Origin of the sequence: Microbacterium tenebrionis, assembly GCF_903645325.1 — a bacterium.
In the GTDB taxonomy this organism is placed as follows: domain Bacteria; phylum Actinomycetota; class Actinomycetes; order Actinomycetales; family Microbacteriaceae; genus Microbacterium; species Microbacterium tenebrionis.
On the sequence record NZ_CAHJXQ010000010.1, the window covers coordinates 56,749 to 99,860 of the forward strand.

Genomic DNA, 43,112 nt, shown 5'->3' on the forward strand with positions numbered 1-43,112 from the left:
TGCACAGCCTACCCCTCGAGGTCGTCGATTCCGGGCGTCCAGCTGGCGCCCGGACGCCCCCAGCCGCGCTTGCGGGCGATCTTCTGCACGGTCTTCCAGTCGCCGTCGGACAGCCGATCGACGTACAGGATGCCGTCGAGGTGGTCGAACTCGTGCTGCATGATGCGCGCCCTCCAGCCGTCGACCTCGATGCGCACGTCCGCACCGTCCAGGTCGATGCCGGTGACCAGTACGCGGTCGGCGCGTCGCAGCGCGAAGCGCTCACCGGGGAACGACAGGCAGCCCTCGGACTCCTCGTCGGGGTCCGGAGCGCCGGGCTCCGGAGGCGACATCCACAGCACGGGGTTGATGATCGCACCGCGCCACGGGTTGTCCTCGTCGTCGACGTACGAGTAGGTGTAGATGCGGAGCGGCTGACCGACCTGCGGGGCCGCGAGGCCGACGCCCGGAGCGGCATCCATCGTCTCGAACATGTCGGCGACGAGCGTGCGGATCTCGTCGGTGATCTCCTCGACCTCGGATGCAGGGGAGTGCAGGACAGGATCGCCCATGATGCGAATCGGTAGAACAGCCACGCCACAACCCTACTGGCCTCGCATCGCCGGGTAAGGTTCTACTGTGAGCGCGGGGGTGTGGATGTCGGTGGAGGAGGTCAGCGATCAGCTGGTCGGGGCGTTCCAGAACCCGGCACTGCTGCTCGGCATCCCGCTGGCTCTCGCCGGTGCCGTCTTCATGTCTCTCGGAGCGCAGTACCAGCACCGCGGCGTCACCAAGGTCGAGCGCCTGAGCGGCTCTGCCGGCACGAGCGGGCTCAGCTTCGATCAGATCAAGGGGCTGCTCACCCGCCCGTCCTGGATCCTCGGCACGCTCATGCTCGGGCTCGCGATCGTTTGCCAGTTGTCCGCGCTCGCGATCGCGCCCCTCATCGTCGTGCAGCCGCTCGGCGCGATCGCCCTCGTGATCACGACGCTCCTCAACGCCCGCGTCTCCGGACACACGCCGACCAGGCGCTCGTTGACCTCGATCTTCGCCTGCGTCGGCGGGATCTTCCTGTTCGTCTTCCTCGCCGCGATCTTCGCCACGGAGAAGGACGTCACGACCGAGAACCTGTTCGTGATCCTCACGACGCTGCTCGTCGTGATCATCGTCCTCGGCGCGTGCTGGCTGATCCTGCGCCACCGCATGCGCGCGCTGTTCTACGTGATCGGAGCGGGCGTTCTGTACGGCTTCGTCGCCACGCTCGCCAAGGTCATCATCAAGCGCCTGCAGGCGGAGAACTTCGACTGGCTCACGCTCGTCTGCGTGATCGCGCTGGTCGCGGCCGCCGCCGTCGGCGCCTACTTCGTGCAGACGGCGTACAGCTCCGGCCCGCCCGACCTGGTGATCGCCGGCCTCACCGTCGTCGACCCGATCGTCGCCGTCGTCATCGGCATCCTCGTTCTGGGTGAGGCCGCTGCGGCACCGGTGTGGGCGCTCATCGCCTTCGCCGCCATCGGCGCGGTCGCGGTGTGGGGCGTCGTCGGACTCGCGCGCTACCACCCGCAGGTGCTCAGCGAGAGTCAGGAGCTCGGCATCACTCGCGGCAGCGACGGCGACGCGGGCGACCCTTCGACGGGCCCAGGGATCGGGCGCTGACGCTCAGTAGGACTGATCGATGAGGTCCTCCGGGACCTCGGCGGCCGCGGCCTCGTCGACGAAGAACACCGTGCGCTTGCGGCCCTTCGCCCCTGCCACGGGCACGCTCGTGTAGCTCGCGCCGGCCAGCGCCAGGCCCAGCGCCGATGCCTTGTCCGCTCCCGTCAGCACCAGCCACACGCGCTTGGACGCGTTCAGCACGGGGCGTGTGAGGGTGACGCGCTCGGCGGGTGGCTTGGGGGAGTCGCGGACGGGGAGCGCCGCGGCATCCGTCGCCGTCACCTCCGCGCGGTCGGGGAACAGGGAGGCGATGTGACCGTCGGCACCGACTCCGAGGAAGCACACGGCGAACGACGGCCACGCCTCGCCCTCCCCGCCGAAGCGGGCGAGCTCGGCCGCGTAAGCGGCTGCCGCCTCGTCGAGCGTGAGCCCGCTGTCGGATGCAGCGACCTCGTGCACGTTCCCGGCGGGCACCTCGATGTGATCGAGCAGCGCCCGGCGGGACTGCACGGCGTTGCGGTCGTCGTCGTCGTGCGCGACGAACCTCTCGTCGCCCCACCAGAAGTGCACCAGCGACCAGTCGATCTGCGGGGTCTTCGGGTGCTCGGCGACGGCCTGCAGCACGGCGGCGCCCGTGGTGCCGCCGCTGAGCGCGACGTGGGCGATCCTACCGTTGCGGGTGCGCGCCTTCACCCGTGTGAGGAAACGATCGGCGACCCGCGCGACCACGGCTGCCGAGGTCTGCTCGATGACGACGACCTTGTCGGCGGACGATGCTTCCATGCACCTTACGCTACCGTCTCGGGCGGCTCGAGCTGCTCCCAACCCTCGGTGATGACCCGGCCGTAGAGCACGTCGGGGTCAAGACGCCGCAACTCCTCGGCCAGGCACTCCCGCAGCGTGCGCCGGGGAAGCACGAGGTCGTGGTCGGGCTGACCCGGCTGCGTGAGCACGGCGACACCGGGCACAGGACGCTCGAGGAGGATGTCGCCGGAGGCACGCGTGAGTCGCACCGACTTGATGCCGTCCGACCAGGCGGACGGCGACTCGTACACCCAGTGCACGGGGACCTGGAGCGCGAGCTTCAGCCAGGCCGCGAGCAGCGCGGTCGACGGGGAGTCCGACGCGCCGCGCACCTCGACCGCCGTGACGGACTCGAACGGCGGCTGGTCGAGCACCGCGGCCAGCTGCTCTCGCCAGCGCGTGAGCCGCGTCCATGCGAGATCCGTGTCGCCGGGCGCGTGCGTCCGGCCGCGCAGGGCCAGCCGGTCGCGGACATCGGGCGTCGTCGCAGCATCCGTGATGCGACGCTGGGCGATGCGCCCCACCGGCGACGAAGCGGGGTCGGACGGCGCCTCATCGGGCCACCAGGCGACCACGGGGGCGTCGGGCAGGAGAAGCCCGGTGATCAGGCTCTCCTCGTTGCTCGCGGCATCCCCGTAGGCCTGGAGGACGATGACCTCGCTCGCACCCGCGTCCCCGCCGATGCGGATCTGCGCGTCGAGGTGCGCCTCGCCCTCGCCGGTGGTCAGCACGATCACGCGCATCGGATGCTCGCGCGAGGCATCGTTGGCGGCGTCGATCGCCGCCTCTGCGACGCCGTTGCGCGCCGAGATGACGAGGGTGAGAACGCGGCCGAGAGCGACGGCGCCGCCCTCTTCGCGCACCTTGACGAGCTGCTTGGCGACCTGGCTGACGGTCGTGTCGGGAAGGTCGATGATCACGGTCGTCTCCAGACTCGTCCGTCGCGGGCAAGGAGGGCGTCGGCGGATGCCGGGCCCCAGGAGCCGGGGGCGTACTGCTCGAGCGGTCCGCCCTGCGCGGCCCAGTGCTCCTCCACCGGGTCGAGGATCTTCCAGCTCAGCTCCACCTCCTCATGGCGGGGGAACAACGGCGGGTCGCCCAGCAGCACGTCGAGGATCAGCCGCTCGTACGCCTCGGGACTCGCCTCGGTGAAGGCGTGGCCGTAGCCGAAGTCCATCGTCACATCGCGGACGTTGGTGCCGGGGCCGGGGACCTTCGACCCGAAGCGGATCGTCACGCCCTCATCGGGCTGGACGCGAATCACCAGAGCGTTCTTGCCGAGCTCAGCGGCGTTCCCGCGGCCGAACAGGTGCTCGGGCGCCCGGTTGAACACCACGGCGATCTCGGTGACGCGCCGGCCCAGGCGCTTGCCGCTGCGCAGGTAGAAGGGCACGCCGGCCCAGCGGCGATTGGCGATCTCGAGCTTGATCGCGGCGTAGGTCTCGGTGATGGACTCGGGGTTCATCCCGTCCTCTTCGAGGAAACCGTCCACCTTCTGGCCGCCCTGCCAGCCGCCTGCGTACTGTCCGCGAGCCGTCGCGGTCGACAGGTCCTCGGGCAGCGTGACGGCGGCGAGCACCTTCTCCTTCTCCGCGCGCAGGTTCTCGGCGGAGAGGCTGATGGGCTCCTCCATCGCGGTGAGCGCGAGCAGCTGGAGCAGGTGGTTCTGGATGACATCGCGGGCGGCGCCGATGCCGTCGTAGTAGCCGGCGCGGCCGCCGACGCCGATGTCCTCGGCCATCGTGATCTGCACGTGGTCGACGTAGTTGCGGTTCCAGATCGGCTCGTACAGCGCGTTGGCGAAGCGCAGCGCGAGGATGTTCTGAACCGTCTCCTTGCCGAGGTAGTGGTCGATGCGGAAGATCGAGTCCGCCGGGAACGCGACCTCGAGCGCCTCGTTCAGGGCCCTGGCCGACTCGAGGTCGTGACCGAACGGCTTCTCGATGACGACGCGGCGCCACTGGTCTTCGCCGCGATCCTCGCCGACGAGCCCCGATTCCTTCAGCTGCTTCGCGACGAGCGGGAACGCCTTCGGCGGGATCGACAGGTAGTACGCGTGATTGCCCATCGTGCCGCGTTCGACGTCGAGCTTCTCGACGGTTTCGCGGAGCTTCGCGAACGACTCCGGATTGTCGAACTCGCCTGAGACGAAACGGATGCCCTGGAGCAGCTGCTTCCAGGTGTCCTCGCGGAACTCGGTGCGCGCGTGCTCCTTGACGGCCTCGTAGACGACCTGGGCGAAGTCCTGGTCCTCCCAGTCGCGTCGGGCGAAGCCGACCAGCGCGAAACCAGGGGGCAGCAGCCCTCGGTTCGCGAGGTCGTACACGGCCGGCATGAGCTTCTTGCGGGACAGATCGCCGGTCACACCGAAGATCACCAGCGCGCTGGGCCCTGCGATTCGGTTGAGACGGCGGTCATCGGGATCGCGCAGCGGGTTGTGGCCGCGTGAGACGGGAACGGTCATCGGTGGGGGGATGCTCCTGGTCGTGGACTACTTCTGGGCGGCTTCGAACAGCGCCAGCACGTCTGCCGAGTCGTCGGTGATGGTCAGCGACACGACCGGGCGGCCGTGCTCTGCGAGAACGCCGGCGTCGCCGGCGGCCTGTGCCTGGATGAGCTGCCCGAACGTGAACGGCCGCCCGGGGATCTCGAGGTCGACGTCGGTGCGCTCCAGGATCTGCAGGTACACGCCCTGTGCCGGTCCGCCCTTGTGGTACTGGCCGGTCGAGTGCAGGAAGCGCGGGCCCCATCCGAACGTGGTCGGGCGGCCGGAGTCGGCCGCGACCAGTTCGCGCAGGCCCTGCAGCTGCGGCAGCTCGAGACGGTTCACATACGCCTGGATCGAGACGTACCCGTCCTCGGGAAGGCGTGCCCACAGGGCGTCCATGACGGCCTCGATGTTCCCGGATTCGGCCAGTGCCGGATCCGAGACGCGCACCTCGATGCCATCCTGCACGAACGCCGGCTCGGTCGGCTCGGGGCGGGCGTCCAGAAGGCCGCGTGCGGCCACCTTCGCCGACTCGACGTCGGGCTGATCGAACGGGTTGATGCCGAGCAGGTAGCCGGCGATCGCGGTGGCGTACTCCCAGACGATGAAGTTCGCGCCCAGCGAGCCGCTCACGAGGATCTCGCCCTCGTGCCGTTCGCGCAGGTGGAACTCGTTCGCGTCGTCGACGAGCCGCGCGATCTGCAGGTCTGCGGGGACGTCGTCGAGCTCGGGGGAGACCGGCAGGAGCACGACGGGAAGGATGCCCGTGCCGTCCTTGCCTGTGGACTCGGCGATGAGCTGCTCGATCCAGTCCGGCAGGCCCACGATGTGCGTGCCGTCGGTCACGAGCCCGAGCTTGTCGCGGCGGGGGTCCGTGGCCGCGATGGCCGCACCGAGGCGCAGTGCCGGGTTATCGGCCTGATCGACGGCGACCTGCAGCATCGTGGCCTCGGCCTCGTCGAGGAGTTCGGCGATGTCGACCCCGGCGAGGCCCGACGGGACGAGCCCGAACGCCGTCAGTGCCGAGTAGCGGCCGCCGACGTTCGGGTCGGCGTTGAAGACGCGGTAGCCGGCCTCGCGTGCGTACGCATCGAGCGGGGAACCGGGGTCGGTCACGACGACGATGTGCTCGACCGGGTCGACGCCGATGTCGCGGAACGCAGCTTCGAACGTGCGGCGCTGCGAGTCTGTCTCGACGGTCGAGCCGGACTTCGATGACACGACGAGCACGGTGGCGGCGAGGTCGTCGTCGAGGGCGGCGAGCACCTGACCGGGGGCGGTCGAGTCGAGGATCGTCAGCGGCACGCCGGCCGTCTGGGCGATGACCTCCGGCGCGAGCGAGGATCCGCCCATGCCTGCCAGCACCACCCGGGTCACGCCCTTGTCGCGCAGGTCGTCGCGCAGCGCGACGATCTCGTCGACGAGCGGACGAGAGACCGACACGGCCTCGACCCAGCCGAGGCGCTTCGCGGCCTCTTCCTCGGCCGCAGGACCCCACAGCGTGGAGTCGAACGCGGTGATGCGCGAGGCGATGAGGTCGCTGACCAGCTGCGGGACGACCGCGTCGATCGCGGCCTTCGCCGCCCCGGATGCGTGGATCGAGAAGGTCATCGCTGGGCCTCGAGCGCCTCGGCGACCTGGGTGAGCAGGTCGTGCCAGGAGTCGATGAACTTCGCGACGCCCTCGTCCTCGAGCACCTGGGTGACGTCGGCGAAGTCGACGCCGACCTTCTCGAGTCCGGCGAAGACCTCGCGGGCCTCGTCGTAGCGGCCGGTGATGGTGTCGCCGGTGACGACGCCGTGGTCGAACGTGGCTTCGAGAGTCTTCTCGGGCATCGTGTTCACGACGCCCCGGGCGACGAGCTCGGTCACGTAGAGGGTGTCGGGGAGAGCCGGGTCCTTGACGCCGGTGGACGCCCACAGCGGGCGCTGCAGGCTCGCGCCGGCATCCAGCAGCGCCTTGGCGCGGTCGCCCGCGAACGTCTTCTCGAAGAGCTCGTAAGCGAGTCGGGCGTTGGCGAGCCCGGCCTTGCTCTTGAGAGCGAGTGCCTCGTCGGTGCCGATCGCGGTCAGGCGCTTGTCGGTCTCGGTGTCGACGCGCGACACGAAGAAGGAGGCCACGGACTGGATCGTCGACAGGTCGATGCCGGCGTCCTTCGCGGACTCGAGACCCGTCAGGTACGCGTCGATGACCTCGGCGTAGCGCTCGAGGCTGAAGATCAGCGTGACGTTGACGCTGATCCCGGCGCCGATGGCCTGCGCGATCGCGGGGAGCCCGGCCTTGGTGGCGGGGATCTTCACGAGGAGGTTCGGTCGGTCGATCTTCGCCCAGAGCTCCTTCGCCTGCGCGACGGTTCCCTCGGTGTCGTGCGCGAGGTCGGGGGAGACCTCGATCGACACGCGGCCGTCGACGTGCCCCGAGGCCTCCCACACGGGGCGGAAGACGTCGAGCGCTGCGGCGACGTCCTGCGTGGTGGCCGCGAACACAGCCTCCTCGGCGCTGGCGCCGGACGCTGCGAGCTCGGTGACCTGAGCGTCGTACGAGGTGTTGTTCTTGTCGGTGATGGCGTTCGCGAAGATCGTCGGGTTCGTGGTGACGCCGGTCACGTTGCGCGACTCGATCAGCTCGGCGAGGTTGCCCGAGTCGATGCGGCTGCGGGAGAGGTCGTCGAGCCAGATGCTGACGCCGGCATCGTGAAGCTGAGAGGTGGGGGTGCTCATGCGTTCTCCTTGATGGTCTCGCGGGCCGCCTCGACGACGGCTTCGGCGGTGATGCCGAACTTCTGGAACAGGGTCTTGTAGTCGGCGGAGGCGCCGAAGTGGTCGATGGCGACCGAGCGTCCGGTGTCTCCGACGATGCCGCGCCAGGTCAGGGCGGAACCCGCCTCGACGGAGACGCGCGCCTTCACCGCGGCCGGCAGCACCGATTCGCGGTACGCGGCATCCTGCTCGTCGAACCACTCCAGCGACGGAGCGGACACGACGCGGGCGTTCACGCCCTCTGCCGCGAGGGTCTCGCGCGCCGTGACGGCGAGCTGAACCTCGGAACCGGTGGCGATCAGGATGACATCCGGAGTGCCGCTCGGGGCCTCCGCGAGCACGTAGGCGCCCTTGGTGGCGTTGTCGGCGGATGCGAACACGTCACCGGATGCCGTGCCGTCGCCGCGCCCGAACACCGGGATGTTCTGGCGGGTCAGCGCGATGCCGGCGGGTCCGGCGTGGCGGCGCAGCAGCTCGAGCCAGACGACCGAGGTCTCATTCGCGTCGGCGGGTCGCACGACGGTGAAGTTCGGGATCGCGCGGAGCGTCGCGAGCTGCTCGATCGGCTGGTGGGTCGGGCCGTCCTCGCCGAGGGCGACGGAGTCGTGGGTCCAGACGAAGATGCTCGGGATGTTCATCAGAGCTGCCAGGCGCACAGCAGGGCGCATGTAGTCGCTGAAGATCAGGAACGTGCCGCCGAACGCGCGGGTCGGACCGTGCAGCACGATGCCGTTGACGATCGCGCCCATCGCGTGCTCGCGGATGCCGAAGTGCAGCACCCGGCCGTACGGGTTACCCGACCACTCGTGGGTCGACCACTCGGACGGGATGAACGAGGCGGCGTCCTTGATGGTGGTGAGGTTGGACTCGGCGAGGTCTGCCGAACCGCCCCACAGCTCGGGGAGCTCTGCGGCGAGGGCGTTGATGACCTGACCGGAGGCCGCGCGGGTCGAGACGTCCTTGCCGGCCTCGAATGCGGGGAGTGCGGCCTGGATGCCGTCGGGCAGCGCGTGCTCCTCGAGACGATCCAGCAGCGCCTTGCGCTCGGGGTTCGCCTCGGCCCACGCGTCGAACGACTTCTGCCATTCCGCCCGCTCGGCCGCAGCGCGCTCCGCGAGTGCACGGGTGTGCTCGATGATGTCGTCGGCGACGACGAAGCTCTGCTCCGGGTCGAAGCCGAGCACCTTCTTGGTCGCGGCGAGCTCGTCGGCGCCGAGGGCGGAGCCGTGGATCTTGCCGGTGTTCTGCTTGCCGGGCGAGGGCCAGCCGATGATCGTCTTCAGGATGATCAGCGATGGCTTGGACGTCTCCCCCTTCGCGGCCTCGAGCGAAGCGTGCAGCTCCGCGACGTCCTCGACGTACTCGCCGGTCTTCTTCCAGTCGACCGTCTGCACCTGCCAGCCGTAGGCCTCGTAGCGCTTCGCGACGTCCTCGGTGAACGCGACGTTCGTGTCGTCCTCGATCGAGATCTGGTTCGAGTCGTAGATCGCGATCAGGTTGCCCAGCTGCTGGTGCCCGGCGAGCGAGCTCGCCTCGCTCGTGACGCCCTCCTGCAGGTCGCCGTCACTGGCGATCACGTACACGAAGTGGTCGAACGGGCTGGTGCCCGCGGGGGACTCGGGGTCGAACAGCCCGCGCTCGTACCGGGCGGCATAGGCGAAGCCGACCGCGGAGGCCAGGCCCTGACCCAGGGGGCCGGTCGTGATCTCGACGCCCTTGGTGTGGCCGTACTCGGGGTGGCCGGGAGTGAGCGAACCCCACGTGCGCAGCGCCTTGAGGTCGTCGAGTTCGAGACCGAAGCCGCCCAGGTACAGCTGCACGTACTGCGTGAGCGACGAGTGCCCAGCGGAGAGGATGAAGCGGTCGCGGCCCAGCCAGTCGACGTCGCTGGGGTCGTGGCGCAGCACTCGCTGATACAGCAGATACGCGGCCGGAGCCAGGCTCATCGCGGTTCCCGGGTGGCCGTTGCCGACCTTCTCGACGGCATCCGCCGCCAGAACCCGTGCGGTGTCCACCGCGCGTCGATCGATCTCAGCCCACTGCAGTTCGGTCACGGTCATGCCCCTTCCAACGACATTCGAAGGCGCCCGATTCCCTGGCGCATCCGCATCGTCACGGACAGGTGCACAGCGCCGGGCGCGCGAGTGGTTTCAGCTTAGACCCGCGGCGGACCCAGGGCGACGACATTTCATTCCGTTGCCGCGCGATCGCAGCCAGCACCCCTGCACTAGACTGGTGGGGTAGTCGGAGTGTGCGCGGAGGAGGCGATCGATATCTCTACGATGTCGCAGACGACGGCGGTGAAGCGGACAATCGGCAGCACTGTCAAGGCGTACGTCTCTCTGACGAAACCCCGCGTGATGGAGCTCCTCCTCGTCTCCACCGTTCCGGTGATGTTCCTGGCTCAGGGCGGCATGCCCGACCTCTGGCTCGTCGTCGCGACCGTGATCGGCGGGGCGATGAGCGCCGGCTCTGCCGCGTCGTTCAACATGTACATCGACCGCGACATGGACGCGCAGATGCACCGCACGGAGAACCGGCCGCTGGTCACGGGGGAGATCACGCCCCGCGCCGCGCTGATCTTCTCGTGGGTGCTCGCCGTCGCATCCACCGTCTGGCTGTGGCTGACCACGAACTGGTTGACGACGGCGCTCTCGGTCGCCGCGATCTTCTTCTACGTCGTGATCTACACGCTGATCCTCAAGCGCCGCACCGAGCAGAACATCATCTGGGGCGGGATCGCCGGCTGCTTCCCCGTCGTGATCGGATGGTCCGCCGTCACGGAGGATCTGGCGTGGCCCGCGATCGTGCTGTTCGCGCTCGTCTTCCTGTGGACGCCTGCGCACTACTGGCCGCTGTCCATGAAATACCGCGACGACTACTCGGGTGCGGATGTGCCGATGCTCGGTGTCACGCGCAACGCGTCGCAGGTGGGGTTGCAGGTCATCCTCTACGCATGGGCGACGGTCGCCTGCTCGCTCCTGCTGATTCCCGTCGCCGGCATGGGCCTGGTCTACACGGCTTCCGCGCTCGTCTTCGGCGGCTGGTTCATCTACGAGTCGCACCGCCTGTACGACCAGGCGGTGCGAGGCTCGAAACCGCGCCCGATGCGCGTCTTCCATGCGTCGATCAGCTACTTGACGCTGATCTTCCTCGCGGTCGCGATCGATCCGCTGCTGCCGTTCTGATCCTCTGATCCATCCTCGGTCGCGACTGATCCCTCCTCGGTCGCGGGCTCGTCGTCGTCGGTCGGCGCCTCCGCGGCATCAGGCGCGGGCTCGATGGCGTCGTCGGAGGCATCGTCGTCCGCCGTCCAGTCGATCGGCTCGACGACGACGGGGGCGGCCGGGATCAGGCTCTTCGCTGCGGCGAGCACGAGTGCGAGCAGCACGCCGAGGACGCCTGCGCCGAGGATCGCCGCACCGGCCGTGATCCACGCCTGACCGACGTAGACCTCGACGTTCGTCGCGGTTCCGTCGAGCAGCGTCGTCTGCATCGTCGTCGCGTTGTCCCACACGAGCCAGCCGCCCACGGCCGCCGATGCGACCGAGAGGGCGAGCAACAGCCAGTACGGGATGCTTCGGGTCAGTGACTTGTTGAACATGCGTGCCAGCATCCACACTCTTCTGATGCGCGCACGATGTGCGGGCTATGCGTCGGCTGAGCGGACCCGCTTCAACCGGAGCACGACGACGGTGTACGCCGCCGCGGACAGCGACGCGAGCACCATGTGGATGCCGACGAGGATCTCCGGCAGCCCCTCGCGGGCCTGCCAGACGCCGACGGCGATCTGCACGGCGATCGCGATCGCCAGCACGAGCAGCCAGCGTCGCGGCTCGAGGCGCAGCATCCACGCGGAGACCATCAGCGCGGCGACGAGCGCGGCGAGGATGTACCCCGGCCACGAGTGCACGTGCGCGAGCACGGTGGCGTCGAATCCGTCGCGGATGACGTTCGCATCGCCCGAGTGCGGCCCGGACCCCGTCGTGAGGACCCCGAAGAAGATGGTCGCGGCCAGCGCCAGGCCGGTGACGTGGGAGAGCATCGCGAACCAGCGGGGCACTGCGCGAACGCGGGGGCCCGCCGGATCGTGCATGCGCACGAGGTAGGCGGCGGTGACGCACACGAGCAGCAGCGAGGAGGCGTAGTGGAAGCCGACGATGAACGCATTCAGGTCGGTGATGACGGCCAGGCCCCCGACGACGGCCTGCGCCATGACGCCCGCCAGGACGATCCACGCGAGCACGACGAGATCCCGTCGGCGCTCGGTTCGCCGCACGGAGTCGACCGCGGCGACGAGGACGGCCACCAGGAGGGCTCCGGAGAGGAACCCGAACGCGGGCAGGCCGAACGGATCGGTGATGAAGTAGGCGGCGAGCCCTGCCGCGATACCGCCGACGGCGAACCAGACCGCGCGCATGACGAGGGCCCGGCCGCCGACGGCTCCGAGCGTCAGGAGCAGGACGGCGAGGGCGAGCAGGCCGACGACGCCGGTCATGGTGCGATTGGCGAACTCGATGATGCCGTGGACGCCCTGCACCTCGTAGATCGGCACGAGCGACTCCGGGGTGCACAGCGGCCACTCCGAGCAACCGAGTCCCGAACCGGTCAGACGCACGGCGCCGCCCGTGCCGATGATGATCACCTCGGCGAGGAACGACAGCCACGCGAGCACGCGCAGCGGCCTGCCGAACACCGGCTGCAGCCGATCCGATCGCGTCGATGAGGCAGGGGGTGCGATGGTGTCGGGCATGCGTCCTCCGGCTCGCTCCTGAGCATGCGGGCGCGGCCCGGTTGCCAGGGGGAACCTGTAGAATCGGATTGTGGTGATGTGCGCGCTGAGCGCGAAGCGCATCACTGACAGTTTAGGCGCGAAGAATGCGTCCGTGATGAGGCCCACCAGCGGCAGCGAACCCCACTCCCATCGGTGAGGTCCGTCATGCCGGGGCGGATGACACCGTTGAGGCCCAGCAAGGAGAGTGTGATGTCGGATGTGCTGATCGACCGCCCAGAGCTCGAAGGTCTGGGGGTGTACGAATTCGGCTGGCACGATGAGGACGCCGCGGGAGCCGTTGCCAAGCGCGGTCTCTCCGAGGATGTCGTCCGCGGCATATCCGCGCTCAAGGACGAACCGGAATGGATGCTGAAGACCCGTCTGAAGGGCCTGCAGCTGTTCGGCCGCAAGCCGATGCCGACCTGGGGGGCAGACCTCAGCGAGATCGACTTCGACAACATCAAGTACTTCGTGCGCTCCACCGAGAAGCAGGCGCAGTCCTGGGAGGAGCTCCCGGCCGAGATCCGCGAAACCTACGAGAAGCTCGGCATCCCCGAGGCCGAGCGTCAGCGCCTGGTCGCCGGTGTCGCCGCGCAGTACGAGTCCGAGGTCGTCTACCACCAGATCCGCGAGGACCTGGAGGAGCAGGGCGTGATCTTCATGGACACCGACACGGCGCTGCGCGAGCACCCCGAGTTCTTCGAGGAGTACTTCGGCACGGTCATCCCCGCCGGAGACAACAAGTTCGCAGCCCTCAACACGGCCGTGTGGTCGGGCGGATCGTTCGTGTACGTGCCCAAGGGCGTGCACGTCGAGATCCCGCTGCAGGCGTACTTCCGCATCAACACCGAGAACATGGGACAGTTCGAGCGGACGCTGATCATTGCCGATGAGGACAGCTACGTCCACTACATCGAGGGCTGCACCGCGCCGATCTACAAGTCCGACTCGCTGCACTCGGCCGTGGTCGAGATCATCGTGAAGAAGAACGCCCGCGTGCGCTACACGACGATCCAGAACTGGTCGAACAACGTCTACAACCTCGTCACGAAGCGCGCCGTCGCCCACGAGGGCGCGACCATGGAGTGGGTCGACGGCAATATCGGCTCCAAGGTGACGATGAAGTACCCGTCGATCTACCTGATGGGCGAGCACGCCAAGGGCGAGACGCTCTCGGTCGCCTTCGCCGGTCCCGGTCAGCACCAGGACGCCGGCGCGAAGATGGTGCACATGGCGCCGTACACGCAGTCGTCGATCGTCTCCAAGTCGATCGCGCGCGGCGGCGGACGCGCAGGCTACCGCGGCGAGGTCCGCGTCGACCCCTCGGCCCACCACTCCGCCAACTCCGTCGTCTGCGACGCGCTGCTCGTCGACACCCAGTCGCGCTCGGACACCTACCCGTCGATCGACATCCGGGTCGACGACGTCCAGCTCGGCCACGAGGCCACGGTCTCGAAGGTCAGCGAGGAGCAGTTGTTCTACCTGATGTCGCGGGGCCTCGAAGAGACCGAGGCGATGGCGATGATCGTGCGCGGCTTCATCGAGCCGATCGCACGCGAGCTGCCGATGGAGTACGCGATGGAGCTGAACAAGCTCATCGAGATGGGCATGGAAGGATCGGTCGGCTGAGCATGACGACTGCATACACCGAGGTCGAGCCTGCCTTCGTGCCGGTCCAGACCCGTTCTGAGCGGCCGCGTTCGTTCGACCCCGACGAGTTCGGCGCCCCGAACGGTCGCGAGGTCAACTGGAAGCACACGCCCGTCGCACAGCTCGAGCGGCTGTTCGCACCCGCCGGCGAGAACGACGGCGTCGTCTACGACGTCGAGAGCGGCGAGCAGTTCATCGTCGCGCCCCTCGCGGCGGGTGATGCGCCGCGCGGCGAGATCTTCGTCCCGGAGGACGTCGTGGCCGCGGCCGCATGGCAAGGTACCGACGCGGCCATGCACGTGCGCATCCCCCGCGATGAGGAGGTCGCCGAACCCGTCCTCGTGACGATCACCGGGCAGGGCGCCGACAAGCGCGCCGACGCTCACATCGTGATCGAGGCCGAGGAGAACAGCTCGGCCACCGTCGTCCTGCGCCACCGAGGATCCGCCCAGTACGCGCAGAACGTCGAGATCATCGCGCGCGCCGGCTCCCGCCTCACCGTCATCACGGTCCAGCGCTGGGACGACGACGCCGTGCACGCGGCATCCCACCAGGCGCGCGTCGACAAGGACGCCCTCCTGAAGCACTTCGTCATCAGCTTCGGCGGCGGGGTCGTGCGCGTGAACCCGAACGTCGAGCTCGCAGGCACCGGCTCCGAGGGCCGCCTGTATGGCCTGTCGTATGCGGATGCCGGTCAGCACCTGGAGAGCCAGGTGTACCTGCACCACAAGGGTGCCCACACCACCGGAGACGTCCTCTACAAGGGCGCGCTCCAGGGCGACGGTGCACGCAGCGTGTGGATCGGCGACGTACTGATCGGTCCGGATGCCACGGGCACGGACTCGTACGAGGCGAACCGCAACCTGGTGCTCACCGAAGGCGCGCGCGCCGATTCGATCCCGAACCTCGAGATCCAGACCGGTGACATCCAGGGCGCCGGTCACGCCAGCGCCACCGGTCGCTTCGACGACGAGCAGCTGTTCTACCTGCAGGCCCGCGGCATCTCCGAAGAAGAGGCGCGTCGACTGGTCGTGCTCGGCTTCCTCAGCGACATCGTGCAGCGCCTCGGCATCCCGGCCATCGAGGAGGAGCTGCTGGCCTCGATCGAGACGGAGCTCGCGGCGGTGAACGCGTGAGCGCGCAGCGCGCGTGCGGCGTGAGCGACCTCGAGCAGGACACCCCGCTGCGCGTCGAGCTCGACGGCGTGCCGATGGCGCTCGTCCTCGACTCCGAGGGTGAGATCCACGCCATCGGAGACACCTGCACACACGGCGACATCTCGCTGTCCGAGGGATTCGTCGAGGGCAAGACGCTCGAGTGCTGGGCTCATGGCTCGGCCTTCTCGCTGTGCACCGGCAAGCCCCTCAACCTCCCTGCTTTCGAGCCCGTCCCGGTCTACGTCGTCCAGATCGACGGCGACGACGTGCTCATCGACCCGACCGTCACGAAGGAAGTCTGAAATGTCTGTTCTCGAGATCCGCGATCTGCATGTCTCCGTCGAGACCGAGGCCGGGGCGACCCCGATCCTCAACGGCATCGACCTCACCATGAAGACCGGTGAGACCCACGCGATCATGGGCCCGAACGGCTCGGGCAAGTCCACGCTGGCCTACACGATCGCCGGTCACCCGAAGTACACCGTCACGGGCGGCACCATCACGTTCGACGGCGAGGATGTGCTCGAGATGTCCGTCGACGAGCGCGCACGCGCGGGACTCTTCCTCGCGATGCAGTACCCGGTGGAGATCCCCGGCGTCACCGTGACGAACTTCCTGCGCACCGCCAAGACCGCGCTCGACGGCGAAGCGCCCTCGATCCGCTCCTGGACCAAGGACGTCAAGACCGCCATGTCGAACCTGCGCATGGACCCGAAGTTCGCGCAGCGCAACGTCAACGAGGGCTTCTCGGGCGGCGAGAAGAAGCGCCACGAGATCCTGCAGCTCGAGGTGCTGAAGCCCAAGTTCGCGATCCTCGACGAGACCGACTCCGGCCTCGACGTCGACGCGCTGAAGATCGTCTCCGAGGGTGTCAACCGCGCCAAGGAGGCCACGGGCCTGGGCGTGCTGCTCATCACGCACTACACCCGCATCCTGCGCTACATCCGTCCCGACTACGTGCACGTCGTCGTCGCGGGCAAGATCGTCGAGGAGGGCGGGCCCGAGCTCGCCGACCGCCTCGAGGAAGAGGGCTACGACCGCTTCCTCGACCCCTCGGCTCCCATCGAGGCGTAGGCTAATCGCATGACCGCGACTCTTGCCCCGGAGAAGTACGACGAGGTCACCGAAGCTCTCAAGGACGTCATGGACCCCGAGCTCGGGATCAACGTCGTCGACCTCGGCCTCATCTACGACCTGGCCTGGGACGACGAGAACGACGCGCTCGTGATCCACATGACGCTCACGAGCGCCGGATGCCCGCTGACCGACGTGCTCGAAGAGCAGACTGCGCAGGCACTGGACTCGGTCGTCGACCGCTTCCGCATCAACTGGGTGTGGATGCCGCCGTGGGGGCCCGAGCGGATCACCGACGACGGGCGCGACATGATGCGCGCGCTCGGCTTCGCCATCTGACACGGCCGTGAAGGTCGAGGCGCTTCCGCTCGAGCACCTCCGCGAGCGCACGAGCGAGAAATGGCGCGAGTACCCGGCCGACGTGCTGCCGCTGTTCGTCGCCGAGACGGACTTCCCACTCGCGCCGGCGATCACGGAGGCGCTCGAGCGCGCCGTACGCATCGGCGACACCGGGTACGTCGCATCGCGCACCCCGCTGGCCGAGGCGTTCGCCGGTTTCGCTGAGCGCCGGTACGGCTGGTCGCCCGACCCCGCGCGGATGCGGTCGACTGCCGACGTCAGCATGGGCATCGTCGAGATCCTGCGCCGGGTGACGAGCCCCGGCGACCGCGTCATCGTCACCACGCCCGTGTACCCGCCGTTCTTCGACCTCGTCGAGGAGGCAGGCGCTGTCGTCGAGCGGGTGCCGCTGCGCGACACGGGCAGCGAGTGGGAGCTCGACCTCGACGGCATCCGCACCGCGTTCGAGACCGGAGCGCGGGCGCTGCTGCTGTGCAACCCGCACAATCCGACCGGTACGGTGCACTCCGCCGCATCCCTCGAGTCCCTCGCCGAGATCGCCCTCGCGCACGGCGCGACCGTGGTTTCCGACGAGATCCACGCCCCGCTCGTCCAGCCGGGGACGGTCTTCACCCCGTTCCTGAACGTCTCCGACGCCGCTCGCGCGATCGGCTACGCCGTGGTCAGCGCGAGCAAGGCGTTCAACCTCGCGGGTCTCAAGTGCGCGCTGATGGTGACGGCATCCGACCAGACCGCGCGTCTGGTTCGCGGCCTGCCCGTCGAGGTGGAGTGGCGCACCGGCCAGTTCGGGATGCTCGCGGCCACCGCTGCCTTCTCCGAGCGGAGCGACCCGTGGCTGGACGGACTGCTGACGACGCTCGACGATAACCGGCGTCTGCTGGGCGATCTGCTCGCGGCGCACCTGCCCACGGCACGCTACCGGTTACCGGATGCCGGCTACCTCGCCTGGATCGACCTCACCGATCTCGGTTGGGGGACCAATCCGTCCAAGCGCATCCTGCGCGAGGCGAAGGTCGCGCTGCACTTCGGACCGGCGTTCGGGGTCGAGGGTGCAGGCCACGTCCGGCTGAATTTCGGGACGAGTCCTGAGATCATCACCGCGGCGATCACGCGCATCGCCGCGCTGGATGTACCGGGCGCATGAGCGTCGCGACGACCCCGTCGATCTGGGATCGCGAGCGCATCTGGGTCACGGTCGGGGCCGTCGCGCTGATCTTCCTCGCTGCGATCGAGTCGCTCGCAGTCACCACGGTCATGCCGGTGGTCAGCGACGCATTGGACGGCGAGGCACTCTACGCCGTGGCGTTCGCGGGCACCCTCGCGACGAGTGTCATCGGGATGGTGGCGTGCGGGGCGTGGTCGGATGCCCGGGGTCCGCGCGGCCCGCTGTACGTCGCGGTGTCGCTGTTCATCGTGGGGCTGCTGGTCTCGGGCTTGGCTACGACGATGGAGCAGTTCCTCGCAGGCCGTCTCGTGCAGGGACTGGGCGCCGGCGGCGAGACCGTCGCACTGTACGTGGTCGTCGCCCGCCTGTACCCGCCGACCCTGCACGGCCGGATCTTCGCGGCGTTCGCCGCCGCGTGGGTGGTCCCGGCGATGATCGGGCCGTTCCTCGCCGGCGCCGTGGCGGAATTCCTCGACTGGCGGTGGGCGTTCCTCGGCGTCGCGGTGCTCACCGCGATCGCCTTCGCGATGATCGCCGTTCGCCTGCGCGCGCTCGACCTCGGCGGCGGCGACCCGTCCGCCGTCACCGGTCTCGGACGACGGCTGCTGCTCGCGACAGCCGTGGCGGTCGGCGCTGTCGTCGTCGGTCTCTCGGCGGATGCCCCACCGGCGCTGGGGTGGCCGATCGCACTTGTAGCGGTGCTGGTCATCGGGTTCGCTATCGTGCCGCTGCTGCCGAGGGGGACGCTGCGGTCGGCCCGCGGTCTGCCCAGCGTCATCCTCATGCGCGGCCTCGTCGCCGGGGCGTTCTTCGCCGCCGAGGCGTACATCCCGTACCTGCTCATGGAGGAGTTCGACTTCAGTCCGACCTGGGCCGGCATCGCGCTGATGCCCGCCGCTTTCGCGTGGGCCGGCGGATCCGCGGCGCAGGGCAGATACGGCGAGGCACTGGGGAATCGCCGGATCGCGGTCATCAGCATCGGTTTGCTCCTCATGGCGATCGTCAGCGTCCTCATAACCGCCCTCACCGCCGCATCCCCGCTGATCGTGGTGATCGGCTGGGGTTTCGCCGGGGGCGGGATGGGGCTGCTGTATCCGAGGCTCACCGTGCTCACGCTCGCCTACTCGGAACCGGGCCGGGCGGGATTCAACTCGTCCGCGCTGTCGATCTCGGACGCCACCGGGTCGGCCGTCTCGGTGGCCCTGGCCGGCCTGGGCGTCGCGACCCTCGGCGGAGGTGCTCAGACCTTCCCCGTCGTGTTCGCGTTCTCGGTCGTGTTGATCCTCCTGGCGTTGCTTCCCGGATCGCGCATCGGGCACGGCGTCGAACGGGGCGCTGCCGAATAGGTTTGAGATCTCTCGACCGCGTCGTCCTTCCTGGACATCGTGAGCGGAGGCCGTGTGCGGTCTCACCGTCTTCGCATCGGCGGAGACCTATACTGGGAGGCTGGCCGTTCGGCCGCATCCCCCTTGAAGAAACGGACTTCCGCTGTGCTTGCCGTGCAGGACCTCGAGATTCGCGTGGGCGCGCGCCTCCTCATGGAGAACGTGTCGTTCCGCGTCGCCGACGGCGACAAGATCGGCCTCGTCGGGCGCAACGGCGCGGGCAAGACCACCCTGACCAAGGTGCTCGCGGGCGACGTCCTGCCCTCGGGAGGCAAGGTCACGCGCTCCGGCGAACTGGGCTATCTGCCGCAGGATCCGCGCTCCGGCGACCCCGAGATGCTCGCCAGGACCCGCATCCTCGACGCGCGTGGGCTCGGTTCGATCCAGCTCGGCATGGCGAAGGCCGCCGAGGACATGGCATCCGACGACGCAGCGGTGGCCGAGAAGGCGATGCGGAAGTTCGCGAACTTCACCGAGCGGTTCGAGTCGCTCGGCGGCTACGCGGCCGAGGCGGAGGCGGCATCCATCGCCAACAACCTCTCGTTGCCCGACCGCATCCTCGATCAGCCGCTCAAGACCCTCTCGGGTGGTCAGCGCCGGCGCATCGAGCTGGCCCGCATCCTGTTCTCGGACGCGCAGACCATGATCCTCGACGAGCCGACCAACCACCTCGACGCCGACAGCGTCGTGTGGTTGCGCGAGTTCCTCAAGGGGTACAAGGGCGGACTCATCGTCATCAGCCACGACGTCGAGCTCGTCGGCGAAACCGTGAATCGGGTGTTCTACCTCGACGCGAACCGTCAGGTCATCGACACGTACAACATGAACTGGAAGAACTACCTGCGTCAGCGCGTCGCCGACGAGGAGCGCCGCAAGAAGGAGCGCGCGAACGCCGAGAAGAAGGCGACGCAGCTGCAGATGCAGGCGGCACGGTTCGGCGCGAAGGCGTCCAAGGCGGCAGCGGCGCATCAGATGGTCGCGCGCGCCGAGAAGCTGCTGTCGGGTCTCGAGGAGGTCCGCGAGGCCGACCGCGTCGCCAAGCTCCGGTTCCCCAAGCCCGCCGCGTGCGGCAAGACGCCGCTGATGGCATCCGGCCTTTCGAAGTCGTACGGGTCGCTGGAGATCTTCACGGATGTGGACCTGGCGATCGACCGCGGCTCCAAGGTCGTCGTGCTGGGCCTCAACGGTGCCGGCAAGACGACGCTGCTGCGCATGCTTGCGGGCGTCGACCAGCCCGACACCGGTCAGCTCGAGCCGGGGCACGGACTCAAGGTCGGCTACTACGCGCAGGAGCACGAGAACCTCGACGTGAACCGCTCGGTGCTCGAGAACATGGTCTCGGCAGCGCCCCACATCACCGAGACCGAGGCGCGCAAGGTCCTCGGATCGTTCCTGTTCACCGGCGACGACGTGCTCAAGCCCGCAGGCGTCCTCTCCGGCGGCGAGAAGACCCGCCTGTCGCTGGCGACGCTCGTGGTGTCGTCGGCGAACCTGCTGCTGCTCGACGAGCCGACGAACAACCTCGATCCCGCGTCCCGTGAGGAGATCCTCGGCGCGCTCGCGCACTACGAGGGCGCCGTGGTGCTCGTCTCGCACGACCCGGGTGCCGTGCAGTCGCTGAACCCCGAGCGCGTGCTCATCCTGCCCGACGGCGTCGAGGACATCTGGAGCCAGGAGTACCAGGACCTCATCGAGCTCGCATAGCGCGCAGGCGCCCCTCCCCGAAACGGTCCTTGCCCTCCGAAAAACGGCGTGGCACCGCCTGCTTCGTCGCGTAGGACATGTCTCGGGCGGGGTAGCGTCGGAGCATGGCGGATCATCAGCAGCTGGCGAAGTCCTTCGAAAGCATCGGCGAGGAGTACGACCGCTACCGGCCGGGGTTCCCCGTCGCCGCGGCGGAAGAGATCGTGCCGGAGCGCGTGGATGCCGTCCTCGACCTCGGCGCAGGGACGGGCAAGTTCACCGAGCTGCTGGTCGCTCGTGCCGAACGCGTGATCGCGGTCGAGCCGTCGGTCGCGATGCTCGACGTGCTGCGGACGAAGCTGCCGGCCGTCGAGGCACTGGAGGGCGGTGCGGAGGGGATCCCGCTGCCGGACGGATCGATGGATGCCGTCACCGTCGCGCAGGCGTTCCACTGGTTCGATCGGGATGCCGCGTGCGCCCAGATCCGGCGGGTGCTGGTGCCGGGCGGGACGCTCGGTCTGCTATGGAACCACTCCGATCCGGCATGCACATGGGATCGCGCCTGCACGCGGGTGGCGCACCCGGCCGTGACCGACGACACCGATGCGACCACGGCATCCGCCGCCGAGGAGCTTCCCGGCTTCACGTTCGACCACCGCACCGAGCTCGCCTGGTCCGAGCCGATCACCCGTGACGCGTACATCCGGCGATGGCTGACGGTCAGCAGTTTCCTCGCGGCGGACGAAGCCACGCGTGCGAGCATGGTCGGCGAGCTCGAACGCATCCTCGACGCCGATCCCGAGACGGTGAACCGCGACGAGTTCGTCCTGCCGATGGTGACCGAGGTGTTCATCTACCGCGCGGGCGCCGCATGAGGATCTGGTCGGTCCACCCGCGCCACCTCGACCGCCAGGCGCTCATCGCCTGCTGGCGGGAGACGCTGCTGGCGCAGAAGGTGCTCGTCGGCGAGACCCGCGGATACACGCGTCATCCCCAGCTGGAGCGGTTCCAGGCACAGGCAGACCCCATCGCATCCGTCGGCGTGTACCTCGAAGCGCTGGCCGATGAGGCCGACGCGCGCGGCTATCGCTTCGACCGAACCCGCATCCGCGTGGCGGGCGCAGAAGTCCCGCAGATCGACGTCACCGAAGGACAGCTCGCCCTCGAATGGCGCCACCTGGGCACCAAACTCGCCGCCCGCAGCCCTGAGGTCCTCGCTCGGTGGCAGAACCTGGCCGCGCCGGACTCGCATCCGCTGTTCCGCGTCACCCCCGGCCCGGTGGCGAGGTGGGAGCGCGCGGTTCCCCGCGAAACAGGCCCTGCCCGCTGAAACAGGCCGTGTCGGGGCCTGTCTCGGACGGCAAGACCTGTTTCGCGGAAGAAGCGAGGCGCCGAACTACTTGACGCCGAGGAAGCTGCGGTCGGTCAGGACGATCGGGCCGTCCGCGGTGATCGCCACGGTGTGCTCGGAGTGCGCCCCCCGCGAGCCGTCGGCGCTGCGCAGAGTCCAGCCGTCCTCGTCCGTGCGCAGCTCGTCGGTGGTCGCCAGGAACCAGGGCTCGAGTGCCAGCACGAGGCCGTCGCGCAGCGGGAAGCCCCGGCCGGCCCGCCCGTCGTTGGCGACGTGCGGGTCGCCGTGCATGGTGCGGCCGACTCCGTGGCCGCCGAAATCGGTGTTGATCGAGTAGCCCTCGCCGTGCGCGATCGCAGCCACTGCGGCCGAGATGTCGCCGATGCGGTTGCCCACGGTGGCGGCGGCGATCGCGGCATCCAATGCCCGTTCGGTCGTCTCGATCAGACGCAGATCCTCATCGCGAGCGGTTCCGACGACGAAAGAGACGGCGGAGTCCGCGACCCAGCCGTCGACGGCGACGGCGAAATCGAGTGAGACGAGGTCGCCGTCGCGCAGGGTGTAATCGTGGGGGAGCCCGTGCAGCACGGCGTCGTTGATCGATGTGCAGATGACCTTGCCGAACGGCCCGTTGCCGAACGAGGGGGCGTAATCGATGTAGCAGGACTCGGCACCGGCCTTGCGGATCAGATCGTGCGCCTTGCGGTCGATCGTGAGCAGGTTGGTGCCGACCTTCGTCTCGTCGCGCAGCGTCGCCAGGGTCTCGGCGACGAAACGTCCCGCAGCTCGCATCTCGTCGATCTCGGCCGGGGTGCGCAGTTCGATCATGGTGTTCCTCTCGTCCCTCCCATTCTCCCCGAGATCGCCGAGGAGTGCTCACAGCGAACATCCCGCCTGCACCAAGCGCGCGCGCCTACCATCGGAGTATGTGGTTGCGACGAGCCTTCTACCGCTGGATGTTCCCGGCCGTCGTCGTGCTGCCGCTGTGGCTGCTCCTCGGCTGGGGGATCTTCAACGCGGGCGGCTGGGCCTTCCTGTGGGTCCTGTTCATCGCCATCCCCTCGGTCTTCGTCGGGCAGCTCGCACTGACGCTGCTGCAGCGCGCGCGGCCCTCGGCCCGCGAGACCGGGGCCGCGTCCTGGTGGGACGTGCTCGGCTTCGGCGTGTGGCACGCGTTGACGATCGCGATCGGATGCTACCCGCAGACGTGGTTCCCGCTGCTGCTGACGGCTGCGATCGTCGTCGGCCTCGGGCTGTTCTGGCTGATGCTGCGGCAGCTGTGGAGCGAGGCGGGTACCGCGGACGTCGGCATCGGCTTCCCCTCCTCGGTCACCGAGGATGCGCAGCCGGAGGCCCCGCGCCGCGCGCCGGCCGACGGCGACGTGTTCGTCATCCAGGAGAAGCCCGCCTCCGAGCGCTGACGAGTTTTGGCCGGCCGACGGATCCGTGGCAGAATGGTTCCTTGTGCCGTGACCGGCTCTGCCTCAGGGGAGCCCGCGTTCGCATCATGCGCCGTTCGGCACACACTTCACGTATTCCTTCCATCCATTGCATCCCGACCTGTGGCGAGTGCAGAGAGAGACGATCATGCAGATCCTGGACGCCGTCGACGCGGCTTCGCTCCGTTCCGACATTCCCGAGTTCCGTCCCGGCGACACCGTCAAGGTGCACGTCAACATCACCGAGGGCAGCCGCTCTCGTATCCAGGTCTTCCAGGGCGTCGTCATCGGCCGCCAGGGCGACGGTGTGCGCGAGACCTTCACGGTCCGCAAGATCAGCTTCCAGGTGGGCGTCGAGCGCACCTTCCCGGTGCACTCCCCGGTGATCGACCACATCGAGGTCGTCACCCGCGGTGACGTGCGTCGCGCGAAGCTCTACTACCTCCGCAACCTGCGCGGCAAGAAGGCCAAGATCAAGGAGAAGCGCGACAACTGATCGCGTCTTCCACACCAAGCACCCCGGGACACCGCGTCCCGGGGTGCTTCGTTTCATCCGGAGTGTGCGAACCTTGAAGCTGCCGTCGCCGTGCGGTGATGAGACCCACCGAAGGAATGCGATGACCACTGAATCCGCCGCGGACGCCCCGAACAAGCCGAGGCGCGGGTTCTGGATCTTCCTGCGCGATGTTCTCGTCATCATCGTCATCGCCGCGCTCGTCTCCTTCCTCGTCAAGAGCTTCGTCGTCCGCTCGTTCTACATCCCGTCCGCGTCGATGGAGAAGACGCTGATCGTCGACGACCGAATCCTCGTCGATGAGCTGACGCCACGCTGGACCGGCTACGAGCGGGGCGATGTCGTCGTCTTCGCCGATCCCGGCGGGTGGCTCCCCGTGCAGCCGCAGGCTCCGCGGGGACCGGTCGTCCTGGAATGGGTCGACGGCCTGCTCACGCTCATCGGGCTCTCCTCATCCGACAGTGAGGACCACCTCGTCAAGCGGCTGATCGGCCTGCCCGGCGACCACGTCGTGTGCTGCAACTCGCTCGGCCAGATCACGATCAACGACGCGCCGATCGACGAGCTGTCGTACCTGAACCTGCCCGACGGCGACACGGCGGCCTCGAATGAGCCGTTCGACGTCACCGTTCCCGAGAACTCGATCTGGGTGCTCGGCGACAACCGCGACCGCTCGCAGGACGCCCGCGCGCATCAGGACCTGCCCAGCGGCGGCTTCGTCCCGCTCGACAACGTGGTGGGCAAGGCGTTCCTGACCACGTGGCCGCTCGCCAGGATCGGCACGATCGACGGTCACCACGACGTCTTCAACGGCGTGCCGGACCCCGAAGAATGACCGTCGTCGCACCGCGCCTCACCCTGGAGCGCAAGCTCCTGGCCGAATACGACCTGATCATCTCGCTCGACGAGGTCGGACGAGGAGCCCTCGCGGGCCCGGTCGCGGTCGGAGCCGCAGTCATGGATGCCGCAGGCTCCCGCCGCCGCGTCCCGGAGGGCCTGCGCGATTCGAAGCTCGTGACCGAGAGGCGCCGGCCGGAGGTCGCCGCCCGCGCGGCGGCATGGGTGCAGGCTTCCTCGGTCGGCTGGGCGAGCGCCGCGGAGGTCGACGAGGTCGGCATCATGCGCGCGCTCGGCCTCGCCGCGTCCAGGGCGATCGACGCGGTGGCGGCGCAGGGCGCCGCGCTCGACGGGGCGCTGGTGATCCTCGACGGCAACCACGACTACGTCTCGCGCGTTCATCACACGCCGCTGCAGGTGCGCTCGGTCATCAAGGGCGACCGCGACTGCGCATCCGTCTCGGCGGCGTCCGTCATCGCCAAGGTCTCCAGGGACGCCCACATGGGCGATCTGCACGTCGAGCACCCGGCGTACCAGTGGGATCGCAACAAGGGGTACGCGAGTCCCGAGCATCGTGCCGCCATCCGCGAAGGAGGGCTGTCGCCGTTCCACCGCTCGTCGTGGGCGATCACGGATGCCCCGACCCTGTTCTGACTCATAGGATGGACTCATCATGGATGAAGAGGCATTCGACGACTACGACCGCGAACTCGAACTCGCGCTGTTCCGCGAGTACCGCGACGTTGTCGGTCAGTTCCAGTACGTCGTCGAGACCGAGCGGCGGTTCTACCTCGCCAACGAGGTCAACGTCGTCCGCCGCGACACCGAGCACGACTTCTACTTCGAGATCTCGATGGCCGATGTCTGGGTGTGGGACATCTACCGTGCCGACCGGTTCGTGAAGGCCGTCCGTGTGCTGACGTTCAAGGACGTCAACGTCGAGGAGCTCCAGCGCCGCGAGTTCGAGCTGCCGGAGGAGCTCTCGCTCGACGGCAACTGACTCGAGCGCACATGTGCTCCGCAGGGGGCGGGTGTGCACCGGTCGTGCGATCCGGGGTCCGCGGCACGGCCTGCTGACTGCAAGCTGTCGGCATGGCAGCGAAAGACGACTTCGGACGAGCCGGTGAGGACCGTGCCGCACTCCATCTGAGCACGCACGGCTATCGCGTGCTCGACCGCAACTGGCGGTGCTCCCAGGGCGAGATCGACATCGTGGCGGAGACCGCAGGAACGATCTGCGTCGTCGAAGTCAAGACTCGGCGCAGCATCGCGTTCGGCCACCCCTTCGATGCCGTCGACGACCGCAAGCGCGAGCGGCTGTGGCGGCTCGGGTACGCCTGGTGCCGGACGCACCCCGAGTTGGCCGGGAACCGGATGCTGCGGCTCGAGGTCATCGGCATCGTCGGTCCCGACCCGGTGGACGCGGTGCTCGAGCACCTGATGGATCTGCGATGAAGACGGCGCGCACGTGGGCCGTGGCGCTCACCGGCGTCGACGGCCACCTCGTCGAGATCGAGGCGGACGTGTCGAATCAGACGCCGGGGTTCAAGATCGTCGGGCTGCCCGACAAGGCGCTGGGCGAGGCGGCGCAGCGCGTGCACAACGCGGTCACGAACGCGCAGCTCGAGCTCACTCGTCGCCGCCTCACCGTGAACCTCTCGCCCGCCAGCCTGCCCAAGCACGGCAGTGGATTCGACCTCGGCATCGCCGTCTCAGCGGTGGCGACGGGTGGAGTGCTGGATGCCGCATCCATCGCGCGGACCGTGCACATCGGCGAGCTCGGTCTCGACGGGCGGGTCAGGCCCGTCCCCGGCGTCCTGCCGGCTGTGTTCGCGGCGTCGAGGGCGGGCTTCGACCGGGTGATCGTGCCGCACGCCAATGAGGCGGAGGCGCGCCTGGTGCCGGGTATGCAGGTGCAGGCGGCCACCACGCTCGCCGAGGTCGCGATGTGGCACGGCGCCGATCTCGCGGTCGCCGAGGTAGAACCCGTCGGAGCCGAGATCTCGCCGGCGCCGGCGGCGGATCCGCTCGACCTCGCGGACGTCGTCGGACAGGAGGAGGCGGTCGAAGCTCTGATCGCCGCCGCGGCCGGTGGGCATCACCTGCTGATGAGCGGCCCGCCCGGCGCAGGCAAGACGATGCTCGCGCGCCGGCTGCCCGGCATCCTGCCGCCGCTCACGCAGGAGGAGGCGCTCGAGGTCGCCGCCGTCCGTTCCCTCTCCGGAGCGGTCGTGAACACGCTCGACGACCTGCCGCCGCTGGAGGCGCCGCACCATTCGGCGTCGGTAGCGGCGCTCGTGGGCGGCGGATCGCGCGCCGTCCGTCCCGGCGCCATCGTGCGAGCGCATCGCGGCGTGCTGTTCCTCGATGAGGCGGCCGAGTTCTCGCGCGTGGCCCTGGACGCACTGCGGCAACCTCTCGAATCCGGGGCGATCGAGATCGATCGTGCAGGATTCCGCGCCCGGTTCCCCGCGCGCTTCCAGCTCGTGCTGGCGACCAACCCGTGCCCGTGCGGCAACTACGGCGTCCGCGGCGCGGAGTGCATCTGCCCGCCTGTGGCGATACGCCGGTACGGGGCACGTCTGTCCGGGCCGCTCCGGGACCGCATCGACATCGACCTCCAGGTCGCCCGCGTCGCGGCATCCAGGGCGACCTCGGTGGATCGAGCGGGCATCACCAGCGCACAGGCCGCCGCACAGGTGGCCGCAGCGCGTGGCCGAGCGGCCGAGCGATGGGCGGGGACGCCGTGGCGCCTGAACGCCGAGGTCGCCGGCGCATGGCTGCGCCAGGGCGACCGGAGGCTCGCTCCTGCTGTCCGGGCGCCGCTGGATCGTGCGCTCGAGCGCGGTCAGCTCACCCTGCGCGGCTACGACCGAGTGCTGCGTCTCGCCTGGACCATGGCGGACCTCGCCGGCGTGGATGCCCCGGGCGGCGACGAGCTCGGGCGGGCGCTGTTCCTGAAGAGAGGACTGATCGCATGATCGATGCGCTGATGAACGACCGGGAGATCCGTCGCGCTGCGGAGAGCGCGCGGCCGGGCGACGAGCCCGCCCAGACGCTGGCGCGGGCCGCCTGGAGCGTGATCGCCGAACCGGGAGACGGTGTCGCAGGAGCTCTCATCGCCCAGTTGGGTGCGCCGGAGGCGCTGCGGTTCGGGCTGTCCGACGAGAGCTTCGGACTGGCGGAAAAGGCGGTGCACGACGGGCGGCGCCGGTGGATGCCGCGGGCGCATCCGCGCGCCGTCCGCGATGCCCTGCGGGGAGCTGCGGAGGTCGGCGCGCGGGTTCTGCTTCCGGGTGATGCGGATTGGCCGTCCGCCGTCGACGATCTCGGCGACCATGCCCCGACAATGCTGTGGGTTCGCGGCGAGGCGTCGCATCTGGCCGCCACGAGTCGGGTCGCGATCGTCGGTGCCCGCGCCGCGACGGCGTACGGCGACTCCGTCGCGGCGGAGCTCGCGGGCGATCTCGCGGCGGGCGGCACGATGGTGGTCTCCGGCGGAGCGTACGGGATCGACGGATCCGCGCACCGGGCATCGCTCGGCGCCGGGGGAGCGACCGTGGCGTTCCTCGCCGGCGGCGTCGATCGCGCATACCCGGCAGGCCACCAGCAGCTGTTCGAACGCATCCGCTCGTCCGGGGCGGTCCTCAGCGAGTTGCCGTGCGGTGCCGCTCCGACGAAGTTCCGGTTTCTGGCTCGCAACAGGCTCATCGCCGCCCTCGGCGCGGCGACGGTCGTCGTCGAGGCCGGGTGGCGCAGCGGCTCGCTCAACACCGCCGGACACGCCTCATCGCTCGGCCGGCCCCTCGGGGCCGTCCCCGGGCCCGTGACGAGCGCGGCGTCGGCCGGCTGCCACCGGCTCATGCGCGAGTACGACGCGGTGTGCGTCACCAATGCCGCCGAGGTCCGCGAGATGCTCGGGATCGACGCTGCGCCGACTGCCGACACCGACAGGACGGACCCGGAGAAGATCCGGCTGCTCGACGCGTTGAGCACCCGTACGGCGCATCCGCCGGTCGAGCTCGCGCGTCTGTCCGGCCTGTCCGTCGAACGCACCCGCGCGCTGCTCGGGACGCTCAGCCTCGAAGGCACCGTGGAGCAGGAGGAGAACGGGTGGCGACGTGCGCGCACCTGATCAGCGGCGGGCGGTCAGCTCAGACGGTATCCGACCCCGCGGACGGTCTCGATCCGCTCGGCGCCGATCTTCTGCCGCAGATACCCGATGTACACGTCGGCGACGTTCGAGCCGGGGTCGAAGTCGTAGCCCCACACTCGGCTCAGGAGTTGCTCGCGGCTCAGGACCTGCCCGGCATGCCGGATGAGCTCTTCCGCGAGCGCGAACTCACGTGCCGAGAGCTCCACGGCGTGATCGCCGACTCTGGCCCTGCGCGTGCGGATGTCGAGGTGCAGCTCCCCGTGCGACAGATCGCCCGTGGCGACCTGCTCCTCCCGGCGCATCCGGATCCGGATGCGGGCGAGCAGCTCGTCGAAGCGGAACGGCTTACCGAGGTAGTCGTCCGCGCCGCCCTCGAGCCCGGCGATCGTGTCATGCAGTTCGACCCTGGCCGTCAGCATGATCACCGGGAGCCTCGACCCCGAGCCCCGCAACCGCTCGAGCACCTCGAAGCCGTCGAACCCGGGAAGGTTCACGTCGAGCACGAGCAGGTCGAACTCGTCCGTCTGCGCGAGCTCCAGCGCGTCGGGCCCGGTCGCGGCGACCCGTGTCGCGAACCCCGCTGCGCGCAGTCCCTTCTCGATGAACCCCGAGATGCGCGGCTCGTCGTCGGCGATCAGAATGGATGCCACGGTCATCGTCCCCCGGCACTCGAGGTCTCGTTGTCATGGGGGAGCGGCGGGCGAGGCGGGATCACCACGTCACCTGCCAGGTCCTGCGGCGGCAGCACCGCCGGGGGCGCGGGCACGCTGAGGATGAAGAGCGCTCCACCGCCGGGGGCGTCCTCGACGCGGACGGCCCCGTGATGCGCCCTGGTGATCACCTGCACGATGTGCAGACCCAGCCCGCTGCCGCTGCGGACCTGCGCCTCCGTGCCGCGCTGGAACCGCTCGAACACCTGCGACTTCGCCTCGTCAGCCACTCCGGGTCCGTGATCGCGCACCCACAGCTCCACCGTGTCGGCGACGGCCGCACTGCCCAGCGCGATCCTCCCGCCGCCGTGCGTCACGGCGTTCTGGGCGAGTTGGAGCATCGCCTGCGTGATCCGTGCCGGATCCAGCATCGCCGTGCGTCCGGCGACGGGTCCGAGCGTCACGTTCGCACCGTCGATGCCCTGCGCCTTCCGCACGATCTGGGTCAGCAGCTCGGCGGCGTCGACGGGCTGGAGTTGCACCGGGCTCGGACCGTGCAGCGCGGCGGCCGAGGCGAGATCCTGCACCAGGCGTCCCATCCGCTCGAGCTCGTCGACGGCGAGGTCGCGGGTCTGCGTGGCGTCCTCCGCATCGGCGGGGTCCATCACCTCGAGATGCCCGCGCACGATCGTGATCGGCGTCTTCAGTTCATGGCCGACGTCGCTGAGCAGCTGCCGTTGCGATTCGAGCGCAGCGTCGATCCGATCAAGCATGTCGTTCATGGTCTCGGAGAGTTCCGCGACGTCGTCGTTCCCGTCGACGGGGAGCCGTTCGTTGAGGGACTGCGCCGAGATCCGTTCGGCGGTCTGACGCATCTGGCGCAGCGGCCGGAGCAGGCGGGTCGCGACGATCGATCCCGTCGCCGCGATGACGATGAGGGCGATCGCCGAGGCCCACAGGAACATGACCGCCGAGTCGTTGATCTCGGCGAGCTCGGCCTCGAGGTCGTAGACGAGCACGAACACGACCTCGGCGGGATCGGGGGAGCCCTCCACGATGATGGGGGCCGCGAGATAGCGCCATGTCGAGCCGTCCTCGGCGTATGTGCCGATAAGCGGCTGCTCGCCGGAGAGAAGGCGATCGACATGGGCGGCGAACTCCGCGGCATCCTGCAGATCGAGGTCGAGCTGGATGCCGGGCACCGTGGTGATGACCCCCGCGGTCATGCCCATGGCACCGGTGTTGTCGTCCGGGCTCATGCGCTGCACGACGGCGGCGAGTGCGGCCGACGACGAGGACCACGCGGCGCCCTCGTCCCCTTCGCCGACGATGAAGCGGGCCGAGTCGAGGTTGTCGTGCAGGCGGGCGTCGACCTGTTCGAGGATCACCTGCCGCTCGACGAAGTACACTGACAGACCCACGGCGAGCGGCCCGACCGCCGCAACGAGCGTGATGGCGGCGACGATCCGGGTGCGCACCGAGATCGCCGGCCACCGCCGGCGGCGGCGCACGCTGCCGGCATCCGATTCGCTCACAGCACCCAGTATCCCGATCCGGGCGCGCCGACGTCGTTTCACTAAGAGAGATCTCATCCGCCCGGCGCCCGCGACGTGCTTCGATCGAAGGATGGGAAAGCCGGACTCAGACGTGTCGATGCTCGCATCCGCGCTCGCGGTCCCCGCCGACACGATCGGGTTCCACTCCCGCGAGCCGCTCGGCGCGGGCTCGGTGACCGGACTCCAGGTCGCTGACGAGCCGGCGCCGTACTACGTCGACACCTCCGGGCTCGAGGTCCCCGCCGAGACGGGGCTGCGCTCGAGCGAGGACGCGGGAGCAGTGCGCATCTGGCAGCACCCCGCCGACCCGCACCTTCCCGCGCTCGCACCCGTCGCGTTCGACTCGGCCGCGCAGACCCTGCTGGCTCGGCTGGGGATCCACACGGACGCGCGGCCCGAGATCGTCGCCTACCGGCCCGGGCGGCGGGCGGTCCTGCGTATCGGCTCGGGTGCGGCGCGGGTCTGGCTGAAGGTGGTCAGACCATCGCGCGTGGACCGGATCGTCCGCGCGCACGCCGCTGCGGAGAGGAGCGGGTTGCCCGTGCCGCCTCTGCACGCGTGGTCGGGCGACGGATTGATCGTCATGGCGCAGGCGTCCGGCACCCCCGCGCAGGACGTGGAGTGGGACCCCGCCGATCTCATCGACCGGGTCGAGCACCTGCGCGCGCTTCTCGCGCAAGTGGAGTGGACGCACGCGGCCCCCGGGATCGCGGCGCGTCTGGACTGGTACGCCGAACGCGCGGATGACGGGACCCAGGCGCTCCTGACTGCCGCACGAGGCCTGATCGAGTCCGAGCAGGCGGCGGCGCCGGCAGTGGTCCACGGAGATCTGCACTTCGGGCAGCTGTTTCTCGACGCGGGCCTCATCAGCGGCATGATCGACATCGACACGCTCGCGGTCGGCGACCCGGCGGAGGATCCCGCCGCCTTCCTCTCGCACGCGACCGCGAGCGCCCTCCTCACACGCGGTCCGGCGCAGTCGCGGGCATGGGAGCTCGCCGATCTCGCCGCGGAACGCTGGGGCACCGCGCGCGTGCGCGGCCTCGTTGTGGTCCATCTCGCCGGACACATCATCTCCGCTGCCGAACGCGGCGACCAGGCGTACGCGAGGGGCTTGACCGCCGCGGCCTCCGCGATCGTGAACGGTGGCCGTCCGTCGGCTCCACACGGCTAAGAACGCTCTCATGGACGGTTTCGAATGCCCTTAGCGGCGACGCGGACGATGGATACATCCTCACCGAAGCCGCGACGCCGGCGCACAGACAGGAGATGACATGAACAGCAAGAAGTGGATCGTCTACGGCATCACCGGACTCGCAGGTCTCGGGGTCGTCGCCGGCGGCAGCGCCGCCGCAGCGGAAACGATGGACCTCAGGACCACCGACGGCACCGTCGTTCCCGGAGGGGCGATCACCAACAGCGGCGGCGTCCTCACCGGCAAGGCGATCCAGATGCGCGAGACGAACTCGTCGGTGACGGTCGTGAGCACCCCCTCGGCAGCCACGGTCCAGTCCGCGGCTACGCCGCAGTCGGCCCCCACGCCGCAGAGCGCGCCGACTCCGCAGAGCGCCCCAGCCCGCAGAGCGTCGCCAGCGCGCCGTCCGCCCCAGCACCGGCTCCCGCGCCCGCCCGGGCCCTGCTTCCGCCCCGAGCCCCGCTTCGGCTCCGAGCGCCGCGTCCGTCGCCAGCGCGGCATCCGACTGAACAAAGCCTCCTACGGGTCGCCTCCCCAGCGATCCAGCCCCAGGCGCAGCCGCCCCGGTCCCACGCCGGGCGGCTGCGTGTCGGCGGGGCATCTGCGCCGGGCCTGCGGGACGCGGCAAGCTGTATCCATGGATCTTCCGTCCGCCGCAGACGCGTTCACGACGCACCTCGAGCAGGTGCGTCGCCTGTCCGCTGCGACGGTGCGCGCGTACCGTTCCGATCTGCGTGATCTGGCTGGCGCCGTCGGCGCGGTGCCACTGTGCGAGGTCGACCTCGAAGCGCTCCGGGATTGGCTCTGGCGTGCCACGCAGCGCGGCGACGCCCGCTCGACGCTCGCGCGTCGTGCAGCAGCGGCACGCTCGTTCTTCGCCTGGGCGAAGGACGAGGAACTCATCGTCGTCGATCCGGCGCTGCGTCTGATCGCTCCCAAGCGCGGCCGGACGCTGCCGCCGGTGGCCTCGAAGGAAGGCCTGCGCGACATGCTCGACGAACGCGCCCGCAGCGCGGCGGGCGGCGATCCCGTCGCTCTGCGCGATCACGCGATGCTCGAACTGCTCTACGGCTCGGGGATGCGGGTGTCCGAGCTGTGCGGGCTCGATGTGGACGACCTCGACCTCGACCGTGGCACGGCACGCGTGTGGGGCAAGGGCTCCAAGGAGCGCGTCGTCCCGTTCGGCACGCCCGCGGCCGCCGCGATCGGCGCGTACCTCACGCGGGGTCGTGCGGCGCTGATCGCGCGAGCCGCGACGACGTCTCCCGCCGTCTTCCTCGGCATCCGTGGCGGGCGGATCGGGCCGCGCGCCGTGTACGCGCTCGTCGCGGCCGCCCTGGGTCCGATCATCGGTTCGGATGCCGTCGGGCCGCACGCGCTGCGCCACTCCGCTGCCACCCACCTGCTCGACGGCGGTGCCGATCTGCGCGCGGTGCAGGAGATCCTCGGGCATGCGAGCCTGGGGACGACGCAGATCTACACGCACGTCTCGTCCGAGCGCCTCGCCGCGACCTATCGCCTGGCGCACCCGCGCGCCTGACGCTCAGCGCGGAGGGGACGCGCAGCAGGGGAGCAGCACCGCGCGCGGAACCCCGCCGAACAGCAGCATCGGATTGATGTACACGTCGTTCAGGCGCACGCCGACGTGCAGCGTCCCCGCTGGCGCATGCCCGCCGACGGCGACCGTGCCGATCTCGTCACCGGCACGGACGACAGCACCCGGAGCGAGGTCGGACGCGAGCGGCTCGAACGTGCTCACATAGCCCTCGCCGTGATCGATCGTCAGCAGGGGACGATCCACGACGACTCCGCGGAACGCGACGACGCCGTCCTCGGGCGCTGTGACCGTGGCACCCTGACCCGCTCGGATGTCGATGCCGCGGTGTCCTGGCCCGTAGTCGTGAGCGGGCGCGCGGAACGGTTCGACCACCTCACGCGCACCCGCCGTCGGCCACGACCACGCCGGAGCGGGCGACGGTGCGTCGGCTGCGAAGGCGGGCGGCGGCAGCGTCAGAAGCGCGGCGACGAGTGCCACGACGAGAGCGGGTCGCCGGGTCCGGCTCCGACGGCGTCGGCTGCGATTCGATGTCGGCATCCGTCCATGATCCGACGTCGGCGCGCGCCCCGCCGGAGGGGTGGTCGCGAACCGTGAAGAACCCGTGGGAATCGGCGCCTGTGCAGCGCCGGTGGGAAGGCTCCGATCCTGTACACTTGAGGTCGCACCTCGATTTTCGGGGTGACTACGCGTGCCCAAAGCGATCACCGTCCTCACGGACACCGGTCGCGGCATCCACTCCCTCAGGTCCCGCTCTCCAGAGCGGGTGGGCGTGTGCCGGGCACCAGGATCACCGGTCGCCTGACCGGCGAGAACAACCTCAAGGACGCGCAAGCGTCAGAACCAGGAGAAGACCATGGCTGTGGTCACCATTCGCCAGCTGCTCGACAGCGGCGTTCACTTCGGACACCAGACCCGCCGGTGGAACCCGAAGGTCAAGCGCTTCATCCTCACCGAGCGCAGCGGCATCCACATCATCGACCTGCAGCAGTCGCTCGGCTACATCGACGCCGCCTACGACTTCGTCAAGGAGACGGTCGCCCGCGGTGGCACGATCCTCTTCGTCGGCACCAAGAAGCAGGCGCAGGAGATCCTCGCCGAGCAGGCGACCCGTGTCGGCCAGCCCTACGTCAACCAGCGCTGGCTCGGCGGCCTCCTCACGAACTTCCAGACGATCGCCAAGCGCCTGGCGCGCATGAAGGAGCTCGAGGAGCTCGACTACGAGAACCCCGCGGCCTCCGGCTTCACGAAGAAGGAGCTCCTGCTCAAGAAGCGCGAGCTCGACAAGCTGCACAAGTCGCTCGGCGGCATCCGCAACCTCACCAAGACGCCGTCGGCCCTGTGGGTCGTCGACGCCAAGCGCGAGCACCTCGCGATCGACGAGGCCAAGAAGCTCGGCATCCCGGTGATCGGCATCCTCGACACCAACGCCGACCCGGACGACTTCCAGTACCCGATCCCCGGCAACGACGACGCGATCCGCTCGGTGTCGCTGCTGACGCGCATCATCGCCGACGCCGCCGCCGAGGGCCTGCAGCAGAAGCACAACCCCGAGTCGGGCGACGCCGAGCCGCTGGCCGAGTGGGAGAAGGAGCTTCTCGAGGCTCCCGCCGAGGGCGCCGCTGCTGAGGAAGCCGCCGCTGAGCCGGCCGCCGCTGAGCCGGCCGCCGCTGAGCCGGCCGCCGAGGAGGCACCCGCCGCTGAGGCCGCACCGGAGACCGAGGCTCCGGCCGAGGCCGCTGACGCCAAGTAATCCGCGTACACACACCTAACGAGGCAAGGAGCCACCACACATGGCCAACTTCACCATCGCCGACATCAAGGCGCTGCGTGAGCAGCTCGGCACCGGAATGGTCGACACGAAGAAGGCGCTCGAGGAGGCCGACGGCGACGTCGAGAAGGCCACCGAGATCCTGCGTCTGAAGGGTGCGAAGGGCAACGCCAAGCGCGCTGACCGTTCCACCAGCGAGGGCCTGGTCGTCTCGCGCGAGCAGGACGGCAGCGTCACGCTCATCGAGCTGGCCTGCGAGACGGACTTCGTCGCGAAGAACGAGCGCTTCATCGCCCTCGCCGACAAGGTCGCCGACGCCGTCGCCGCCGTGAAGGCGGACTCGGTCGAGGACGCGCTTGCGGCTTCCGCCGGCGCCCAGACCGTCGGCGAGCTGATCTCGGACGAGGCGGCGATCATCGGCGAGAAGATCGAGCTGCGCCAGGTGCGCACCGTCACCGGTGACGCTCTCGAGGTGTACATGCACCGCACGAGCAAGGACCTGCCCCCGCAGATCGGCGTCGTCGTGGCCTACACGGGTGACGACGCGGCGACCGCGCGCAGCATCGCGCAGCACGTCTCGTTCGCCAACCCGTCGTACCTGAGCCGCGAGGACGTTCCGGCCGAGGCCGTCGAGAAGGAGCGCGAGATCGTCACCGAGATCTCGCGCAACGAGGGCAAGCCCGAGGCCGCCCTGCCGAAGATCGTCGAGGGCCGCGTGTCCGCGTTCATCAAGCAGGTCGCCCTGCTCGAGCAGGACTACGCGAAGGACAACAAGCTCTCCGTCGCCCAGGTGGCGAAGGACGCCGGGATCACCGTGACGGACTTCGCGCGGTTCAAGGTCGGCGCGTAGCAGTTCTCAAGGGGTTCGGATCCACCAGGGTCCGAACCCCTTCTTCGTGCCCAGAAGGCACTATCTTGAATCGTGACGAGAGGACATCCACCCATGACTGAACGCACCGGACGCCGCCGCGTCCTTCTCAAACTCTCCGGAGAGGCTTTCGGCGGCGGTCAGCTCGGGGTGAACCCCAACGTCGTCGGTCAGATCGCGCGCGACATCGCCGCGGCCGTCGACCAGGTCGAGATCGCCGTCGTCGTCGGCGGGGGCAACTTCTTCCGTGGCGCAGAGCTCAGCCAGCGCGGCATGGACCGCGGGCGTGCCGACTACATGGGCATGCTCGGCACCGTCATGAATGCCCTCGCCCTGCAGGACTTCCTCGAGCAGGCAGGTGCCCCCACTCGTGTGCAGTCGGCGATCTCGATGACTCAGGTCGCCGAGCCGTACATCCCGCTGCGCGCGGAGCGCCACATGGAAAAGAGCCGCGTCGTCATCTTCGGTGCGGGTGCGGGTCTTCCGTACTTCTCCACGGACACCGTCGCCGCCCAGCGTGCCCTGGAGATCGGTGCGCACGAGGTCCTCGTGGCCAAGAACGGCGTCGACGCCATCTACACCGCCGACCCGAACAAGGACGCCTCGGCGACCCGCATCGACACCGTGACATACCGCGATGCGCTGCAGCAGGGCCTCAAGGTCGTCGACTCGACCGCCTTCAGCCTCTGCATGGACAACGGCATGGACATGCGCGTGTTCGGCATGGAGCCGGCAGGCAACGTCACCCGCGCCCTGCTCGGCGAGCAGATCGGCACGCTCGTCACCGCGTGACGCCGCTTGCCAGGGTGCGAAGGCCGCACCCGGATAGAATTGCACGAACCCCCTGATGATAGGAGCCACCGTGATCGCGGACGTCCTCGCTGAAACCACCACTCGCATGTCGCGCGCCGTCGAGGCCGCGAAGGAGGACTTCGCCACCGTGCGCACGGGGCGCGCGAACCCGCAGCTGTTCCAGAAGGTGATGGTCGACTACTACGGCTCGCCCACGCCGCTCGCTCAGCTCGCCTCGCTCGCGAACCCCGAGGCGCGCTCGCTCATCATCACGCCGTACGACAAGTCGGCGCTCAAGGCGATCGAGCAGGCCATCCGCGACATGCCGAACCTCGGCGCGAACCCCACCAACGACGGCAACATCGTGCGCGTCACGATGCCGGAGCTGACCGAGGAGCGCCGCAAGGAATACGTGAAGCTCGTGCGCACCAAGGGCGAGGATGCGAAGGTGCGCGTACGCGGCATCCGTCGCAAGTCCAAGGACGAGCTCGATGCGCTGAAGGACGAGGTCGGCGAGGACGAAGTCTCGCGCGGTGAGAAGGAGCTCGACGCTCTCACGCGTCAGCACGTGGACCTCATCGATGACGCCCTCAAGCGCAAAGAGACCGAGCTCCTCGAGGTCTGAGCGCATGGACGATCAGGTCGGAGACGCCGAAGGGCAGCCGCTGACGCGGCGAGAGGCCCGCGATGCGGCGACCCCTGATGTGACCCCGGAGGCGGCTCCGCAGCCGCAGAGCGCGCCGAGCCATGAGTCGGTCATTCCGCCGCGCCCGCCGCTTCCGAAGCCTGGGGACGTCTCGACGGAAACCGGCTCGGCGATGCGCGAGCAGCTGCGCCAGGCGCGCGGGGACTTCGAGATCCGTGCGCATCAGGCCAGAGAGCACCTGGATCAGGCGAACGAGCGCATCAAGGCGCGCACGGGTCGCGACCTCGTTCTCGCGATCCTCGTCGGCCTCGCCTTCGGCGCCGTGCTGCTGGGGTCTTTGCTGTTCGTCAAGGAGCTCTTCCTCGTCATCGCCCTGGCGGTCGCCGTCCTCGGGATCTTCGAGCTGTCCCGCGCGCTGCGCAACGCGCAGCGCCGCGTCGACATCGTCCCCCAGGTCGCGGCGGGTGTCCTTCTGATGCTGGCCGGCTACTTCGCGCCCGCCTGGCTCAGCTGGGTGACGCTCCTGTTCGCGGTGGCGTTCGTGATCGTGTGGCGCCTCGTCGCGCAGATGATCGTCAAGGACGGCCGCACCTACGGCGACGTCCTCACGGACGCCCTCGTCGGCGGTTTCGTGCAGATCTACGTGCCGTTCCTCACCAGTCTCGCCCTGATGCTGCTGCGTCAGGACGGCGGACAGTGGTGGGTGCTGGCGTTCATCGTCGTCGCCGTCGCGTCCGACACCGGCGCGTATGCGGCCGGCCTCGCCTTCGGCCGCCACCCGATGGCGCCGCGGATCAGCCCGAAGAAGACCTGGGAGGGCTTCGGCGGTGCAGTGATCGCCGCCGCTGCCGCCGGCGTGCTCCTCGCGTTGTTCATGCTCGATCTGCCCTGGTGGGCCGGTCTCGTCTTCGGCGTCGCCATCCTCGTCTCGGCGACGGTCGGCGACCTCGGCGAATCGATGATCAAGCGCGATATCGGTATCAAGGACATGAGCTCCTGGCTTCCCGGGCACGGTGGCATCCTCGATCGGGTCGACAGCATCCTGCCCTCGACGGTGCCCGCCGTGATCCTGTACTTCCTCTTCTCCCCATGGGCGGTGCTCGCATGACGACGGATGCCGTGAAGCAGACGGACACGCAGACCGCGGGTGCGTCGTCCTTCCGCATCGCCACCGGGCGCGAGCGCGGCTACCATCGTGCAGCCGTCGACACGTTCCTGGCCGCGGCCAGGGAGAGCTTCGAGTCCGACTCCGGCGAACTCTCGGCCGAGGACGTGCGCATCGCATCGTTCCCCCTGGTCAAGGGCGGGTACGCGATCGGCGATGTCGATGCCGCACTCGGGCGCATCGAGGACGCCTTCGCCGCGCGCCGACGCGAGGAGGCGATCCGCGACGGCCGTGCCGAGGAGTGGGTTCTGCGCGCGCGTGCAGAGGCGCAGGTCATCCTCGACCATCTCGCACGGCCCCGCCGCCAGCGCTTCGCCCGCGCAGGATTCCTGTCGTTCGGGTACCGCGTCGACGAGGTCGACCACGTGGCGAACCGCATCGTCCGCTTCCTGCGCGACGGTGACGCGCTGAGCGTGGAGCAACTGCGGTCGGCGGCGTTCCGCATGCAGCGGCACGGCTACCGCGAGGAGCAGGTCGACGCCCTGCTGGACGCCGCCATCGAGGTCATGCTCGCCGTCCGGTGAGCGCTCTCATGGTGAACTCAGGCAGCTCGCGCTAGAATCGATTCCATTGTGACTCCCGGTACTGAGATCGACCCCGTCAGCGGTGCCTCCGCGCAGGTCGCGTCGGCAGCACCCGAAGCTCCCGGCCACCACCAAGCGCTCCTGGATCCGCAGGCGCGGCATCACCGGCGCCCTCGCTGGATTCGGCGTCGTCGCCATGGCGGCAGCCGTCATCGCACCGACCGGTATGGCGCTGGCCGAGCAGTCCGAGGCCGACACCACGACGGCGTTCTCGCTCGCGGTCGAGGACACCCAGGATCTGACCGTCACCGTCCAAGGCGCGACCATCGCCCCCGTCGAGCGCGGCAGCTTCGAGGTGTACGTGAAGCCCAAGCCCCAGCCGAAGCCGGCACCCGCGGCCGCGTCGACGTCGACGTCGACGTCGACGCAGTCGTCATCCAACGCGCCGGGCCCTGTCTTCTACACCGGCGGCGGCGCCCCGGCCGAGTGGATGGCCGCTGCGGGTATCGCATCGAGCGACTGGGGCTATGTCGACTACATCGTCTCCAAGGAGAGCGGCTGGAACCCGAACGCGACGAATGCGTCCTCCGGTGCCTGCGGCCTCGTCCAGGCTCTGCCCTGCAGCAAGGTCCCCGGCAACGGCTACGACCCCGTCGACAACCTCCGCTGGGGCAACGGATATGCGACCGGCCGCTACGGCAGCTGGGCGAACGCGTACGCGTTCTGGACCGCCAATCACTGGTGGTAATGTCCGGCCATGCCCCGCTCGAACCGACGGCGTCCGGAGCGCCAGGATACTGACGACTCCTTCCAACGGCTTCTGGCCGGGTGGAAGCGCACCGAGGTGCGGCGGGGCCAGCAGTGGACCGTGCAGCCGGTCTCCGGCCGGCAAGCCGTGAAGGAGTACACCTGCCCCGGCTGTCACCGGGCGATCACGCCGGGAACGCCGCACCAGGTCGTGTGGCGCGCCGACGGCGTGCTGGGGGATGCCGCGGACCTCGCTGCCCGCCGTCACTGGCACACCCACTGCTGGCGTGCGGCGTGACGATGCAGATCCGCGGACCGCTGGAGCTTCCCGCGCATCGAGAGGACACCGAGCTGAGCCGTCTCGTGCTCACCGAGATCATCTCTGCAGTGAACCCCGGCGCTCTCCCTCTGCCGACGGAGTGGCCGGCCCGACGGGCCTGACGGGCCAGGCCGGCGTCAGCGCTCGTTCATCCGCGGGATGAGCACCTGGCGGTAGATGATCAGGATGCTCGCGGCGACCGGGATCGCGATCAGCGCGCCCAGTAGGCCGAGCAGCGATCCGCCGGCGAGGGCGGCGACGACGACGACTGCGCCGGGCACCGAGACCGCACGACTCATGATGCGCGGAGAGATGACGTATGCCTCGATCTGCATGTAGATGAGGTAGTAGATCCCGGCGGCGAGGGCGGTCGCGGGGGAGCCCAGGCCGGGGATCAGGCACACCAGCACGATGATCGTCGAGCCGGTCAGCGTTCCCACGAGCGGGATGAGCGAGAAGAAGAAGGCGATGACGGCGAGCACGGCGGCGAACGGGGCGCCGATGATGTTGAGGTAGATCGCGCTGAGGATGCCGTTGATCACGCCGAGCGTGACCTGACCCATGACGTAGTAGCCGACCGAGTCCGTGATCTGCTCGGCCAGGTCGATGAATCGGGGCCGCTTCGAGGCGGGGACGAGCTGGTAGACGGAGCGCTTGAGCGACGGAGTGGATGCGGTCAGGTAGATCGTCAGGATGAGCACGATGAACGCGCCGAACAGTCCGCCGACGATCGAGACGCTCGCGTTGATGACGCCGCCGGTGATGTCGCCGAGATTGGCGATCAGCCAGTCCTGGGCCTCGGTCAGCACGCGCTCGATGTCGAGATTCGGGAAGAGCCCCGTGATCCAGTCCTCGACGTCCGTGAGGAAGGTCGGCCGGCTCACGAGCAGCGTGATCTGCTCGATGAGCTGCATGACCTGCGAGACGAGCACCGGCAGCACGATGAGGACGATTCCCGCGAAGACGCCGAGGACGAGGACGAGGGTGATGAGGACGGCTAGCCAGCGGGGGAGTCTGCGGCGCTCGAGGAACGAGATGACCGGGTCAAGGCCCAGGCTGATGAACAGCGCGGTGCCCACGTACAGGAGCACGGTCGACAGCGACTCGATGCTGCCGATCAGCAGGATGCCGAGGCCGACGCCGAGCGTCGCGACCAGCGCGGTGCGGAACGGATTGTGGAGTTTCATCTGCTCTCCTCCGGATGACTGCTCTCAGGCTAGTCGGCCGACCGGCCACCCGAACGGCGACGTGCCGAGGCCCAGGCGCCCCTCGTAGTCAACACTCAGGCAGTTTCGATAGTCTGAAACGTCGAGCGGTGACGCGGACTGGGAGTCCGTGTTGCGTAAGGAGACTTTTTCGTGCGTTTCGTCTGGGCCGTCGTGGCCTTCGTCCTGGCCACGCTTCTCATCGGAGCGGGCATCGCTCAGCGAACGATCTTCATGGGCCCCGCAGCCCAACAGGTCGAGCTGAGCGTCGAGGACTCGACCCCGTTCGTGCTGGTCGACGGCGCCGTACTGCGCGCGAACCCGGGCCAGCAGACGCTGCTCGTCCGCGGTGACGGCGATCTCTTCGCCGCCTACGGGCGCACGGCCGACATGCAGGCGTGGCTCTCGGACGCGACATACACGGCGATCGATCTGGACACCGACGGCGAACCGACGAGCACGGTCGTCGAGCCCGCGGTGCAGCCCGAGGAAGGCGAGCCGGCCGAGGGCGAGACCGAGCAGACGGGGCGCAACCCCGCCGGATCCGACCTGTGGCTGGACTCGTTCAGTGAATCCGATCAGCTGATCACCGACATGCAGCTGCCCGAGGGCATGAGCATCCTGATCGCGAAGGACGGCACAGAGCCCGCGCCGTCCGACATCATGGTGTCCTGGCCCGTAGACCGCTCGACCCCGCTGGTCGGGCCGCTGATCACCGCCGGCGGCATCGTGCTGCTGGTCGGTCTCGTGCTCTACGTGCTCGCGATCCGTCATCAGCGCCGCGGTCGTGGCCCGCGCCGCAAGGGCCCGGGGCCCCTGCCCGTGACCGAGCCGATCGACCTCTCGGTGGAACCGGCACCGGTGCGTGAGGCGCTCGAGGAGCCGAAG

Annotated in this window: 45 protein-coding genes and 1 pseudogene; 32 read left to right on the forward strand and 14 right to left on the reverse strand. The window is 69.2% G+C overall.

What is annotated here, in order from left to right; all coding sequences use genetic code 11:
- Positions 1-8 precede the first annotated feature (8 nt).
- Entirely contained in the window at positions 9-575 is a 567-nt protein-coding gene (gene def, locus HWX58_RS12525; protein ID WP_175988209.1) for a peptide deformylase, read from the reverse strand.
- A gap of 61 nt (positions 576-636) precedes the next feature.
- Here def and HWX58_RS12530 point away from each other — a divergent pair, with 61 nt between their 5' ends.
- Positions 637-1,635: a DMT family transporter gene (locus HWX58_RS12530; protein ID WP_175988315.1), complete on the forward strand. Its 999-nt coding sequence runs from the start codon at positions 637-639 to the stop codon at positions 1,633-1,635.
- Positions 1,636-1,638: 3 nt separating this feature from the next.
- Here HWX58_RS12530 and pgl read toward each other — a convergent pair whose 3' ends face one another.
- From pgl to tkt, 6 genes are read right to left on the reverse strand one after another with little or no spacing between them, the layout of a single operon-like run.
- Positions 1,639-2,418: a 6-phosphogluconolactonase gene (gene pgl, locus HWX58_RS12535; RefSeq protein ID WP_175988211.1), complete on the reverse strand. Its 780-nt coding sequence runs from the start codon at positions 2,416-2,418 to the stop codon at positions 1,639-1,641.
- Positions 2,419-2,423: 5 nt separating this feature from the next.
- On the reverse strand, positions 2,424-3,359 hold the full coding sequence (locus HWX58_RS12540) for a glucose-6-phosphate dehydrogenase assembly protein OpcA (protein WP_175988213.1): 936 nt from the start codon (positions 3,357-3,359) through the stop codon (positions 2,424-2,426).
- A complete protein-coding gene (gene zwf, locus HWX58_RS12545) occupies positions 3,356-4,903 on the reverse strand; it encodes a glucose-6-phosphate dehydrogenase (RefSeq protein WP_175988215.1) in 1,548 nt (515 codons plus the stop codon). Before zwf ends, HWX58_RS12540 begins: the two co-directional genes overlap by 4 nt.
- A 27-nt stretch (positions 4,904-4,930) precedes the next feature.
- Positions 4,931-6,538: a phosphoglucose isomerase-related protein gene (locus tag HWX58_RS12550; RefSeq protein ID WP_175988217.1), complete on the reverse strand. Its 1,608-nt coding sequence runs from the start codon at positions 6,536-6,538 to the stop codon at positions 4,931-4,933.
- Positions 6,535-7,647, reverse strand: coding sequence for a transaldolase (gene tal, locus HWX58_RS12555; protein WP_175988219.1), 1,113 nt, complete (start codon positions 7,645-7,647; stop codon positions 6,535-6,537). The genes HWX58_RS12550 and tal overlap by 4 nt, the downstream gene beginning before the upstream one ends.
- The gene (tkt, locus tag HWX58_RS12560) at positions 7,644-9,746 is read right to left on the reverse strand and encodes a transketolase (RefSeq protein ID WP_438268261.1); all 2,103 of its coding nucleotides are present in this window, start codon (positions 9,744-9,746) and stop codon (positions 7,644-7,646) included. The genes tal and tkt overlap by 4 nt, the downstream gene beginning before the upstream one ends.
- A 213-nt stretch (positions 9,747-9,959) precedes the next feature.
- Here tkt and HWX58_RS12565 point away from each other — a divergent pair, with 213 nt between their 5' ends.
- The gene (locus tag HWX58_RS12565) at positions 9,960-10,874 is read left to right on the forward strand and encodes a heme o synthase (protein ID WP_372456271.1); all 915 of its coding nucleotides are present in this window, start codon (positions 9,960-9,962) and stop codon (positions 10,872-10,874) included.
- On the opposite strand, the gene HWX58_RS12570 is transcribed toward HWX58_RS12565, so the two are convergent.
- Positions 10,820-11,290, reverse strand: a complete 471-nt coding sequence (locus HWX58_RS12570; protein WP_175988225.1) for a hypothetical protein — start codon at positions 11,288-11,290, stop codon at positions 10,820-10,822. The two genes, HWX58_RS12565 and HWX58_RS12570, sit on opposite strands and share 55 nt — an antisense overlap.
- Before the next feature lie 45 nt (positions 11,291-11,335).
- Positions 11,336-12,439, reverse strand: a complete 1,104-nt coding sequence (locus tag HWX58_RS12575) for a COX15/CtaA family protein (RefSeq protein WP_175988229.1) — start codon at positions 12,437-12,439, stop codon at positions 11,336-11,338.
- A 231-nt stretch (positions 12,440-12,670) separates the two neighbouring features.
- Here HWX58_RS12575 and sufB point away from each other — a divergent pair, with 231 nt between their 5' ends.
- The 10 genes from sufB to HWX58_RS12625 all read left to right on the forward strand — a co-directional run bounded on the left by sufB (position 12,671) and on the right by HWX58_RS12625 (position 22,264).
- Positions 12,671-14,089, forward strand: coding sequence for a Fe-S cluster assembly protein SufB (sufB, locus tag HWX58_RS12580; RefSeq protein WP_175988231.1), 1,419 nt, complete (start codon positions 12,671-12,673; stop codon positions 14,087-14,089).
- A gap of 2 nt (positions 14,090-14,091) precedes the next feature.
- Complete coding sequence (gene sufD, locus HWX58_RS12585) at positions 14,092-15,246, forward strand: Fe-S cluster assembly protein SufD (RefSeq protein ID WP_175988233.1); 1,155 nt, start codon at positions 14,092-14,094, stop codon at positions 15,244-15,246.
- Positions 15,243-15,569, forward strand: coding sequence for a non-heme iron oxygenase ferredoxin subunit (locus HWX58_RS12590; RefSeq protein ID WP_175988235.1), 327 nt, complete (start codon positions 15,243-15,245; stop codon positions 15,567-15,569). Before sufD ends, HWX58_RS12590 begins: the two co-directional genes overlap by 4 nt.
- Before the next feature lies 1 nt (position 15,570).
- Positions 15,571-16,341 (forward strand): Fe-S cluster assembly ATPase SufC, encoded by a 771-nt coding sequence (gene sufC, locus HWX58_RS12595; protein WP_175988237.1) that lies wholly within the window; start codon positions 15,571-15,573, stop codon positions 16,339-16,341.
- 9 nt (positions 16,342-16,350) lie between these two features.
- A complete protein-coding gene (locus HWX58_RS12600) occupies positions 16,351-16,680 on the forward strand; it encodes a metal-sulfur cluster assembly factor (protein ID WP_175988239.1) in 330 nt (109 codons plus the stop codon).
- 7 nt (positions 16,681-16,687) lie between these two features.
- Positions 16,688-17,845 (forward strand): MalY/PatB family protein, encoded by a 1,158-nt coding sequence (locus HWX58_RS12605; RefSeq protein ID WP_175988241.1) that lies wholly within the window; start codon positions 16,688-16,690, stop codon positions 17,843-17,845.
- Positions 17,842-19,212: an MFS transporter gene (locus HWX58_RS12610; protein WP_175988243.1), complete on the forward strand. Its 1,371-nt coding sequence runs from the start codon at positions 17,842-17,844 to the stop codon at positions 19,210-19,212. The genes HWX58_RS12605 and HWX58_RS12610 overlap by 4 nt, the downstream gene beginning before the upstream one ends.
- 144 nt (positions 19,213-19,356) lie before the next feature.
- Positions 19,357-20,955: an ABC-F family ATP-binding cassette domain-containing protein gene (locus tag HWX58_RS12615; protein ID WP_175988246.1), complete on the forward strand. Its 1,599-nt coding sequence runs from the start codon at positions 19,357-19,359 to the stop codon at positions 20,953-20,955.
- Positions 20,956-21,059: 104 nt separating this feature from the next.
- A complete protein-coding gene (locus HWX58_RS12620; RefSeq protein WP_175988248.1) occupies positions 21,060-21,809 on the forward strand; it encodes a class I SAM-dependent methyltransferase in 750 nt (249 codons plus the stop codon).
- Positions 21,806-22,264 (forward strand): pyrimidine dimer DNA glycosylase/endonuclease V, encoded by a 459-nt coding sequence (locus HWX58_RS12625; protein ID WP_175988250.1) that lies wholly within the window; start codon positions 21,806-21,808, stop codon positions 22,262-22,264. The genes HWX58_RS12620 and HWX58_RS12625 overlap by 4 nt, the downstream gene beginning before the upstream one ends.
- Positions 22,265-22,330: 66 nt before the next feature.
- Here the strand turns inward: HWX58_RS12625 and map are convergent, their stop codons facing one another.
- A complete protein-coding gene (map, locus tag HWX58_RS12630) occupies positions 22,331-23,113 on the reverse strand; it encodes a type I methionyl aminopeptidase (RefSeq protein WP_175988252.1) in 783 nt (260 codons plus the stop codon).
- A 98-nt stretch (positions 23,114-23,211) separates the two neighbouring features.
- Between map and HWX58_RS12635 the strand changes: the two genes are divergently transcribed.
- From HWX58_RS12635 to dprA, 8 genes are all read left to right on the forward strand, one after another.
- Complete coding sequence (locus HWX58_RS12635) at positions 23,212-23,706, forward strand: MFS transporter permease (RefSeq protein WP_175988254.1); 495 nt, start codon at positions 23,212-23,214, stop codon at positions 23,704-23,706.
- A 166-nt stretch (positions 23,707-23,872) separates the two neighbouring features.
- A complete protein-coding gene (gene rplS / locus HWX58_RS12640; RefSeq protein WP_175988256.1) occupies positions 23,873-24,220 on the forward strand; it encodes a 50S ribosomal protein L19 in 348 nt (115 codons plus the stop codon).
- 121 nt (positions 24,221-24,341) lie between these two features.
- On the forward strand, positions 24,342-25,073 hold the full coding sequence (gene lepB / locus HWX58_RS12645) for a signal peptidase I (protein WP_175988258.1): 732 nt from the start codon (positions 24,342-24,344) through the stop codon (positions 25,071-25,073).
- Entirely contained in the window at positions 25,070-25,729 is a 660-nt protein-coding gene (rnhB, locus tag HWX58_RS12650; protein ID WP_175988260.1) for a ribonuclease HII, read from the forward strand. Before lepB ends, rnhB begins: the two co-directional genes overlap by 4 nt.
- A gap of 19 nt (positions 25,730-25,748) precedes the next feature.
- Entirely contained in the window at positions 25,749-26,075 is a 327-nt protein-coding gene (locus HWX58_RS12655; protein WP_175988262.1) for a DUF2469 family protein, read from the forward strand.
- A 92-nt stretch (positions 26,076-26,167) separates the two neighbouring features.
- Positions 26,168-26,530: a YraN family protein gene (locus tag HWX58_RS12660; RefSeq protein ID WP_175988264.1), complete on the forward strand. Its 363-nt coding sequence runs from the start codon at positions 26,168-26,170 to the stop codon at positions 26,528-26,530.
- Positions 26,527-28,056: a YifB family Mg chelatase-like AAA ATPase gene (locus HWX58_RS12665; protein WP_175988266.1), complete on the forward strand. Its 1,530-nt coding sequence runs from the start codon at positions 26,527-26,529 to the stop codon at positions 28,054-28,056. The genes HWX58_RS12660 and HWX58_RS12665 overlap by 4 nt, the downstream gene beginning before the upstream one ends.
- Complete coding sequence (gene dprA / locus HWX58_RS12670) at positions 28,053-29,210, forward strand: DNA-processing protein DprA (protein WP_175988268.1); 1,158 nt, start codon at positions 28,053-28,055, stop codon at positions 29,208-29,210. The genes HWX58_RS12665 and dprA overlap by 4 nt, the downstream gene beginning before the upstream one ends.
- 14 nt (positions 29,211-29,224) lie before the next feature.
- Here dprA and HWX58_RS12675 read toward each other — a convergent pair whose 3' ends face one another.
- Together HWX58_RS12675 and HWX58_RS12680 are read right to left on the reverse strand one after the other, a co-directional pair.
- Positions 29,225-29,881: a response regulator transcription factor gene (locus HWX58_RS12675; protein ID WP_175988270.1), complete on the reverse strand. Its 657-nt coding sequence runs from the start codon at positions 29,879-29,881 to the stop codon at positions 29,225-29,227.
- A 2-nt stretch (positions 29,882-29,883) separates the two neighbouring features.
- Positions 29,884-31,416, reverse strand: coding sequence for a sensor histidine kinase (locus HWX58_RS12680; RefSeq protein ID WP_175988272.1), 1,533 nt, complete (start codon positions 31,414-31,416; stop codon positions 29,884-29,886).
- 91 nt (positions 31,417-31,507) lie between these two features.
- On the opposite strand from HWX58_RS12680, the gene HWX58_RS12685 reads away from it, so the two are divergent.
- Positions 31,508-32,611, forward strand: a complete 1,104-nt coding sequence (locus HWX58_RS12685; RefSeq protein ID WP_175988274.1) for a phosphotransferase family protein — start codon at positions 31,508-31,510, stop codon at positions 32,609-32,611.
- Positions 32,612-33,269: 658 nt separating this feature from the next.
- Complete coding sequence (locus HWX58_RS12690; protein WP_175988317.1) at positions 33,270-34,172, forward strand: tyrosine-type recombinase/integrase; 903 nt, start codon at positions 33,270-33,272, stop codon at positions 34,170-34,172.
- Positions 34,173-34,175: 3 nt separating this feature from the next.
- On the opposite strand, the gene HWX58_RS12695 is transcribed toward HWX58_RS12690, so the two are convergent.
- A complete protein-coding gene (locus tag HWX58_RS12695; RefSeq protein ID WP_227530878.1) occupies positions 34,176-34,667 on the reverse strand; it encodes a murein hydrolase activator EnvC family protein in 492 nt (163 codons plus the stop codon).
- Positions 34,668-35,043: 376 nt separating this feature from the next.
- On the opposite strand from HWX58_RS12695, the gene rpsB reads away from it, so the two are divergent.
- The 9 genes from rpsB to HWX58_RS12740 all read left to right on the forward strand — a co-directional run bounded on the left by rpsB (position 35,044) and on the right by HWX58_RS12740 (position 41,141).
- Positions 35,044-35,940 (forward strand): 30S ribosomal protein S2, encoded by an 897-nt coding sequence (rpsB, locus tag HWX58_RS12700; protein WP_175988279.1) that lies wholly within the window; start codon positions 35,044-35,046, stop codon positions 35,938-35,940.
- A 40-nt stretch (positions 35,941-35,980) separates the two neighbouring features.
- The gene (gene tsf, locus HWX58_RS12705) at positions 35,981-36,808 is read left to right on the forward strand and encodes a translation elongation factor Ts (RefSeq protein WP_175988281.1); all 828 of its coding nucleotides are present in this window, start codon (positions 35,981-35,983) and stop codon (positions 36,806-36,808) included.
- A 93-nt stretch (positions 36,809-36,901) separates the two neighbouring features.
- Positions 36,902-37,618, forward strand: a complete 717-nt coding sequence (pyrH, locus tag HWX58_RS12710) for a UMP kinase (protein WP_175988283.1) — start codon at positions 36,902-36,904, stop codon at positions 37,616-37,618.
- A 70-nt stretch (positions 37,619-37,688) separates the two neighbouring features.
- On the forward strand, positions 37,689-38,243 hold the full coding sequence (gene frr / locus HWX58_RS12715; protein WP_175988285.1) for a ribosome recycling factor: 555 nt from the start codon (positions 37,689-37,691) through the stop codon (positions 38,241-38,243).
- A gap of 4 nt (positions 38,244-38,247) precedes the next feature.
- Positions 38,248-39,372 (forward strand): phosphatidate cytidylyltransferase, encoded by a 1,125-nt coding sequence (locus tag HWX58_RS12720; protein WP_175988287.1) that lies wholly within the window; start codon positions 38,248-38,250, stop codon positions 39,370-39,372.
- Positions 39,354-39,953: a DivIVA domain-containing protein gene (locus tag HWX58_RS12725; RefSeq protein WP_372456267.1), complete on the forward strand. Its 600-nt coding sequence runs from the start codon at positions 39,354-39,356 to the stop codon at positions 39,951-39,953. The genes HWX58_RS12720 and HWX58_RS12725 overlap by 19 nt, the downstream gene beginning before the upstream one ends.
- Before the next feature lie 82 nt (positions 39,954-40,035).
- Positions 40,036-40,701 (forward strand): aggregation-promoting factor C-terminal-like domain-containing protein, encoded by a 666-nt coding sequence (locus HWX58_RS12730; protein ID WP_250646235.1) that lies wholly within the window; start codon positions 40,036-40,038, stop codon positions 40,699-40,701.
- Positions 40,702-40,710: 9 nt separating this feature from the next.
- Positions 40,711-40,998, forward strand: coding sequence for an Rv1322 family protein (locus HWX58_RS12735; protein WP_175988289.1), 288 nt, complete (start codon positions 40,711-40,713; stop codon positions 40,996-40,998).
- Entirely contained in the window at positions 40,995-41,141 is a 147-nt protein-coding gene (locus HWX58_RS12740) for a hypothetical protein (RefSeq protein WP_175988291.1), read from the forward strand. Before HWX58_RS12735 ends, HWX58_RS12740 begins: the two co-directional genes overlap by 4 nt.
- A 15-nt stretch (positions 41,142-41,156) precedes the next feature.
- Here HWX58_RS12740 and HWX58_RS12745 read toward each other — a convergent pair whose 3' ends face one another.
- Entirely contained in the window at positions 41,157-42,206 is a 1,050-nt protein-coding gene (locus HWX58_RS12745) for an AI-2E family transporter (protein WP_175988293.1), read from the reverse strand.
- Positions 42,207-42,377: 171 nt separating this feature from the next.
- Between HWX58_RS12745 and HWX58_RS12750 the strand changes: the two are divergent.
- Positions 42,378-43,112, forward strand: a pseudogene (locus HWX58_RS12750) (glycosyl transferase); the annotation flags it as partial.

Excerpts from the sequence above, each read along its gene's own strand:
- HWX58_RS12530 (WP_175988315.1), top strand. The coding sequence starts at position 637 with ATGTCGGTGGAGGAGGTCAGCGATCAGCTGGTCGGGGCGTTCCAGAAC.
- pgl (WP_175988211.1), bottom strand. The coding sequence starts at position 2,418 with ATGGAAGCATCGTCCGCCGACAAGGTCGTCGTCATCGAGCAGACCTCG.
- zwf (WP_175988215.1), bottom strand. The coding sequence starts at position 4,903 with ATGACCGTTCCCGTCTCACGCGGCCACAACCCGCTGCGCGATCCCGAT.
- HWX58_RS12550 (WP_175988217.1), bottom strand. The coding sequence starts at position 6,538 with ATGACCTTCTCGATCCACGCATCCGGGGCGGCGAAGGCCGCGATCGAC.
- tal (WP_175988219.1), bottom strand. The coding sequence starts at position 7,647 with ATGAGCACCCCCACCTCTCAGCTTCACGATGCCGGCGTCAGCATCTGG.
- tkt (WP_438268261.1), bottom strand. The coding sequence starts at position 9,746 with ATGACCGTGACCGAACTGCAGTGGGCTGAGATCGATCGACGCGCGGTG.
- HWX58_RS12570 (WP_175988225.1), bottom strand. The coding sequence starts at position 11,290 with ATGTTCAACAAGTCACTGACCCGAAGCATCCCGTACTGGCTGTTGCTC.
- HWX58_RS12575 (WP_175988229.1), bottom strand. The coding sequence starts at position 12,439 with ATGCCCGACACCATCGCACCCCCTGCCTCATCGACGCGATCGGATCGG.
- sufB (WP_175988231.1), top strand. The coding sequence starts at position 12,671 with ATGTCGGATGTGCTGATCGACCGCCCAGAGCTCGAAGGTCTGGGGGTG.
- sufD (WP_175988233.1), top strand. The coding sequence starts at position 14,092 with ATGACGACTGCATACACCGAGGTCGAGCCTGCCTTCGTGCCGGTCCAG.
- sufC (WP_175988237.1), top strand. The coding sequence starts at position 15,571 with ATGTCTGTTCTCGAGATCCGCGATCTGCATGTCTCCGTCGAGACCGAG.
- HWX58_RS12600 (WP_175988239.1), top strand. The coding sequence starts at position 16,351 with ATGACCGCGACTCTTGCCCCGGAGAAGTACGACGAGGTCACCGAAGCT.
- HWX58_RS12610 (WP_175988243.1), top strand. The coding sequence starts at position 17,842 with ATGAGCGTCGCGACGACCCCGTCGATCTGGGATCGCGAGCGCATCTGG.
- HWX58_RS12620 (WP_175988248.1), top strand. The coding sequence starts at position 21,060 with ATGGCGGATCATCAGCAGCTGGCGAAGTCCTTCGAAAGCATCGGCGAG.
- HWX58_RS12625 (WP_175988250.1), top strand. The coding sequence starts at position 21,806 with ATGAGGATCTGGTCGGTCCACCCGCGCCACCTCGACCGCCAGGCGCTC.
- map (WP_175988252.1), bottom strand. The coding sequence starts at position 23,113 with ATGATCGAACTGCGCACCCCGGCCGAGATCGACGAGATGCGAGCTGCG.
- HWX58_RS12635 (WP_175988254.1), top strand. The coding sequence starts at position 23,212 with ATGTGGTTGCGACGAGCCTTCTACCGCTGGATGTTCCCGGCCGTCGTC.
- rplS (WP_175988256.1), top strand. The coding sequence starts at position 23,873 with ATGCAGATCCTGGACGCCGTCGACGCGGCTTCGCTCCGTTCCGACATT.
- lepB (WP_175988258.1), top strand. The coding sequence starts at position 24,342 with ATGACCACTGAATCCGCCGCGGACGCCCCGAACAAGCCGAGGCGCGGG.
- rnhB (WP_175988260.1), top strand. The coding sequence starts at position 25,070 with ATGACCGTCGTCGCACCGCGCCTCACCCTGGAGCGCAAGCTCCTGGCC.
- HWX58_RS12655 (WP_175988262.1), top strand. The coding sequence starts at position 25,749 with ATGGATGAAGAGGCATTCGACGACTACGACCGCGAACTCGAACTCGCG.
- HWX58_RS12660 (WP_175988264.1), top strand. The coding sequence starts at position 26,168 with ATGGCAGCGAAAGACGACTTCGGACGAGCCGGTGAGGACCGTGCCGCA.
- HWX58_RS12665 (WP_175988266.1), top strand. The coding sequence starts at position 26,527 with ATGAAGACGGCGCGCACGTGGGCCGTGGCGCTCACCGGCGTCGACGGC.
- dprA (WP_175988268.1), top strand. The coding sequence starts at position 28,053 with ATGATCGATGCGCTGATGAACGACCGGGAGATCCGTCGCGCTGCGGAG.
- HWX58_RS12685 (WP_175988274.1), top strand. The coding sequence starts at position 31,508 with ATGGGAAAGCCGGACTCAGACGTGTCGATGCTCGCATCCGCGCTCGCG.
- HWX58_RS12690 (WP_175988317.1), top strand. The coding sequence starts at position 33,270 with ATGGATCTTCCGTCCGCCGCAGACGCGTTCACGACGCACCTCGAGCAG.
- rpsB (WP_175988279.1), top strand. The coding sequence starts at position 35,044 with ATGGCTGTGGTCACCATTCGCCAGCTGCTCGACAGCGGCGTTCACTTC.
- tsf (WP_175988281.1), top strand. The coding sequence starts at position 35,981 with ATGGCCAACTTCACCATCGCCGACATCAAGGCGCTGCGTGAGCAGCTC.
- pyrH (WP_175988283.1), top strand. The coding sequence starts at position 36,902 with ATGACTGAACGCACCGGACGCCGCCGCGTCCTTCTCAAACTCTCCGGA.
- HWX58_RS12720 (WP_175988287.1), top strand. The coding sequence starts at position 38,248 with ATGGACGATCAGGTCGGAGACGCCGAAGGGCAGCCGCTGACGCGGCGA.
- HWX58_RS12725 (WP_372456267.1), top strand. The coding sequence starts at position 39,354 with ATGGGCGGTGCTCGCATGACGACGGATGCCGTGAAGCAGACGGACACG.
- HWX58_RS12735 (WP_175988289.1), top strand. The coding sequence starts at position 40,711 with ATGCCCCGCTCGAACCGACGGCGTCCGGAGCGCCAGGATACTGACGAC.
- HWX58_RS12745 (WP_175988293.1), bottom strand. The coding sequence starts at position 42,206 with ATGAAACTCCACAATCCGTTCCGCACCGCGCTGGTCGCGACGCTCGGC.